Origin of the sequence: Streptomyces sp. NBC_00353 (assembly GCF_036108815.1) — a bacterium.
Lineage (GTDB): Bacteria > Actinomycetota > Actinomycetes > Streptomycetales > Streptomycetaceae > Streptomyces.
In genome coordinates, this window is the sequence record NZ_CP107985.1 from 517,729 (window position 1) to 574,804 (window position 57,076).

The 57,076-nt window shown below is 68.6% G+C and carries 50 protein-coding genes and 8 pseudogenes (2 of these 58 running past the window's edge); 19 read left to right on the forward strand and 39 right to left on the reverse strand.

All coding sequences use genetic code 11. The features are described 5' to 3' along the window. Positions 1–73, forward strand: partial view of an IS110 family transposase gene (locus OHA88_RS02385; protein ID WP_328623720.1) — the 3' end only. The gene continues 1,118 nt to the left of window position 1, outside the view; the window shows 73 of its 1,191 coding nt (coding positions 1,119–1,191); its start codon lies beyond the left edge, outside the window; its stop codon occupies positions 71–73. Between the two features lie 54 nt (positions 74–127). On the opposite strand, the gene OHA88_RS02390 is transcribed toward OHA88_RS02385, so the two are convergent. The 9 genes and pseudogenes from OHA88_RS02390 to OHA88_RS02430 all read right to left on the reverse strand — a co-directional run bounded on the left by OHA88_RS02390 (position 128) and on the right by OHA88_RS02430 (position 5,143). Next, a complete protein-coding gene (locus tag OHA88_RS02390; RefSeq protein ID WP_328623994.1) occupies positions 128–364 on the reverse strand; it encodes a hypothetical protein in 237 nt (78 codons plus the stop codon). Positions 365–596: 232 nt separating this feature from the next. Next, positions 597–890: pseudogene (locus tag OHA88_RS02395) on the reverse strand (NF041680 family putative transposase); the annotation flags it as partial. Beyond that, positions 838–1,644 carry an IS5 family transposase gene (locus tag OHA88_RS02400; RefSeq protein WP_328629563.1) on the reverse strand — a complete coding sequence of 269 codons (807 nt, stop codon included), beginning with the start codon at positions 1,642–1,644 and terminating at the stop codon, positions 838–840. The pseudogene OHA88_RS02395 and the gene OHA88_RS02400, both read right to left, overlap by 53 nt. Before the next feature lie 51 nt (positions 1,645–1,695). Next, positions 1,696–1,977 (reverse strand): annotated as a pseudogene (locus OHA88_RS02405) (transposase); the annotation flags it as partial. Positions 1,978–1,992: 15 nt separating this feature from the next. Next, a complete protein-coding gene (locus OHA88_RS02410) occupies positions 1,993–2,280 on the reverse strand; it encodes a hypothetical protein (RefSeq protein WP_328623995.1) in 288 nt (95 codons plus the stop codon). 166 nt (positions 2,281–2,446) lie between these two features. Continuing rightward, positions 2,447–2,740 carry a DUF1330 domain-containing protein gene (locus OHA88_RS02415; RefSeq protein ID WP_326625536.1) on the reverse strand — a complete coding sequence of 98 codons (294 nt, stop codon included), beginning with the start codon at positions 2,738–2,740 and terminating at the stop codon, positions 2,447–2,449. A 33-nt stretch (positions 2,741–2,773) separates the two neighbouring features. Continuing rightward, positions 2,774–4,207: an MFS transporter gene (locus OHA88_RS02420; RefSeq protein WP_328623996.1), complete on the reverse strand. Its 1,434-nt coding sequence runs from the start codon at positions 4,205–4,207 to the stop codon at positions 2,774–2,776. After that, the gene (locus tag OHA88_RS02425; RefSeq protein WP_014173936.1) at positions 4,204–4,566 is read right to left on the reverse strand and encodes a MarR family winged helix-turn-helix transcriptional regulator; all 363 of its coding nucleotides are present in this window, start codon (positions 4,564–4,566) and stop codon (positions 4,204–4,206) included. Before OHA88_RS02425 ends, OHA88_RS02420 begins: the two co-directional genes overlap by 4 nt. Before the next feature lie 127 nt (positions 4,567–4,693). Next, a complete protein-coding gene (locus OHA88_RS02430) occupies positions 4,694–5,143 on the reverse strand; it encodes a transposase (protein WP_443044155.1) in 450 nt (149 codons plus the stop codon). Between the two features lie 519 nt (positions 5,144–5,662). Here OHA88_RS02430 and OHA88_RS02435 point away from each other — a divergent pair. Together OHA88_RS02435 and OHA88_RS02440 are read left to right on the forward strand one after the other, a co-directional pair. Further along, positions 5,663–6,430: a dienelactone hydrolase family protein gene (locus OHA88_RS02435; protein WP_328623997.1), complete on the forward strand. Its 768-nt coding sequence runs from the start codon at positions 5,663–5,665 to the stop codon at positions 6,428–6,430. 225 nt (positions 6,431–6,655) lie between these two features. Further along, positions 6,656–7,489: pseudogene (locus tag OHA88_RS02440) on the forward strand (IS5 family transposase). Here the strand turns inward: OHA88_RS02440 and OHA88_RS02445 are convergent. Next, positions 7,423–7,686 (reverse strand): hypothetical protein, encoded by a 264-nt coding sequence (locus OHA88_RS02445; protein WP_328629953.1) that lies wholly within the window; start codon positions 7,684–7,686, stop codon positions 7,423–7,425. The pseudogene OHA88_RS02440 and the gene OHA88_RS02445 overlap by 67 nt on opposite strands. A 557-nt stretch (positions 7,687–8,243) precedes the next feature. On the opposite strand from OHA88_RS02445, the gene OHA88_RS02450 reads away from it, so the two are divergent. The 3 genes from OHA88_RS02450 to OHA88_RS02460 all read left to right on the forward strand — a co-directional run bounded on the left by OHA88_RS02450 (position 8,244) and on the right by OHA88_RS02460 (position 11,117). Then, entirely contained in the window at positions 8,244–9,098 is an 855-nt protein-coding gene (locus tag OHA88_RS02450) for a septum formation family protein (protein ID WP_328623998.1), read from the forward strand. A gap of 681 nt (positions 9,099–9,779) precedes the next feature. Then, the gene (locus tag OHA88_RS02455; protein ID WP_328623999.1) at positions 9,780–10,424 is read left to right on the forward strand and encodes a hypothetical protein; all 645 of its coding nucleotides are present in this window, start codon (positions 9,780–9,782) and stop codon (positions 10,422–10,424) included. 93 nt (positions 10,425–10,517) lie between these two features. Then, positions 10,518–11,117, forward strand: coding sequence for a cation transporter (locus tag OHA88_RS02460; RefSeq protein ID WP_328624000.1), 600 nt, complete (start codon positions 10,518–10,520; stop codon positions 11,115–11,117). Between the two features lie 62 nt (positions 11,118–11,179). Here the strand turns inward: OHA88_RS02460 and OHA88_RS02465 are convergent, their stop codons facing one another. Beyond that, a complete protein-coding gene (locus OHA88_RS02465) occupies positions 11,180–11,944 on the reverse strand; it encodes a sulfite exporter TauE/SafE family protein (protein ID WP_328624001.1) in 765 nt (254 codons plus the stop codon). An 808-nt stretch (positions 11,945–12,752) separates the two neighbouring features. Here OHA88_RS02465 and OHA88_RS02470 point away from each other — a divergent pair. Then, complete coding sequence (locus OHA88_RS02470) at positions 12,753–13,325, forward strand: hypothetical protein (protein WP_328624002.1); 573 nt, start codon at positions 12,753–12,755, stop codon at positions 13,323–13,325. A 353-nt stretch (positions 13,326–13,678) separates the two neighbouring features. Here the strand turns inward: OHA88_RS02470 and OHA88_RS02475 are convergent, their stop codons facing one another. From OHA88_RS02475 to OHA88_RS02485, 3 genes are all read right to left on the reverse strand, one after another. After that, entirely contained in the window at positions 13,679–14,770 is a 1,092-nt protein-coding gene (locus OHA88_RS02475) for a hypothetical protein (RefSeq protein WP_328624003.1), read from the reverse strand. Positions 14,771–15,195: 425 nt separating this feature from the next. Beyond that, positions 15,196–15,384, reverse strand: a complete 189-nt coding sequence (locus tag OHA88_RS02480; protein WP_328624004.1) for a hypothetical protein — start codon at positions 15,382–15,384, stop codon at positions 15,196–15,198. A gap of 180 nt (positions 15,385–15,564) precedes the next feature. Next, a complete protein-coding gene (locus OHA88_RS02485; protein WP_328624005.1) occupies positions 15,565–17,553 on the reverse strand; it encodes a HEAT repeat domain-containing protein in 1,989 nt (662 codons plus the stop codon). Positions 17,554–17,817: 264 nt separating this feature from the next. On the opposite strand from OHA88_RS02485, the gene OHA88_RS02490 reads away from it, so the two are divergent. Then, positions 17,818–19,113 (forward strand): IS701 family transposase, encoded by a 1,296-nt coding sequence (locus tag OHA88_RS02490; protein ID WP_443044345.1) that lies wholly within the window; start codon positions 17,818–17,820, stop codon positions 19,111–19,113. 198 nt (positions 19,114–19,311) lie between these two features. On the opposite strand, the pseudogene OHA88_RS02495 reads toward OHA88_RS02490, so the two are convergent. Next, positions 19,312–19,683: pseudogene (locus tag OHA88_RS02495) on the reverse strand (IS701 family transposase); the annotation flags it as partial. On the opposite strand from OHA88_RS02495, the pseudogene OHA88_RS44435 reads away from it, so the two are divergent. Next, positions 19,681–19,815, forward strand: a pseudogene (locus tag OHA88_RS44435) (IS701 family transposase); the annotation flags it as partial. The pseudogenes OHA88_RS02495 and OHA88_RS44435 overlap by 3 nt on opposite strands. Before the next feature lie 1,060 nt (positions 19,816–20,875). Here OHA88_RS44435 and OHA88_RS02505 read toward each other — a convergent pair. The 11 genes from OHA88_RS02505 to OHA88_RS02555 all read right to left on the reverse strand — a co-directional run bounded on the left by OHA88_RS02505 (position 20,876) and on the right by OHA88_RS02555 (position 34,116). After that, complete coding sequence (locus tag OHA88_RS02505; RefSeq protein ID WP_328624007.1) at positions 20,876–22,435, reverse strand: hypothetical protein; 1,560 nt, start codon at positions 22,433–22,435, stop codon at positions 20,876–20,878. Then, complete coding sequence (locus tag OHA88_RS02510) at positions 22,435–22,842, reverse strand: hypothetical protein (protein WP_328624008.1); 408 nt, start codon at positions 22,840–22,842, stop codon at positions 22,435–22,437. Before OHA88_RS02510 ends, OHA88_RS02505 begins: the two co-directional genes overlap by 1 nt. Positions 22,843–23,217: 375 nt before the next feature. Continuing rightward, the gene (locus tag OHA88_RS02515) at positions 23,218–24,756 is read right to left on the reverse strand and encodes a hypothetical protein (protein ID WP_328624009.1); all 1,539 of its coding nucleotides are present in this window, start codon (positions 24,754–24,756) and stop codon (positions 23,218–23,220) included. 156 nt (positions 24,757–24,912) lie between these two features. Next, positions 24,913–25,425 carry a hypothetical protein gene (locus OHA88_RS02520; RefSeq protein ID WP_328624010.1) on the reverse strand — a complete coding sequence of 171 codons (513 nt, stop codon included), beginning with the start codon at positions 25,423–25,425 and terminating at the stop codon, positions 24,913–24,915. Then, a complete protein-coding gene (locus OHA88_RS02525) occupies positions 25,418–27,145 on the reverse strand; it encodes a type IV secretory system conjugative DNA transfer family protein (RefSeq protein ID WP_328624011.1) in 1,728 nt (575 codons plus the stop codon). Before OHA88_RS02525 ends, OHA88_RS02520 begins: the two co-directional genes overlap by 8 nt. Then, on the reverse strand, positions 27,145–28,698 hold the full coding sequence (locus OHA88_RS02530) for a type VI secretion protein (RefSeq protein ID WP_328624012.1): 1,554 nt from the start codon (positions 28,696–28,698) through the stop codon (positions 27,145–27,147). The genes OHA88_RS02525 and OHA88_RS02530 overlap by 1 nt, the downstream gene beginning before the upstream one ends. Then, positions 28,698–30,221 carry an SCO6880 family protein gene (locus tag OHA88_RS02535; protein ID WP_328624013.1) on the reverse strand — a complete coding sequence of 508 codons (1,524 nt, stop codon included), beginning with the start codon at positions 30,219–30,221 and terminating at the stop codon, positions 28,698–28,700. Before OHA88_RS02535 ends, OHA88_RS02530 begins: the two co-directional genes overlap by 1 nt. Before the next feature lie 3 nt (positions 30,222–30,224). Further along, positions 30,225–32,042 carry a hypothetical protein gene (locus tag OHA88_RS02540; protein ID WP_328624014.1) on the reverse strand — a complete coding sequence of 606 codons (1,818 nt, stop codon included), beginning with the start codon at positions 32,040–32,042 and terminating at the stop codon, positions 30,225–30,227. Positions 32,043–32,082: 40 nt separating this feature from the next. Beyond that, on the reverse strand, positions 32,083–32,652 hold the full coding sequence (locus OHA88_RS02545) for a hypothetical protein (RefSeq protein ID WP_328624015.1): 570 nt from the start codon (positions 32,650–32,652) through the stop codon (positions 32,083–32,085). 212 nt (positions 32,653–32,864) lie between these two features. Beyond that, positions 32,865–33,203, reverse strand: coding sequence for a hypothetical protein (locus OHA88_RS02550; RefSeq protein ID WP_328624016.1), 339 nt, complete (start codon positions 33,201–33,203; stop codon positions 32,865–32,867). Between the two features lie 19 nt (positions 33,204–33,222). Beyond that, positions 33,223–34,116, reverse strand: a complete 894-nt coding sequence (locus tag OHA88_RS02555) for a hypothetical protein (RefSeq protein ID WP_328624017.1) — start codon at positions 34,114–34,116, stop codon at positions 33,223–33,225. Between the two features lie 256 nt (positions 34,117–34,372). Here OHA88_RS02555 and OHA88_RS02560 point away from each other — a divergent pair, with 256 nt between their 5' ends. Further along, complete coding sequence (locus tag OHA88_RS02560) at positions 34,373–35,464, forward strand: C40 family peptidase (RefSeq protein WP_328624018.1); 1,092 nt, start codon at positions 34,373–34,375, stop codon at positions 35,462–35,464. 26 nt (positions 35,465–35,490) lie between these two features. Beyond that, positions 35,491–36,018 carry a hypothetical protein gene (locus OHA88_RS02565; protein ID WP_328624019.1) on the forward strand — a complete coding sequence of 176 codons (528 nt, stop codon included), beginning with the start codon at positions 35,491–35,493 and terminating at the stop codon, positions 36,016–36,018. A gap of 203 nt (positions 36,019–36,221) precedes the next feature. On the opposite strand, the gene mobF is transcribed toward OHA88_RS02565, so the two are convergent. Further along, positions 36,222–40,373, reverse strand: a complete 4,152-nt coding sequence (gene mobF / locus OHA88_RS02570) for a MobF family relaxase (RefSeq protein ID WP_328624020.1) — start codon at positions 40,371–40,373, stop codon at positions 36,222–36,224. A gap of 295 nt (positions 40,374–40,668) precedes the next feature. Then, positions 40,669–40,893 (reverse strand): annotated as a pseudogene (locus OHA88_RS44440) (IS701 family transposase); the annotation flags it as partial. A gap of 205 nt (positions 40,894–41,098) precedes the next feature. Here OHA88_RS44440 and OHA88_RS02575 point away from each other — a divergent pair. Next, positions 41,099–42,007, forward strand: a complete 909-nt coding sequence (locus tag OHA88_RS02575; protein WP_328624021.1) for an aminoglycoside phosphotransferase family protein — start codon at positions 41,099–41,101, stop codon at positions 42,005–42,007. Here the strand turns inward: OHA88_RS02575 and OHA88_RS02580 are convergent. Beyond that, a complete protein-coding gene (locus tag OHA88_RS02580) occupies positions 41,997–42,725 on the reverse strand; it encodes a hypothetical protein (RefSeq protein ID WP_328624022.1) in 729 nt (242 codons plus the stop codon). The two genes, OHA88_RS02575 and OHA88_RS02580, sit on opposite strands and share 11 nt — an antisense overlap. Positions 42,726–43,180: 455 nt before the next feature. Here OHA88_RS02580 and OHA88_RS02585 point away from each other — a divergent pair, with 455 nt between their 5' ends. Next, a complete protein-coding gene (locus OHA88_RS02585) occupies positions 43,181–43,384 on the forward strand; it encodes a hypothetical protein (protein ID WP_328624023.1) in 204 nt (67 codons plus the stop codon). Positions 43,385–43,525: 141 nt separating this feature from the next. Here the strand turns inward: OHA88_RS02585 and OHA88_RS02590 are convergent, their stop codons facing one another. After that, a complete protein-coding gene (locus tag OHA88_RS02590) occupies positions 43,526–43,840 on the reverse strand; it encodes a hypothetical protein (RefSeq protein ID WP_328624024.1) in 315 nt (104 codons plus the stop codon). Between the two features lie 356 nt (positions 43,841–44,196). Then, positions 44,197–45,312 (reverse strand): hypothetical protein, encoded by a 1,116-nt coding sequence (locus OHA88_RS02595; protein WP_328624025.1) that lies wholly within the window; start codon positions 45,310–45,312, stop codon positions 44,197–44,199. A gap of 737 nt (positions 45,313–46,049) precedes the next feature. On the opposite strand from OHA88_RS02595, the gene OHA88_RS02600 reads away from it, so the two are divergent. After that, positions 46,050–46,379 (forward strand): hypothetical protein, encoded by a 330-nt coding sequence (locus OHA88_RS02600; RefSeq protein ID WP_328624026.1) that lies wholly within the window; start codon positions 46,050–46,052, stop codon positions 46,377–46,379. A 491-nt stretch (positions 46,380–46,870) separates the two neighbouring features. Here the strand turns inward: OHA88_RS02600 and OHA88_RS02605 are convergent, their stop codons facing one another. Continuing rightward, the gene (locus OHA88_RS02605; protein ID WP_328629564.1) at positions 46,871–47,374 is read right to left on the reverse strand and encodes a DUF6197 family protein; all 504 of its coding nucleotides are present in this window, start codon (positions 47,372–47,374) and stop codon (positions 46,871–46,873) included. On the opposite strand from OHA88_RS02605, the pseudogene OHA88_RS02610 reads away from it, so the two are divergent. Next, positions 47,264–47,722 (forward strand): annotated as a pseudogene (locus tag OHA88_RS02610) (alpha/beta hydrolase fold domain-containing protein); the annotation flags it as partial. The gene OHA88_RS02605 and the pseudogene OHA88_RS02610 overlap by 111 nt on opposite strands. Here the strand turns inward: OHA88_RS02610 and OHA88_RS44445 are convergent. Continuing rightward, positions 47,619–48,110: a relaxase domain-containing protein gene (locus OHA88_RS44445; protein ID WP_443044156.1), complete on the reverse strand. Its 492-nt coding sequence runs from the start codon at positions 48,108–48,110 to the stop codon at positions 47,619–47,621. The pseudogene OHA88_RS02610 and the gene OHA88_RS44445 sit on opposite strands and share 104 nt — an antisense overlap. A 206-nt stretch (positions 48,111–48,316) precedes the next feature. Between OHA88_RS44445 and OHA88_RS02615 the strand changes: the two genes are divergently transcribed. Next, a complete protein-coding gene (locus OHA88_RS02615) occupies positions 48,317–49,210 on the forward strand; it encodes a hypothetical protein (RefSeq protein ID WP_328624027.1) in 894 nt (297 codons plus the stop codon). Between the two features lie 313 nt (positions 49,211–49,523). Here OHA88_RS02615 and OHA88_RS02620 read toward each other — a convergent pair whose 3' ends face one another. Both OHA88_RS02620 and OHA88_RS02625 read right to left on the reverse strand, forming a co-directional pair. Continuing rightward, positions 49,524–50,513, reverse strand: coding sequence for a phosphotransferase family protein (locus tag OHA88_RS02620; RefSeq protein WP_328624028.1), 990 nt, complete (start codon positions 50,511–50,513; stop codon positions 49,524–49,526). A gap of 144 nt (positions 50,514–50,657) precedes the next feature. After that, on the reverse strand, positions 50,658–51,596 hold the full coding sequence (locus OHA88_RS02625; protein ID WP_328624029.1) for a CPBP family intramembrane glutamic endopeptidase: 939 nt from the start codon (positions 51,594–51,596) through the stop codon (positions 50,658–50,660). Positions 51,597–52,083: 487 nt separating this feature from the next. On the opposite strand from OHA88_RS02625, the gene OHA88_RS02630 reads away from it, so the two are divergent. Both OHA88_RS02630 and OHA88_RS02635 read left to right on the forward strand, forming a co-directional pair. Next, positions 52,084–53,286 carry a sensor histidine kinase gene (locus OHA88_RS02630; RefSeq protein ID WP_328624030.1) on the forward strand — a complete coding sequence of 401 codons (1,203 nt, stop codon included), beginning with the start codon at positions 52,084–52,086 and terminating at the stop codon, positions 53,284–53,286. Continuing rightward, positions 53,283–53,981 carry a response regulator transcription factor gene (locus OHA88_RS02635; RefSeq protein WP_328624031.1) on the forward strand — a complete coding sequence of 233 codons (699 nt, stop codon included), beginning with the start codon at positions 53,283–53,285 and terminating at the stop codon, positions 53,979–53,981. The genes OHA88_RS02630 and OHA88_RS02635 overlap by 4 nt, the downstream gene beginning before the upstream one ends. A 325-nt stretch (positions 53,982–54,306) precedes the next feature. Here the strand turns inward: OHA88_RS02635 and OHA88_RS02640 are convergent, their stop codons facing one another. The 4 genes and pseudogenes from OHA88_RS02640 to OHA88_RS02655 all read right to left on the reverse strand — a co-directional run bounded on the left by OHA88_RS02640 (position 54,307) and on the right by OHA88_RS02655 (position 56,811). Continuing rightward, on the reverse strand, positions 54,307–54,954 hold the full coding sequence (locus OHA88_RS02640; RefSeq protein WP_328629565.1) for a hypothetical protein: 648 nt from the start codon (positions 54,952–54,954) through the stop codon (positions 54,307–54,309). A 454-nt stretch (positions 54,955–55,408) separates the two neighbouring features. After that, a pseudogene (locus OHA88_RS02645) lies at positions 55,409–55,547 on the reverse strand (IS5/IS1182 family transposase); the annotation flags it as partial. A 99-nt stretch (positions 55,548–55,646) separates the two neighbouring features. Further along, positions 55,647–56,039, reverse strand: coding sequence for a hypothetical protein (locus tag OHA88_RS02650; RefSeq protein WP_328624032.1), 393 nt, complete (start codon positions 56,037–56,039; stop codon positions 55,647–55,649). Positions 56,040–56,055: 16 nt separating this feature from the next. Continuing rightward, complete coding sequence (locus OHA88_RS02655; RefSeq protein WP_328624033.1) at positions 56,056–56,811, reverse strand: transposase family protein; 756 nt, start codon at positions 56,809–56,811, stop codon at positions 56,056–56,058. 131 nt (positions 56,812–56,942) lie between these two features. On the opposite strand from OHA88_RS02655, the gene OHA88_RS02660 reads away from it, so the two are divergent. Continuing rightward, on the forward strand, positions 56,943–57,076 hold the beginning of the coding sequence (locus tag OHA88_RS02660; RefSeq protein WP_443044157.1) for an IS630 family transposase. The gene runs 325 nt beyond the window's last position; the window shows 134 of its 459 coding nt (coding positions 1–134); it begins with the start codon at positions 56,943–56,945; its stop codon lies beyond the right edge, outside the window.

Genomic DNA, 57,076 nt, shown 5'->3' on the forward strand with positions numbered 1-57,076 from the left:
CAATGTCCTGTGGGCCATGATCCGCGACGGAGCATGTTACGAGGCCCTACCAACCGTCACGGCAGCGGCTTGACATCGTCATTGGGAAGTTCTTTAACCCTTTCGGCGTTCAGGGACTGAACTGGATTCAGAGTTTCAGTGGCCCGAAGGTGCCGTCTCGGAACATGAAGACGGTCGGCTCGGTGTCGAACTCCTCCCGGAAGTACCCGCTGTAGCCAGGTTCTTCGACGTGGGGTGCGAGCAGGTCCAGGACGGTGTAGAGGTCACCCATCATGTCGTCGAGCCAGAGGTTGCGGCTGAACAGTCCCCATGCGTGGAGCTCACCACCGGGCATGAAGCCTCGGGACTGGCGTCGTAGGGACACGAAATCGCCTCCTGGCAAGCGACTGTCCGGATCCGGGGAGAGTAGTGGATACGAGTGCTCCTCCGCGTCGAGCTCTGCTGGACGCTCGGGGGCCAGGCCGAGGTGCCATCGCAGGGCTGCCAGGACCGTGTCGGGCGTGTCGTCCCGGAGGATGCACGTGAAGACGACTTCGTAGTGGAGGCTCACGGGAGTGCATTCTGCCCGGCGCCACTGACAGACCCAGATCATGGCCTCACAGCCGGGCTTGATCACGTTCGATCAGGGTGCCCGGGCGTCTGACGGTCTTGCCCACGTCGTAGCGGGTGGCGGGCTGCTTGTTGTTCGAGCCGAGCGGGCGACCGGGGCCTGGCCGCGATGGTTTGGGCGCACGGGCCGGGCAGTGCAGGGTCGGGCGGAGGTTCCTGAACCCCCGGCGGACCCGGGCGGGTGTGAGCCGGCCGGGCTCGGCCGGCTTCTCCCAGGGGCGGCGGAGGTCAGCGGCCAGCGGCCGGACGAGGCGGAGGTGGGTGTGGGCCGCGATGACTAGGGCGCATATCGAGTCGTGATGAATTGGTGGTTGGGGTGAGGTCTTTGATCCAGATCATCGAGGCGCGCAGGTGGAGGCCGGCGAGGTAGCTGTTTGGGGTCTTGTCGTATCGGGTGGCGATGCCTCGCCAGGCCTTGAGCTTGTTGATCAGGCGCTCGACGGTGTTCCTCTCCTTGTAGAGGTCAGCGTCATGGCTGACGGGCCGGCCTCCCCTGGAGCCCTTCTTGTGCCAGTTGGCGGCCTGGTCCCTCTTCTCCGGGATGACCGCCTTGATACGGCGTTTGCGCAGGTGGGCGCGGTTTCCGCGGGACGAGTACGGCTTGTCCCCGGCAACTGCGTCCGGCCGGGTGCGGGGATGGCCCACAGGCCCGCGCACCCGCACCTTCTTCAGAATGGGGATGAACTGCGGGCTGTCCGCTGCCTGGCCCGCAGTCAGGACGAATGCCAGCGGGGGGCACTTCCGGTCGGCGGCGAGGTGGACCTTGCTGGTGAGCCGCCTCTGGAGCGTCCCAGGAGAGCGGCCTTCAGCCGGAGTTTCCGCCGTCGCCGGATGCGGCGTCGTTCTTCCCGTGCGGGATCGTCTTCGCAGTCCTGCCCGCTTTGTTCTTCGCGGCCGCCCCTTTTGACCTGGCCTTCTCCTCCTCGGCGGCGGCTTTCTCCAGGGCGGTGATGACGTCCTCGTCAAGGTGCATCCCCGCCGCGTCGTGGCGGCCCGGGCGGTGGTGGAGTCGATGCTGACCAGGGACAGGTCCACCTGACCCCGCTTTGCGGCTTCCGCGATCAGGCCCTCCAGCAGGGCCTCGAAGACCCCGGCGTCCCGCCACTGCCGGAAGCGGTTGTGGACGGTCGACCAGGCACCGAACTGCGCCGGCATCTCCCGCCACTGTCCGCCGGTCCTGAACCGCCAGATCACACCCTCGAACTGCTGCCGCAGCCGGTCGGGGTACGGGCCGTACTCGCCGACAGGCAGGTACGGCCCGATGAACTCCCATTCCTCATCAGTCAGTTGCACTCGCGTCATGCAAGAAGATCTATCCTTCCCGGCCGCGCCGCGGGAGCGAAATCTGGGGCTGCCACCGTCCGCCATCGAGTCGAACTGGGCTCAGCCGAGACCACGATGGGCGGCCCACAACCTCCCAGCACGGCTGGCAGCGTCTGCGACCAGGGACGCCAGTTCGGGTTTGTCGGGGACTGGGAACGAGACGTATGCGCCCCGACCACCACCGACGGGTCGGCCATAGGCCTTTGCGGCGAGGCTGCCGTCCGGGAGAAGCCGGACGTTGAGTGTGGTGAGCGTGAACGCTTCACCGCGTCGCGTGTCCGTCCAGCGGAGCGCCTGCGGGATCGTGACATTGATCGCCAGAGCACTCACTTCCAGGTCGCTGCTCATGGACGGATGATCTCACGCGAGTCCCCACAGGCGGCCACCACCGGCTTATGCAGCAGGCAGTTTGATCACGACTCAATACGCGCCCTAGCTGGTGACGCCCTTCACGCGAGCGGGCCGGTATACCCCAGAATCCTGCTGCTTCAGTGAAGATCCGACTGGACCTCGGTCAGTCGATGCCTTCGACGATGCGGAAGTCGCGCTCGACGCCGTCGGAGAGGGCGACCAGCGCCTCCTGGTAGGCCGCACTCTCGTGCGCCGCGACGGCCTGCTCGAAGCTGTCGAACTCGATCAGGACGGTGCGCTCGGCGATTCCGGCGTCATGCGCCACGACCCGACCGCCACGGGCGAGGATCCGACCGCCCCCGGCCTCGACGGCCGGACCGGCCAGCTTGTTGTAAGCAGCCAGCTTCTCAGGGTCTGAAATGGTGCGGTAGGCGCTGACCCAGTAGCCCTTGGGCATGGAACCTCCAGTGTTGGGATGAGTGCATCTGACTTACGGGTTGATCTCGGACGAGCGTCGGCGGGCGAGAGCGAGGCTTGTCAGCGTCGTGATCGCCATGGCGCCGATGCCGACCAGCGCCGCGGTGGTGTAGGCACTGTCGTCGGGGAAGAGGTGGCCGGGGCCGGTGCCCGCGGCGAGGATCAGGCCGCCGATGGCGCTGCCCAGGGAGTACCCGACGCTGCGGACGACGTAGTTGAAGCTCATGGCGCTCGACGTCTCGCTCTTGGGGGTGACGGCCAGGATGACGCCGGGCATCGCGGCCGAGAAGCCGCCGACGCCGAAGCCGAGCACGCCCATCGCCGCGAACAGTTCGGCCAGGTCCGACCGGGCCGCCGCGAACAGGGCGAACCCGCCGCCGACCACGACGGCGCTGCCGGCCAGGAGCAGGGGGGCGGCGATCCGCGTCCGGACCCGCGGCGTGAGCTTGCCGGCGACGAACCCCAGCACCGAGAACGGGATGAGGACCAGCCCGGCGACGAAGGTCGTCAGCCCGAAGCCGTAGCCGGCGCCGTGCGGCGTCTGCGCGTACCGGGTGATGAGCGTGAGCAGGAGGTACATGCCGATCCCGCCGACGAACATGGCGAGGTTCGCCCCGGCGACCGCCGGGTGCCGCACCGCCCGCACATCGACCAGGGGCGTCGTGCTGCGCAGCTCGATGACGGCCCAGACGCAGAGCAGCACCACCGCGACGACGGCGAGGCCCGCCGCCCCGGCGAGGTGCCGGCTCCACAGATTCCGTTCGCCGGCGAGGAACAGCACCAGGAGCAGCGCAGCGGCCAGGACGACCGCTCCGCCCACGTCCACGTGGGCGGAGCGGCCTTCGGGGGCTTCGGGCATGGAGCGCCACGCGGTCAGGAGGGCGGCGGCGGTGACGACCAGGCCGAGGCCGTAGGCGGCCCGTACCCCGCCGAGCTCGGCGAGCAGTGCGGCCAGCGGGTAGCCGACGCCGGCCCCGATGATCGAGACCACCGAGATCAGGGCGATCACGGCCGCGCTGCGCTCCTCGGGGAGGTGGTCCCGGGCCACGCCCATCATCAGCGCCGTCAGCCCGAGCCCGACGCCCTGGGCCGCCCTGCCGGCCAGCAGCCACGCGAACGGCAGCGGCAGCACGGTGAGCGCGCTGCCGGCGACGACGACCGCCAGCGTGGCGAGGATCGTGGCCCGCCGGTGCGGGCCGGCTCCGAGCCGGCCCAGGACCGGCGTGGCGACGGCGCCGCTGAGCAGCGCGACGGTCAGCGTCCACTGCGCGCTGCCGAGCGAGACGTGGAACGAGGTCGCCACGCTGGTGATGAGCGGCGTCCCGAGGCTGGCGACCGCCGCCACGACCAGAGCGATGAACATCAGGGCGGGGACCAGCAGCCGCGCCTCGGAACGCGCCACCGGGAACGCCTTCACCGCGACCCCGCCGACCGGCTGCCCGGTCACTGCTTCGGCCCTTCGCGGTCCTGGCTTTCGAGCTCTGCCAGATGCTTCAGCGCCGGAAGGGCCGCCACCAGCGCCTCGACCTCGTCGCCGGTGAGCTCGCCGATCAACCGCTCGAACGCGTGGACGCCCGCCTGGCGTCGCGTCCGGACATAGGAGGCGCCGGCCTCGGTCAGGCACACCAGCGTTACCCGCTTGTCGGACGCGTCGCCCCGCCGCTCGACCAGGCCGGACTCCTCCATCACCCGGACCAGGGCGGTCATCGCGGGCTGGGTGACGCCCTCGACCGCGGCCAGATCGGTGATGCGCCGCGGGCCGGTCCGGTCCAGGGTGGCCAGGGTGGCGGCGGACGTCAGGCTCATGTCCCGGGGCAGGCGTCTCGCGGCCCTGGTGGCCAGGCCGTAGAGGGCTGCCCCGATGGCGGCGGACGCGCCAGGAGCGGTGTCTTGACGGCTCATGCTCGAAGCATAGCATTTTTATATTCATAGCTTATGGAAATGGTCGACTGGCGCGGGCGGCGCGCCCCTTGAGCAGGCCGGCCCGCCGGATCCGGGTCAGCGCCAGGCCCAGCAGCCGGTCGGCGCGGTCGCCCTCGGCGAGCCGGTCGCGGAAGTCGGACAGCACGCTGCGGTGGAAGCCGGGGTCTTCCAGCTCCAGGCCGAGGGCGTACTTGAAGTCGATGCGGCGGCGAACCGCCTCGGCGGCCTGGCGGTCCGACAGGTTCAGCGCGTACTGCAGCACGCAGACGGAGGCCAGCTGCGCGGGCAAGAGCCCGGGGCGGCCGTCGCGCGGGTACCAGGCGGTGAAGTCCTCGTCGCCGAACAGGCCGTCGAGGCGGTCGCGGATCCACATCGCAGCGGTGCCGTGGGGGTTGCCGGCCCGGGCGACCCGCACGGTCAGCGCCGGGATCTCGGCTCCGGGACGGGGCTGGAGGGACATGTCAGGCTCCTGGGGGACATGGGCAGGACGCTCCCACAAGCCTGACGCAACGTCACGGTCATTGACTGTCCGTCCTCAAGATTCCCGACAGAGTCCGATCCGGAAGACCTGGCGCACATCTCGCCGTACCTGACCGAACACATCAACCGGTTCGGCGAGTACAGCACCCACGAACTCGGCATCCAGCCCGAGGCGTACGACCCGAAACTCGACGTCGACTTCGCCCCGCTGCGCGAGCAGGACCTGACCGCCGCCGGTCTCGGCCAGGCTGCCTGAGCCGTGAGGGAACTAGCTGGTGACGCCCTTCACGGGAGCGGGCCGGTATACCCCAGAATCCTTCTGCGAGGGTCAGCCTCCAACACCGTGGCCCGGGCAGGTGATCCGATAGCGCTGCCGTGGGGGCGGGGTTTGTGACGGTTCTTGTGGGCCCTCGCCGCATTTCAGAGGGATACCCGCGCTGTTCTGCCAGCGGCAGAACACCGGCCGGACCGGGCTCGACGATCACTACAGTCCAGTCTCATGACGACGATTACGACGCGTGCGGTCGAGTATCCGGCCGACGGTTTGACAATGATCGGGCACCTCGCGCTCCCGGCCGGTGTCGACCGCCGGCCCGCGGTGCTGCTCGGACCAGAGGGCATGGGGCTCAGCGACGTCGAGCGCCGCCGGGCCGATGCTCTCGCCGAGCTGGGATATATAGCGCTGGCCTTCGACCTTCATGGCGGGCGCTATTTGAGCGACCCCGAGGAGATGCTGGCCCGTTGCCTGCCGCTGCTCGCTGATCCCGAGCGGATGCGAGGCATCGGCCATGCGGCGCTCGATGTGTTGCGCACCGAACCGCGGACCGACCCCGACCGGATCGCCGCCGTCGGCTATGGCACGGGGGGTGCCGTCGGGCTGGAACTCGGGCGCGGCGGCGTCAGCCTGCGCGCGATCGGGACAGTCAACGCACTGACCACGGGCCGACCGGGCGAGGCGGCGCGCATTCGCTGCCCGGTGTGGGCCGGGGTCGGGTCGGAAGACCCGATCATGCCGCCCGCGCAACGGAACGCGTTCACCGCTGAGATGCAGGCCGCGGGCGTCGACTGGCGCCTCGCGGTCTACGGCGGCGCCTTGCACGCCTTCCACCACCCGCCGGTCGGCCACCCCGTGGTCCCCGGCGTCGGCTACCACCCACGGCACGCGCAGCGAGCCTGGCGCGACGTCGTCGACCTGCTCGCCGAGTGCCTGCCCGTGACGGAGGATCTGGGGCATGACCCAGGTAAGCATGCTGGCCCCGGGCACTGACAGTCCACTCCCCTCAAGTCCGCACAGCAGAAACGCATTCGGGCGGTTACTCGATCGCGGAGACATATTCACAACTACCGCAGTAAATACCGGATTTACTGCGGCAGGGCCCCTACCGTGATCACCGCGACCTGCGGCGGACCAATCCGGCCGCCGGGGCGAGGTGTACGCATTTAGAACTCCTAACGAAATGATCTTCGAGGTGGTTGGATCACTCCGGGACTGATGATCCGGGGGTGTGGCGTGGCTCGGCCGAAGCCGTGCGAAGTCGATGACGATCTGTGGGCGGTGGTCGAGCCGCTGCTGCCCAAGGTGGAGCGGCGGACCCGGCATCCCGGGCGCAAACGACATCCGGACCGGCTGGTCTTTCAGGGCATTCTGTTCGTGCTGCATACCGGGATCGCTTGGGAACATCTGCCGCAGGAACTCGGCTTCGGCTCGGGCATGACGTGCTGGCGCCGTCTGGCCGAGTGGACCGAGGCCGGCGTGTGGCCAAGGCTGCACGAGGTGCTCCTGGCAAAGCTGCGTAGAGCGAACGCCCTGGACTTCTCCAGGGCAGCGGTCGATGGATCCCACATCCGGGCGTTAAAAGGGGCTCCAAGACGGGACGAAGCCCTGTTGACCGGGGCAGAAGCGGCAGCAAACACCATCTGGTCACCGACGCCACCGGCATCCCGCTCGCCGCCACCCTGACCGGCGGCAACCGCAACGACGTCACCCAACTGATCCCGCTGCTTGAAGCAGTGCCACCTGTGCGGGGCAAACGCGGCCGGCCCAGGCGCCGCCCCGACGTGGTGCTGGGCGACCGCGGCTACGACCACGACAAGTAACCGCCGCCTCGTCCGGAATCTTGGAGTGAAGCCCGTGATCGCCCGCCGCGGTACCGAGCACGGCTCCGGACTCGGCACCCAACGCTGGGTCGTGGAGCGTGCATTCGCCCACCTGCACTGGTTCCGCCGCCTGCGTATCCGCTGGGAGATCCGCGACGACATTCATGAAGCTTTCCTCACCCTCGGATGCGCACTCATCTGCTGGCGCCGCTTGAACTCATTCCGATAGGAGTTCTTAGTGCTGAGGTATTCGATGACGCCCTTGCCGAGGATGAGTATCTGGGTGTCGGCTTCGCTCTGCTCGCTGCTGATGGGCGTGTGCAGGCCGGCGAAGGCTGTCTGGTCGGCGGCGTCCCAGGCCCGGTGGACCGGCTGGCCGACGACGGCAGAGAGCGCCGTGCTGAACCGCTCGCGGGCGTATGCCAACCGGCGCAGCGGATCGGCGGTCCCGTCGGTTCACTGGCCTAGGATGTCGCGGCGCCGGCGCTCCTGGTCAATGCCGCCGCGGGGTGGGATGTTGAAGCTGAGCCAGTGAGCGCGCTCAGCACTCGGCAGGTCGCGGCCGAGGCCACCGAGGTACGTCCTCGTCGTTGCGGCCGATCGAGATGCCCCACAGGCCCAGACACGACAGCCGGCCGTTGCTCACCTGGTAGTGGGAGGGCTCGGAGGCGTAGCGGCCCAGCACCTCGCGCCGGAAATAGACGCGAGTCAGGTAGTCGGGGGTACCGAGGCCGTTGAAATGGCTGCCGGGCCGGTCCGGGTCGCAGTCCCGGAGGCCGCTTTCTCGACGAACCCCGGCCGACGATGGAGTGACAGCGATGCCTCGTTGGTGCGAGGATCCTGGCTTCGCACTCGTATCTACCCAGGTCAACCGGAGACCCATGTCCGCCATACCGCCGTCCACGCCGCCAGAGTCCGGCATCGCCGCGCTGGCATTGCTGCGCAGACTCAACAGGAGAGGTCGCGGACTTGCTATCGCTGGTATGGCTTCCAGCGCGGCGCTGGTGCTCGGCGGAGTCGCCCTGGCGTTGGGCCCGATCGGCGGGTCGATCTTCGGCGGCGTCGACGCGGATCCGGACAAGCGGGTGTCCGGGGCGGGTGACCGGTCGGCCGCCAGCCTCGCGGTGGGCGAATGCTTCACCAGCTCGCAGCGGGGAGAGGTCTACTCCGCGATACGCGTGGCGTGCTCCCGACCACACGACGGCGAGGTGTTCGCCACGGTCCCCCTCACCGGACCTGGCGGCACCGACGATGCCCTCGCGAAACACTCTTACCACCAGTGCAGGAATCGGCTGACCGACTACATCATGGACGATTGGTCGATGCCCGACACACTGGGCGTCAACTACTTCTATCCGACCCGGGAGACCCGGCAGTCGGGCAGCACGACCGCCGTCTGCTTCACCGCCGACACGCACGGCCGGACCGCCAGCAGCGTACGCAAGGACGAGACCAACCTGCCGGCGGACCAGATTGCCTTCCTGAGGCTGGAGCTGGCGTCCGGGCGTGTCTGGAAGACCCATCCGGACCTGGGTAGCCTGGCCGCCAACCGCGCCTGGTCGGTGAAGTTGGCGGCCGCGCTGGACCACGAGGCGGACAGCCTCGAGCCCGCCACCTGGCCGGTCGGCGCCAGGCCAAAGGTCGCCGCTTATGTCGGGGAGCTGCGGAAGAGCGCCGAGCTGTGGCGCAAGGCTGTGGCAGCACACGACTCGGACAGCTACTTCGCCCGCTCCGACGACGCCTGGGGCCACCCTGACTACAAGTACCAGCGGGATGTCCGCAATGCCCTGGGGCTGGCTTCGAACCTTCCCGCCACCTGCTTCGGGCCGCCGTTCTAGAGCGAGAGATCCTGACCGAGCGGGATGGGAGCCGGGGGTGAGTGGTGGGTTGAGGGGGAGGTAGGCAGTCAGTCGTTGAGCGTGTCTGCAAGAAGCAGGACGCCCCCCGTGAAGAATCCGCTCCCCAAAGCATCAGGAAGTACGGGAGAACCACGGTCACGATTCGCTGAGCGGATTAACGGCCGCGTGGGGCAGGTCCGATCAGCTTCGGGAGCGGGCCGTCCCGACGCACCCGCAATTTGCGATGCATGGCCACGCCGAACCCGAGCGCCGCCGCCCCGAGTAAGAGGAACGGAAGATCGAAGGAAAGGGGCGGCGCCCCCACGAATTCACAGTGTCCGTTCTGCCACACCGTGCCGTCTGCACACCCAGACATGTCCCTGCCCCTCCCGCCGACCGTCTGGGATCGTAGCGCCGCAGGAGTCGTCAGGACATCATCTCGGCACACAGACGTCGCTGATGAATTGCCCTACTTACTTGAGGCGGCACACTCCAGAGGAAGCCGCTCCAGACACCGGGCGACCGTGCCCCAACCGTGCCCGATCAAGCGGCGAACCACGGACAGCCACAGCGGGGGTGAGGTTGGGCAAGTGCTTCACATCGAAGTTTGAGTGAGTACCCCTGCCTACGTGAGTATGCGTACTCACGCGCAGGGGGTCGGCTTGATCAGAGGCTGTGCGCATGACACGAATCCCCGCCTCAACCAGCACGTTTGCCCGCTCCCCGCGCCGCCTGCGCCTCACTCTCGCCATAACAGCCTTCTCTGTGCTCACGCTTGGTGCGTGCGGCACCGAACGCACCGTAAAGACGACCGTCGGCGCAGAGCAGACCAAGCGCGCGGAAGCCGTCGGAGGCCAGGCAGGTCCTCCCCTCACTCAGATCCTGGACAGGATCGAGCAGTCGTGTCCCCCGAGCGCCCCGCCAGAGGGGCCGCCGACGGGTCCGGCGGAGGCACTGCCGCCGGGTGCCGAGGTGCCGAGCGATGCGATCGAGCCGATCGCCCCTACAGCAGGGCCGGAGGTGGAGTTGAACGCTCGCGACTGGTGCGCGAGCAACCTCCATGAGGAGCGCATCGCCCAGGCACTCTGGCATCTGGTGGACCCCACCCCCACCAAGGTCAGGACGATCCTGAACGACCTCGGCTATACCGACGAGCGCATCCACGACCTCAAGCAGTCCGGTGCGACCACGCGGTTCTTCCTCGACCTGCGCGAGAAGGGCGGGCGGCTCTGCTTGAAGGGCTCGGCAGCCGGCGAGAAGACCATCGTCGATAAATGCGTAGCCCCCGCGACCGGACCGTTCACGCCTGGAGATCGGAAGCAATGACCACCAGCTTCGGAACCGGTCGACAATCGCTGTTCCTTGAGATGCACGAAGCCACACCATCAGTCTCCGTGTGGGGCCTGAGAGGATCGCGCGGTGAACACGGTGCATGAAACGTCCCGCAAAGCCCTGCTCCGTCGGGGCTTCGCCCTGGAATACGCCACCCTAGGCTGGAACGTGGTCGGCATCGCCGTCCTCGCGGCAGCCGCGATCTCTGCTCGTTCGGTGGCCCTGGCCGGGTTCGGCCTGGACTCCCTCATCGAGATCGGCGCGTCCACCGTGGTGATCTGGGAGCTCTCGGGCGCCGGTGAGGACCGCCAGCGCCGCGCGATGCGCCTGATCGGTGTGGGCTTCGCCCTCCTCGCGCTCTACCTGCTGGTGCAGTCAACCTGGGCACTGGCCACCGGCTTCCATCCGCACCATTCGCCCCCGGGCATCGGCTGGACCGCCATCACCGCCGCCGTCATGTTCGCCCTGGCCGCGGGCAAGGCCCGCACCGGCGCTGCTCTGGACAACCCGGTCCTCAAGACCGAGGGCCGCGTCACCCTCATCGACGGCCTGCTCGCCGCGGCCGTCTTGCTCGGCCTGGTCCTCAACACCGCCTTCGGCTGGTGGTGGGCCGACCCGGCCGCCAGCTACGTACTGGTCTACTACGCCACCCGCGAGGTCCGGGAGATCTTCTCAGGCGACCACTGACACTTCCCGACCCGGACGCCGTCGAGGACGACGGCGAAGACGAGTAGATTTGGGCGGGAGCATCAGTCGTGGCGGGCGAGCTTGACGGCGGAGACGAGCAGGATCACGGCCAGCGCGGGGATGAGCACCAGGTCCGGGAACACGCCGAGCAGCAGCCCGCCCAGCACCGCCCCGGCGATCGAACCCGCGACCATGACCAGGGCGAAACGGCGGTTGGCGCCCAGCACCGCGAAGCTGCCGTCCCGGCTGTAGCGGGCGAAGGCGACCAGCATGGTGGGCAGCGACACCAGCAGCGAGAGGCTTCCCGCCGTCTTGATGTCCTGCCCGAACAGCAGCACGATCGTGGGGATCAGCAGCTCGCCTCCGGCCACGCCCATGATCGCCGCGACCACCCCGATGCCGAACCCAGCCACCACCCCGATCGGCACCTGTGCCCCCAGCGGCAGGTCGAGCGTTCCCAGCGTGGTGGTGTGCGTGACGAGCAGGGCCGCGGCCATGAGCACTATCAGGGCGCCCAGCACCTTGTACAGGGTGGAGGAGCGCATCCGCACCGCCCACGACGCCCCGGCCCAGGCACCCAGCAGGCTCCCGGCGAGCAGGTTGACCGCGACGGGCCAGTGCGCGGCCAGATCGGAGGCAGACACCGCCGCCAGGCGGGCGGGCAGCGCGGCAAGGACCACGACCAGGCTCATCGCCTTGTTCAGGATGACGGCGGAGAGTGCGGCGAATCCGAACAGGCTGATCAGCAGCGGCAGGCGGAACTCCGCACCGCCCAGCCCGATCATCCCGCCCAGCACGCCGATGGCCGCCCCGGCACCGAACACCACGGGTATCGAGTGCGTCGAGCGCAGGGGGCGAGGGCCTGGTCGGTGGTCATGGCGGGAATCCTCGCTGGTCGCGGACCCTGCCCGCTACGGGCTGTCCCCACCTTCAGGGAAAGGCACCGGACCCGCACCTGCGGTTCGTCCGGACCTCCGAGCCGGGTCAGTCCCCGCACGGGCGTACATGATCACCGCCATACCGCCTCTTGCTCGTGGATGCGATCAACGAATGTCCCGTCCGGTTTCAGGATCGGCTGATGCAGCAGGTCAGTTCGTGGTGTCTCCGCGCTGAGGCGACGGTGGTGTCCAGCAGCCACGAGTTCGTACACGTGCCTGTGGTGATCGGTGGTGCACGGCTGAGGACGGTCGATCCGGACCCGCGGCAGCGTGCGGCGCTCTTGCGGTCCTACGGGGTACGTCCCGAGGACGAAAGGAGCGTCGAAGACGAGTGCGAGGCGTTCAGCACCGTCTTCGAGCTGTCCCTGGCAGCGCAGCTGACACAGCGTCTGCCGACGAACGCGGGCCGAGCCGCCCTCCTGGACGCCTACATAGGTGAGCGACTGCAGCAGGCGTCGCAGCCGACGGCTCTGCGGCGGGTTCTGCACCACTGGGCCATGCTGATGGACGAGCGGTTGACGGGGTGGTTGCCGCTGGCGGAAGCACAGCGCAGCGCCGCCCAGCTACTGATTGCGCTCGGTGCGACCGTGGGCGTAGTGGACGAGGCGTTGAGGTCGCCTGTGGTGCGGGTCCGGCATCAGCGGGTCGAGTTCCCGCATGAGTGGTACGCCCAGCTGCTCGCCGCCGAGGCCCTGGTGTGGTTCTGTACGGGGGCACGGAGCTGGCCGGTGAGCTGCGGCGGCCGCATCGCCGCGAGCTGGCTGTCTGGGCCGTTCCGCTGCACAGCGACCCGGACGTGGTTCGTGGCCTGCTGCGGGGACTGTCCGACAAGGAGGTGCTCGTCGAGGCGCTGCGCTTGCGATTGGGGCCGGTGGCCGACGAGGTGGCCTTGGCAGAGGCCCGGCGTTGCTTGGAGGCGGCTGTCGAGGCGATGGCCGCCAGCACGATCACGTCCACCTCGGATTTGAGGTACGCCAGTGAGCCGAGCCGCTGCTGGAGCGGATACGAGCAGGCGATGTTCGCTGCCATCGGCAAGACCGCCCGCGATGGGCGCCTGCGGGAGCCACTGGCCCGGCTCATGCGTGAGACCGATCAGGCCTTCCGACGCGGCACAGGGTGGGCCGCGACGAGCCTTCGCGTGGCGGGGCTGATCGCCGCAACTTTGAACGGATCGATCACATCCGCGGGCGGTATGCAGCTGCCTGCAGCGCTGATCACGCATGAGGCCCGGCTAGCTTGGCCGAGGGAAGGACACAAAGGAAGCCGGTGAGCGCTGTGGTCAGGCCCGGCGCGAGGTTGGGGGCGCCGTCGGGATGGCTGCGATCTGGAAACCATCCTCGCCGTACGCCGTTACGCCTTCACCGGTGACCGCCGCGCGCTGGAAGGCACCTGGATCCGACGCCTGCGCCGGTCATCGAACAAGTTCTGCTGGTCCTGTAGCGGCCGGTGTCCGGCGGCGGGCGGCAGATCCACTGCCCGGAGGTGGCTCCTGCGTATCCCGGCCGGCAGACCCCGGTGACCGTCCGTGGTGGCCGGGAACTGCCCGTCGGTCAGGTGCCGGCCAGGTGATCGATCACGGCGGCGTGCTGAGGCAGGCCGTAGGTGTATGCGTGTACGGGACGGTCAGCGGGCGGGCGCGGCGTGGGTGTCGGTGCGCTGCAGGTCGATCAGCAGCCGCTCGAGGTCGGTCATCAGCGCCCCGTAGACATGCCAGGCATCCGGGTGGGCCAAGGTGCCTTGCCCGACCAGGTCGGTCATGGTGTCATGCCAGGACTGGGCGCGGTCCAGCGCCCCCGGCAGTCGCTCACGGGCCTCGTCCTGGTCGGCCGGCTTCGACCCGTGCGGCGCGACGAGCGCCTCCACCGCATCACCGGCCAGCTCCAGCAGCTCGGCGTAGCGCTCCAGGAAGATCGGGCCAAGGCGGCGGAAGCCCCCGGCGTCCGCGTGGTCGGCGAGTGTCCGGGCGATGCCGCGGATCTGGAATGAGATGCCGTGCAGAGCGTGCCACAGATCGCTGTGGGAGACCGAGCCGCAGCGGCCGAGGGCACAGCGGGTGTTCCAGCGCACGGACTCCTGGCCCTCCTCGACGTGCTGTTGTGCCTCGCCGACCAGCCGCTCCAGGTCGCGGGCCTGCTCCAGCCAGGCGTCGGCCCGGTCCACGTGCCGGCGCTCCCACAGGCCGCCGCCCATCTGGCGCAGCAGTGTGCCCATCGATCCGGCGAGATCACGGATGGCGGTGTCGGACTCGGCAAGGTGGAGCGGCGGCAGGACCAGAGCGTTCACCGTCATGCCGGCTGCTGCGCCCACTACGGTGCCGAGCGCCGCCAGGATCGCATGGCCGGCCGGGACCGCGGTGGCCGCGGCGAGGGTAAGCACCGCGGTGGAGGCGATTTGCAGGCGGTCGTCGGAGACCCGGCGGCCGGCGGTGACCAGGGTGATCGCCAGGATGACGGCCACCGTTCCCACGGCCGGGCCGAGCAGCCAGACCACCAAGAGCGCCAGCGCGGTCCCGGCGGTGCGGGTGGCGGCGCTGTGCAGGGCCTGGTTCGCCGAGCGGTAGACGGTGGAGGTGTTCACCATGAGCAGCGCACCGGCCACGGCCAGGTACTGGCCCTGCGCGGGCAGCCAGTGGACGGTGGCGCCCCACGCGAGCGACGCGGCGATCAGACTCTTGAGGACGCGCACGACGGCGTGGCCCTCGCCCGGGCGGGACATGCGGGCCCAGGGGGCTGCCCCGCCGCGCAAATGGAATGCAAAAGTAAAACGCACAAAAGGTAGAGTGCCACAGGCGCACCCGTCCTGTGGGTGGCCTCCACCACACGCCCGCGCCAGCCATGACGCGGCGGCGACCCCGCCGTGCCTAACCGGCTCACGGTCTCGGGAGCACGGACGCCGTGAGGTCCTTGCGGCTTGTCTCCTATCTCACACACGCCACCTGCAAACTTTCCTTGCGAACTCGGCATACTCGCGCGGGCGAGGACGACAGCCCCCCGGCACCGTTCAGTCGCCACTGGCTCCGTCCGTCCGCGACGGACTCGGCAATGAAGCCGTCGGCGAGCGGTTGCCCCAGGCCCCCTCCGGCGCATCGGTCCGGGCGCCCGTCCACGAGGCCCGGACCGATGTGCTGCGTCCCGGGCCTCTCACTCGTCGGGATGGTGGTCAGACGGTGATCTCTGTCTGGCCGGGATGGAGACCTCGGTGGCCGCAGCGGGCGCGGCGGTCAGGTCGGGGACGGTGTCCGGGTAGCCCTGGGCGAGGAGGTCCAGGGCGGCTTTCTTGTAGGTGCTGGCGGTGGACGGGGACGCTCCGCCGATCGCCTCCTGGAGCACGTACTCCTGACCAGCGCGAGCACGTCGCCCTCCACCCATGCCAGGCCCACTGACCAGCGACTTTCAGGATGGAATCAGCTCAATGCGTTGCTGTTCGAACTCGGCCTCGCTGGTAATTGCCAGCCCGCTCTGGCCAGCGCCAGGATGATCCGGTGCTGCTGCGACTGACCTGCAGACGTTTCAGCATGTCTCGCCCGAGCGGGGTCCCGCACACGCGAGGGTCTGTTCGACCAGGCCGCGCAGTTCCTCGTCGTGGAGAATCATCGGGTATCCCCCGTCCGTGGACAGGCGACGGTCCGACTGGCGAATCGTCAGCAGTGCGGCCCGGATCGCCGGGCTGATCTCGCCCATGCGGATCAGGGCTTGGAGCGCCTCGCGGAAGAATCCGAAGCCGTCACCGTCTTCGGCGATCGGCAGCACGAACTCTTCCAGGATCTGCATGCTCGGTTCGGCCCGGCCCGTGATCGACCAGAGTTTGATCGCCGCGGTGAGCCGCGGCCAGTGCGTGCCGTTCCCCATGGCGAACCGGACCCGGTCCGCGTAGGGCGCGGCGTCAAGGCCGAAGTCAGTCGTCGGGGCGCCGATCGACCCGTACCCGGGCTCGTCGGCTGCCAGGACCGCGTCGCCGAAGAACCGGAGCGCCGCCGCACGGTCACCACCGATGCGTACGGCAGCCGAGGCGACCGCGTGGTGGTTACCCGGGTGGTCCAGCACCTCGCAGGCACGCAGGGCCGGCACGGCGGAGGCGGCGGCCGGGCCCATCGCCATCAGCACGCCGACCACGTGCATGGAGGTCCAGGTGTCGGCCAGCAGCGGCAGGAGATCCGGCAGGGCCGGCAGCGCCTCCTCGCCCCAGGTTTCCAGCACCTCAAGGAACGCGCGGGTCGCACCACCTCGGGCCCCGCCCTGCCGGATCGCCTCCCGCATCGCGGGCAGCAGGACATCCACGTGCGGCCGCAGCGGGATCAGCACGTCCTTGGCGTCCGGCCGTCTCGGATCACTGGCGGCGTAGCTGCGGCCCTGCTCCTCCTCTTGAGCGCGGAGCTGCGCGATCAGGCCCGGCAGGGCTCGGGGGTCACCGATCCGGGCCAGTGCCCAACGGGCGATTTCGCCGACCGTTCCGACGAGATACTCGTCGGCCCCTTCGTCGTCGAGCAGTTCGGCGAGCCGGTCGGCGTACGGGGCCGCCACCGGGCCCAGCACCGCAAGGACGTTCGCAGCCCGCAGCCGCACGGCGCCGTCCGGATCGGCCAGCAGCCCGCCCGCCAGCGGCAGCAAGGCGGCTTCCACGGAACGCCGCTCGGTGAGGAGCCGCCACGCCACGTCCAGTGCCTCCCGACACAGCGCGGCGTCCCCGGTGCAGTGCGCGTCCTCGGCCAGCCGGACAGCGAAGGAGAGTTCAGCATCGGGGTCGTACGCGAGCTCCCTGGCCGTCGACCGGACCAAATCCTCGCGGGTCCAGGGACCGTCTATACCCGGGGTGTACCACACCTCCTCGAACCGTGGCCGCAACGTGAGGTCGGAGAACACCTCGATCAGCCGGCCGATCTGCCGGACCGGCAGCCCCCGGTCGAGCCCTGCCGAGGCGTGCACGGCTGCGACCCACAACACCGGATCGTCCCCGCCCAGCACATCCGCCAGCACCGCCAGCGCGTCGTCGGCAGCGCCGCCGGTCATGCCGACCCCGGCCTCCCCGGCCACGGCCTCACCGAGGGCGAGCAGCAGCGGGATTCGCACCGTCGGGTCCGTCTCCACCCGCCAGCGCTCCAGCAGCCGTTCGATCCCGGCTGCCAGAGGTATCGCCGCCCGCCGCACCGCTGCCTCCGGATCCGCAAGCAGGGCCCATGCTCCCGTCCAGTCCTCATCTGCCAGGGTCGGTGCCTGCATGGCCACCAGCAGCTCGACGAGTTCGACCCGCGCGCCCATGGTCGGGTCGGCGGCGAGCGCTACGACGAACGGCAGGGCGGCCACTGCTGCGGACGGCGTCACATGCCCCTCCCTCGTGACCAGGGAGTAGAGCGGGTAGCAGTCCTCCTCCGTCGCTTCCGCCCCCGTCAAGACGAGCCGCCGGAGCGTCAGCGGTACGACCTCGACCTGATCGTGCGGAGACGCCGTCTCAAGCTCGTCCCACTCCACGGAGTCCAGCGCATCCAACAACATTCCCGTCACCGACTTCCGTTCACCACCACGTCGTCCTGCTCGCCACGGCCGTCATCGTCCAGGAAACCCGTCGTCCTGTCGCTCGAATTCGCTGCCGCCTCATGAGACACGGGGGCGGACGAGGAACGCCGCGGCGAAGGCGCCGCATGGTCGCCGCAGGCCACCTAGTACTCCAGCAGCGTTTCGCTATTCCTGCTGGTCAGGTGCCTGGTTTTGAGGGTAGTGGGTTGGCGTTCCAGCGGGTGCGCGATCGGTGGATCCGTCATCCGAAGGATGGGTTTATGCGAGTGGGCCGCCGACGTTGGGCAGGGTCCGGGCGTGATCGAGGACCCTGGAACTGGACTGTGGGCGACGGAACTTGAAGACCTCTTCCTGCGGGTTGGCGGCAGATTCTCTCGCATCGAGCCGCGGCGGCGGATGCGGGACTACGTGCGCGGCCTGCTGGGCCCGGTCGGCCGCAAGAACGGCTGGCAACTTGCGGAATTCGCGGGACACGCGACACCGGACGGACTGCAGCGACTGCTCGCCGCAACCCGGTGGGATCCCGAGCTTCTCCGCGACGACCTGCAGACATACGTCGCGGAAAAGCTCGGCCGGCCCGACGGCGTACTGATCATCGACGACACCGGATTCCTGAAGAAGGGCAGCACCTCCGCCGGGGTACAACGCCAATACTCCGGCACCGCCGGCCGCACCGAGAACTGCCAAATCGGCGTCTTCGCCGCCTACGCCTCGACCAAAGGCCGCGCACTGGTGGACCGGGAGCTGTATCTGCCCAAGTCGTGGACGAACGACCCGGACCGCTGCCGCGCCGCCAAAATCCCCACAGACCGCGCGTTCGCGACCAAGGGCGAGCTCGCCCGACACCTGGTCCTGCGCGCACTGGCCTCCGACCTGCCCATCGCCTGGGTCACCGCCGACTCCGCCTACGGCCAGGAGTGGGGATTCCGCCGGATGCTGGAGGAAGCGGGCGTCGGCTATGTGCTCGCCGTACCGAAATCGCAGCAGGTCAAGTCACTGGCAGGGAGCTGGCGCATCGACCAGATCGTCGGTGAAGCGCCCGATAATGCGTGGCAGCGACTGTCGGCCGGCGACGGCGCCAAAGGCCCGCGCCTCTACGACTGGGCTTCGGCTCAGCTGCCAGTCATCGACTTCTTCGACGGCAATCCGCCTGCTCATCGCCGGTGGGTGCTGGCCCGACGCAGCATCAAAAGGCCCGATGAGACCGCCTACTACCTCGCCTACGCACCGACCGGCACCAGTGTTGCCGAACTGGTCCGCATCGCCGGGTCACGCTGGGCAATCGAGGAGTGCTTCCAGGCCGCGAAGAACGAGTGCGGCCTGGATGAGTACGAGGTCCGCCGCTATCCGGGCTGGTACCGGCACATCACCCTCGCCATGCTCGCGCACGCCTTCCTCGCAGCGATGGCCGCCGCGGAAATCGAAAGGGGGGCCGAAGAAACGATCGCCACACCCTCGCGCCCCTCACCGTGGCAGAAATCCGGAGACTCATGGCAACTTGCCGTTCCCAGCCAACTCTCCAACGAAAGAACCGTGTTCATGCCCTGAGCTGGTCAAGATGGCGACGCCGCCACCAAGCCGTCGCCCGCCATTGCCACTACCAACGCCGGAACCGGGCGCAACACGGATCCACCGATCCCGCTCCCGATGGAACGCCAACCCACTACCCTCAAAACCAGGCACCTGACCAGCAGGAATAGCGAAACGCTGCTGGAGTACTAGTACTCCAGCTGTAGATGGTGATCTTCAGGCTTCAGCGGCTTGCCGCCGGTAGTGGTTGGCCTGGGATCGGGCCTGGCGGCGGCGTCGCCAGTCGGACCAACCGAGCTGATGTGCGGCATCGTGGACGGGCCGAATGACGAGGGTGATGAACAGGCGCTGGATCTCGTTGCAGGTGAGCGGTATGAGGCCGTTCGGTGCCGGTTGGCGGGCGTGTTCATCGGCTCGGACGACGGCGAGGAAGGCATGGGCGAACATCGCGAGGGTGACCCAGCGGGACCAGGACGCGTAGCGGCGGACCTGGTGCTCGCCCAGAGCGGCCAGGCCTTTTCCTGACGGGAAGAACTCCTCCACCCGCCACCTTGATCCAGCGACTCGCACCAGCTTGGCCAGCGGCAGGCCGCGAAGAACGAATGCGGCCTGGACCAGTGCGAAGTCCGCCGCTACGTCGGCTGGTACCGCCACATCACCCTGGCCATGCTCGCGCATGCCTTCCTGGCGGCGATGACAGCCCAGGCACTCGAAAAGGGGGCCGCAGAAACGGTTTGAGCAGCCTCGTTCCCCTCACCCTGGCAGAAATCCGACGGCTCCTGGACCTTGCCCATCCCCTCACAGCCCGGCACCAGCCCACACACACGCCGGCTCCACTGGTCCCACTGGCGACGACGCCACCAGGCCATCGCCCGCCACTGTCACTACCAACGCCGCACCAACCCCGAACGGGCAAGTCACGAACCACCGCTACCCTGACGGGATGTCAGCTCGATAGACTTCAAAAGGGCCCCGTGACCAGGGAAAATGGGGAAGCACGACTGGAGTACTAGGCCGCAGGAGCGGCCGCGGCTTCTACACCTACATTCCAAGGGGATCAGGGCAGCCCCGCCGAGGGCATCCGGGCCGAGATCAGTCCGCCGGCCGGGCAGGCGGCACCTGTCGAAGAACCGACTCCCCGAGCTCAAATCTTCCTCGAACAAATCCCCGACCCCACTGGCAGGGTGAACGCCATACCGACCCTCCTGCTGTCAGCACACGGCAGCAGGCCCGCCTGCGGCGGGACAACGCACCCGCGACCCCTTTAGTCCTCCGGCCCCCCTGAAAGTGATTCACAGCCAGTAACCGATGCGAGGGCACCCGCTTAGGCAAGCTGCCGGATCGCACCACCCACGTGGATGGCACGAAGATCCCTGTCCGGTCGGGTGGACATGTCCGCACCCGCATAAGGCGCCATGACGATGCAGTAGTCCTTGCTCCGGGTACATCGGTGAGTCTCAACGGAACTGGCCTTGCTGTTGGCCTCCGCGAACGTCGGGGCCGACACGAGTAGTACGACACCGACTGTCATACACATGATTCTTCGCATGCCCGGGTCAACGGCTCTCGCGTCGCAGAAGTGCGGACGGCACATGGGACATCACCCACACGAGGCGGTTGTGGGGCCGCGTCTCATTGGGCTGCTGAATGTGAAGGACGGCACTATTTGATTTCGTAAGCCTGTGCATCCGTGCCCACCATGCCTGTTCTGACCGGCAGAACGCCGCGCTGCGACGAGCGATCCCGCCGATCTGCAGGGGACGAATCTGCCAGGCAGGAGCTACAGACGGAATCCTCCCCGCCGTGCAGATGGCTGCGTGCGCAGCACTGGGCTCCCCGCTCGTACGGCGGGAGGCGGCGCTTGCGCCTCACCCCATTGCTGCTGTGCCGCGACGTTGCGGTGCGCGGCGGCATCAAGGAGAGCTCGCGGGACGGTGGCTCCGACCTGGCGTGCCGTCTCCAGCAGTGCTACCGCAGCAGTCTGCTCGGCGGGCATCACGGTCCGGTACGTGCCGGTCAGCGATTCCAATTGTCGGTGGTGAACGGGGTAGAAGCGCCGCTGTCCTGGATGGTCGGGACCTGGTCGATGCTCGACGGAATCCGTGACCAGCCCGCTCCGCGCCCGCTCCACCGCCAGCGGCGCAGCTGCGGCCAGCTGCCACCCGGTGGCAGGCAGCCGGTACAGCAATGCCGCCAGAGCGCCCACGCCCCGCACGTCGTCCAGGATGTCGCGAACCGGCCGCGCTTCGGGGCGTGCTGCTCCGTCCGGTCGCCACTGCGCACCGAACAGCAGCTGCCCCACCCGCACAGCCGACGTATGGGCAATCACGGTGGCCGGGTGGGGAACGACCTGCGGCAGGCGGACCACCTGGCCACGGCGGACGATGTCATAGCTAGGCGGCGGCAGTTTGGGATGGGCCCGTGGGTCGGCCAGGTCCACAATCCGATGCCACGCGGCCGCAGACTGCTGCCACGCCTGTGCGGAACTCCGCAGGGCTCCAGCTGCCTCCCGCTGAACTGCAGCGATCGCCGGGTCTGGGAGCTGCTCGGCGACGCGCAACAGCAACCGGCCCGACAGCAGGCGTCCCATCGCTGTCCAGCGGGAGAGCTGTTGCAGGTCCGATCCGCTCAGCCGGTGTCCAGATCGGTCGTGCAGGGTGTCGAACGCGGCCCGGGACAGCCGGTCGCAGTCCTCAGCCAGGCGCTCAGGGACATCCCGGGTGTCGTCGCTGCCGTGCGCCTGGACCGGCTCGACGGGCAGTGCGAGTGAGAAAGCCGCGATCCCCCAGTCGGCGTTCCGGGTCACCTCCCGGCCGAATACCGCAGCCTTGGCCAGCGATGACCGGACATCGGCGAAGGCTGCTTCAACACCGGGGTCCTCGATGTCCCGTCCCAAGGCGAGAGCGATCCGGTCTGCTTCCCACGCGAGTTCGGCGGACCGTCGGGCGAGGTAGTCGCGAGCGGGACGGGTGCTGAACGCATAGGCGTAAGCGGTCAACGGGACCCGGTTGGGCCCGTGGTGGCTCTCGATGACGTCACGCACCGCGTTGACGGCTGCGGTCGCGCCCGCGATGCCGTCCCCCGCCGAGCTGGACGAGTGCACCGCCGGGGGTGGCAGCAGTCGCTGGGCTGTCTGCAATGCATCACGGGCCTGGTCGAGGTGGAACCTGAGGTCGCTCGCCGGCGAGGCGTCGTCGATGATGCTGAGCCCCCCAGCCAGATCCGCCAGGAACTGGTCTAAGAGGCGGGTTACGGCTGCCCGGTCAGTCGCGACGGGCTGCTCGGCCGCGGCTCGAAGATGCGCGCCGGCCGTATCGAAGAGCTCTTCCAGAGTGGCCACTACTGCTCCCTAACCGTCGTGAGAGCCTCCCGCGCGGCGGATGCGTGTCGGGCCGCCTCGCTCAGGCGGCTCTGCGCGCCCGTGCTGCTGTCCCCCGCCGAGGCCAGGCGAACAAGCGCCCCATGGGTCCGATCGAGCAGGCCGATGTAGGGAGCAAGGCCGGCCGTTCCGGGCTCGATCTCTGCCAGGTTGAGGGGACCGCCCGTCTCCGGCACGGGCAGCAGATCTCGGGCGGTGAAGCATTCCTGCGCAACGATGAGCGCCTGTAGTTCGTCGCTCGCCTCGTCCCAAGCGATGGCGTCCGCCAGACGGCCCGCGAGGTCCAGCGCATCCCATGCGCCGGACAGAACCGTGTATGCGTCCGACTCCGACAGCGCTTCACTCACTCTGTTCAGCTGTGCGGTCATGGCCCCGATCCCCTCCGTGAAATGTGTGTATATGGCAATCGTGACACCGTCCCCACCAAAGCTCCCAGCCTCCTGTGGACAGAGAGGTCTCTGTGGACAACGCCGTATCCGGTTGAAAGGACGCCCGGATCTCACTGTCCGTGGTACGCGGTATGAGACTGGTGAGCTCGCATGTTGAGGTGCCTCGTGCAGAGGCTGCGCCAGGCGTCGGGCGCCCTCCGCCTGCAGGAGCCGAGCCTCCCGCTCCAGAATGTCGGGGTCCGTAGTCAGCGGTAGCAGCGGTGCTTCGAGCTTCACCACCTCCACCACCGTGCCTGCGGGCTCGTCCGGCGTGCTCAACGCATTCTCCTTCGGTGCTCGATGGCGGCAACGGGCTCAGGTTGAGACACGGGGCGCACCCGTCCGGGTGGCCGACCCCGCGGTCGCCACGGCGGGGCGCGGCGCACTCTTCTGGACGGCTTCGGCCGAGGTGGCGGGGCCGGTGAGACCCGGCGGCAGGGTCGTCACCGCGAGCCGTCCGCCGTGGTGCGCGGCGAGACCAGCCAGCGTCTCCAGGGCGGTGAGGACGGCCGGGCTGAACCGGCCCGGCTGGACCCGGGCCCGCTCCACGATCCCCTGCGCGTGTTCGGCCACCGCACTGTAGGGCCCGGCCGCCGACCCGGGACCGGCAGGCAGCTCCGAGGGCGGCAGCTGCTGCCAAACCTCGCGGAACTCCGCTACCCGCCGGTGCGGGGAAGCGCTGAGCTCCTTGCCCATGTCGGTGTCCACCCATGCCTGGAAGGCCCGGGCAATCTCTCGCGAGGCCTCCACAGCCTCGTCCCGGGTGGCGTACGGCAGCGGAGCGTTGGACCGCAGTGTGCTGCGCAACTGGCGGATCTCGGCAAGATTCTGGTTCTGGGCGGCGGCCACGGTGTCGGCGTCGGGCCGCTCGCTGAGCGGACTGCTGTAGGCCAGGGCCGCATCGGAGACCTTGAGCAGCACCTCGGCGGTCGGCAGGTCCGGGTGCTTGGCGCCGCTGCGCAGCCACTCGGCCCCGGCCTGCGCCCAGCGGGCGATGGTCTCGCAGGAACGGGCGGAGACCGTGCGCCAAAACCCCTGGACACGCACGTCGTCGGCCAGCCGCTCAAAGTAGGGGCCGGCCTTCTCCTTGATGACGTCCCACAGATGGGCGGCAGCGCCGCGGACGGTCTGCAGCTGCTGCCACTCCGCCGAGTCCTTAAGCGACAGAGCATGGCGGTCGGCCTCCTGCAGGGCGGTGTTGACCGCGGCGGCCGCCTGCCGGGCATCGGCCGTACTGACAGGGGCGGGCGCGACGGGCGCGGACTGCGGACCCACACTATCCGTAGCGGCCTGTGGGCCGCGCACGGTTCGCCTCCACTGCTGCTCCAGGATGCGCAGGTCGTTGTCGACGGCGGCGCGCAGGTCCTGGGCGCTGCCCAGGTCGGGCGGGACGATGTCGGCCCATGCCTCCCCCACCCGCTCGAGCGCCTCAGGCAGATCCACTGGCTCGATGAGGTCGGCGGCCCACAGGTCCGCGGGATCGCTGGCAACCCCAGTGCGGCCCGCTTCCGGGAAGGCAGCGGCCGGTGCAGCCTGAGACACCGGCGCTCGCGCCGTGTCCTGAGCGCCCCTGGGGGCCTTCAGCTTCCATGTCGGGGCACCGTAGCCGTCGTACAGGACCCCGTCGCGTGCAGTCCATCCCGCCCCGTCCGGGAGGTCGTTGCCGGTCCACAGCGGAAGCTCACGCTGCGCTTCGGGCATCGCCGCCTCGGCATTCGCCCGCGCCCGCTCCTCCAACGGGGCTGGCTGCGCCACTTGCAGAACAGGGACGGGCGGCTGGCTGGCCCGGTATGCCTCGACGGCCGCTCGGATGGATTCGGCGGCCACCGAGGCCGGTTCTGTGGGTGTGGCCATGGAGGCTTCCTCCGTACGGTCGGGTGTCACGGGCAAGAGCCCGCGAGGGCAGTTCGGCGCGCTCCGGGACGTCGTCGCGCTGCTGAGTGGCTTCTTCGGCATGTAGCGGGATACGTACGCAGGCCCCCTTCGCGTGTGTATGGTCCTGCGGCGCCGCTACAGCGGTGCCTGCAGTTCGGCGGTACGTCGGGCGAGTTCCGCCGCGGCCGGATGCGCGGCCGCGGCCGTAGTCGTGTCGGCGGTGAGCAGGTACGCCTCGAAGGCCTCGTCGGCGCCGGGCGGTGGCGCCACCAGCGGTGGCGGGTCCTGGTGGCGGCCGCTGGCGCAGGCGGCCAGCTGCAGGCGGGGCGTGAAGCTATACAGGGTGTTGATCCAGTCGCCTTCGGCAAGCTCCCGCCCCGCGGCCCGTTCACCTGCATAGGTGCGCAGCCAGCCGACGTACAGGGCGGTCAAGTGCTCGACGACGGGCGGGTGCCGGTACCAGCACGGCGGGATGTTGTTGTGGAGTTCGAAGGTGAGGCGCAGCCAGTCGACCCAGATCGCGAGTTCTCGCATCCGGGCACGCCGCTCGGGCGGGTCCATGGCAGCCCACACCCACCGCTGAGGCTCCGGCTTGGCGGCGGCCGGTGCTGGCCACAGGGAGGCGGGGTTGTCGAGCGCGTCAGACACGGGTGCCGGCCTTCCCGGGTGCGGCGGGTTTGGTGAAGCTGACCGTCCCTGTCGGAGGAGCGGGGACGGCCAGCAGCTTCTTGAGGTCTTTGTCGCGGAAGGTGAGCCGCATCTTGACCTTGATCGGGGGCTGGTTGGAGTACTGGGCGATGGCGGTGAAGTCCGGCAGTTGCTGAAGGGAGTGGACCGGGGCGAGGTCGGTCTCGGTGGCTGAGGTGTTGGTGGAGTACTCGCCTCGGGAGCGGCCGTGGGAGGTCCGCATGACTTCGGTACGTCCGTACAGGCCGGAGAAGTAGCGCAGGGTCTCCAGGTCGCCGCAGCCGGGCAGCAGCATCCGCAGACCGCTTGCGGAGAGCACGGTGTTGGCCTTCTGGGTGCCGAGCCGGTCGCGGAGTTGGGACAGGTCGTGCCAGACGGTCAGGACGTCGATTCCCATGCCGCGGCCGGTGGTAAGGATGTTCGGCAGTCTCGGGTAGCGAAGCATGTTGCCGGCCTCGTCGACCATGACTCCCAGGGACGGGTTCAGCGGCTTTCCGGTCGTGTTGTAGCGGACTTCGGCCCCGTGGATGATCGACGCGATGATCGAGGTCAGCAGCGGGGCGAACCGTTCGGCATCGGCCTCGGAGGCGATCAGGCAGACGGTGCCGTTCGCCTGCAGGAGCTCCTCGACGGTGAAGTCGGTGCCGGAGCATGTCTCGCGGACTTCTTCGTCGGCGTAGACCCGGGCCAGCACGTTGAGACTGAACTGAATGCTTCCGATGCCGTCCTCGTGGAGGCGCAGCCAAGGGGATGCGTAGTCGTCGGCGACTTCGGTGTAGCCGTGTTGCAGCAGGACGGCGCGGACGTGGTCGACGGCGTCCTTGCCCAGCCCGAGCCAGCGGCGCATCGCGCTGACGCCGCCTCCGGAGAGGTTCGCCGCCAGCAGGACGCCCTTGAGGACGCTCTTGGCCTGGTCGATCCAGGGGGCGGCGCGCTTGTCGTCGCCGGAGGAGGAGGCTTCTGCCATCCATGCGGCCATCCGGTCGGCTGCTTTGGCATCGGTGCAATAGTCCACCGGAGACCACTTCTGGGTGGTACGGCCGGGGATTCCGGCGGGGGCGATCACCCACACGGGGCCGAAGTGGCGGCGGCGGGCGTCGATGATGTCCAGGTCGGCGGCCTTGGTGGTCGTCACGACCAAGGGCCCCTGCCACTCGGCGGCGTTCGGCAGCACCAGCCCTGTCGTCTTCGACGACCCGGGCACCCCGAACACGGTCGCGGAGATGTTGGGCTGGGCGGCCACGATCTTCTTGGTCCGCATCCCGCGCCCGGCGGTGATCCGGTTGGCGCGCCTGACCGGGTCCTGGGGTGCGGCGAGCTTGCGTTCCACCTTCACCCCGCCCCACTGCGCTCCGCCGGTGCGGCCGCTGCGATCAAGGAGACCGATGGCTTTGACCACCAGGACGAGGACGACGACGATCAGGAGCACGGCGAGCAGGTAGAACAGCCAGGCCGGCGGGGCCGGTTCGTAAGCTGCGCCTGGTCCGCGTACGAGCGCGGTGAGAACGGTCGCGGGGACGCTGCTGGTGCGCGTCGCCCACCCGCGTCCGGACAGCGCAGAGGCGAGCGGTGCGGCCAGCAGCACCGCGCCGCCGACCGAGACCAGTGCGCCGGCACCGTAGGCGGCGAGCAGGGTGTTGTCGTCCATGGCGGCGGACGGGCCGTTCTTCCCCGTCGCCATCACACGACCATCCGCTCATCGGTCTCGAACAACTTCTGCTCGATGTGGGAGAGCACCAGCTGGACGGCATGGGAGCCGCCGCCGCGGCCTACCTTCCACAGGGCGCGGCCGCGTTGGCCTGCACCCCAGGAGCCGATCAGGTCGCATTCGGCGTCGGTGAGTCCGATCGCCTCGCGGGTGATCTGCAGTGGGCGGGTGTCCTGGGCGAGCTGGATGCGGGTCTCGCAGGAGGAGATGAGGTCCTTGGCGATCGCCACGGCCTCCGAGCCGGCCGCGCCGACGCTCTCGAAGTCGGACAGGCGGTGGGTGGCCAGGATCTGGATGGTGCCGGTCGCCCGGGAGAGTCTGAGATCCGCGTCGATCTTGCGGACCATGGCGGCGCCGCCACTGCGCATCTGGCGCCACAGCTCGTCGCGTACGACGACCCACGGGCGCTGGCCGGGCCGGTCGATCGCCGCCTGTGCCCAGGAGGAGACGCAGGACAGCACCATGGCGACCGTCTCGTCGCCGTACTGTTCCAGGGCGGAGATGTCGACGGACTGGATGGGGGCCTCCCAGTCCAGGCCGATGGATGTCTCCTGGTCGAAGAGCCCGCCCAGATGACCGTTGACCATGGCGCCGAGCGCCGAGCGGATGGTGGCCATCTGCTCGCGGGCCCTTTGCACTTCGCCGTCGCGGACGCGGAGTTCCTTGGCCATCGCGTCGGTGGGGTCGCGCAGCTTGTCGTAGACCAGCGGCAAGGTGGGCACCGCGAGGCGGGTCTGTCCGTACAGCTCGCCCGTTACCTCTCGCACCGCGACGTCCAGGGCCTCTTCCTCTTGCGACTCCAGCGTCCGCTTGAGCTGGAGCTCCAGCAGGGCCTTGAAGAGCGTCAGGCGGCGGCGGTGGATCTCCTGCAGGCGGCTGCGGAGTTCGGCCGAGTCAGTGATCCGGTCGAGGCCCGCGCCGAGCGGTCCGGCGTCAAGAGGGTTGAGGCGGCCGGGCAGGCCGGGGCCGAGCCGGACCGGCTCAACTCCCAGGTGGCGGCACAGGCCCGCGTACTCGCCCTTCACGTCGCCCGCGATCAGGGTGCGGTGCCCGAACGCCATCAGCCGGAAGCACAACGCCTTGATGTGCGCGCTCTTACCGGACCCGGGAATGCCGGTGATCATGACGTTGGGGTTGGTGCACAGTCCTTCGCGTACCCAGACCGCCGGGTGGGCGGAGAACGCCTGCGTGGTCAGGGTGTTGTGGCCGATGTACGCGCCGACCGGTGGCAGTGCCCCGGCGTGCAGGAAGGGGTAGGCGCCGGCCGCGTTGCCGGTATCGGCGCGCACCACTTCGGTCCGGGGCAGGGACGCGGACCGCCCCGCATACGGGTGCGCCCATCCCCTGCGGGGGGCGATCCGCATCACGGTGTCGGCGTCTTCGAGACGGCGGGCTGCGCGCTGTTCGGCTGCCGTCGGCCCTGCCGGAGCGGGGACGAGCGTCGTGTTGATGCCGGTGGCTTCGCCGATCCCGGCGGCTTCCAGCAGGGTGTCGTCGCCTGTGCGGCGGCGGGTGAGGAGGCCCATCAGAATCCCGTCCGTCGGTCCGGCAGTCCCTGGCCAAGCGGAAGTGCGCCCGCGGCGAACCCGACGTCCTGGGCTCCCCACATGCGCCGCAGTTCCAGGCCAGCCGCCGCGGCATCGGCCTGCATCTCCGCGCAGGCCGTCTCCAGTTCCTCCAGGTCGGTGACGGTCACCGACAGCACCGCGGTCATCCGCACCACGCCCTGGCCCGACGCGCGGGCCATGTCCTGGGTGCGGGCGAGGTTGACCTCGCGGCGCTCGTCCTCGCTCTCGTCCCGGCCGGTTTTGGCCCGCAGGTGCCGGGCGGAGGACCGCTTGCTCTTCTCTTTCGCGAGCTCTTGGCGGGCCCGGCGCGGGCCGAGTGGTTCGTAGACCAGGCTCATCGAGCGCCGAGCGTTGCGCCGGGGGCGCAGCAGCGGCTGCAGGAACGTCGCGTACACCTGTGCCTGCGGCCAGGTACGCACCTGATAGGTGACCGTCCAGGCCCCGTCGTGGCGGTAGGTGCCCCATCCGGTCTCGGCGGCCGCGGGCCCGGCGAGGGCGGGGTCGACGCCTTCTTCGGTGCCTTCCCATCCCAGGATCTGGGCAGCGGAGTTAGCGTTGGCGAGTGCGACCTGGGCGTCGGGGTCGTACGCGGTGCGCACGGTCTGGGCCAGACCCCGCGGGGAGAGCCATTCGACGACCTGCAGGCTCGCGGTGCTCAGTGCTCCGCCCAGCGCGTGGAGCTCGCGCACCAGGACCGCGGCCGCGCCGACCTGGCCGCCGCCGGCGCCCTTGATGGCGAGACGGGCCCGGGACGCCGACAGGGTGACGGACAAGTACGTCTCCCGGGAGGTCGCCGCGGGGCCCGCGCCTTCCATGACATCGGCCAGGGCGCTCACCGCTGCTGCCGGGGCGTCAGCGGTGATGTGCTGCGCGGTCCAGGACCGCAAGGCAGCCCCGTCGTCGGGCAGACATCGCTGGTGTACGGACAGGCGGGTGATGGGCGAGTCCTCGGTGCAGAACGTGCGCATCAGCGCAGCCCAGGAGGAAACCCGGGCCGCTTGCTTGTCACTGTCCACCAGCGCAAGGCCGGGGAACGAGACGCGGGCAACCGCGGTGTACGTACCGGCCACCGGGTCGTGTGCGACACCGAGGAGCCCTCCCAGACCGTCCGGTGCCTCCAAGATGCGGAGCCGGGCAAGGGTGCCTGGCAGATCCATCGGCTGGTGCCCGGTGCGGGCGGATCGGGGAGCGAAAGGCCCGCTGAAGAAGATGTTCTGTTTTCTTGCCACGGCGATCTGATGCCTCACTGCCAGAAGGATCCATTCATCGGCGCTCAGCCCGCTCACCCGCCCGAAGGCAAGCAGAAGCAACAGCAGAGCCAGCGGCACGCACACGGCGGCCACGGCCCAGCTGGACAGGTTGACGGGGGTGAGCAGCAGCGCGCAGGACACGGCGACCAGGGCGAAACCGGGCCCGGACAGCCGCCCCATGAAGCCGGACTTCTCCGACTGCCATCCGCTGTAGGTGATGGGTTGTGTCATCGGCTATCCCTGAGTCGGAGGGCTGGGCGGCTGCACCGGTTGCAGCGTTCTCTGCGCACCGTCGTCCGCTTCCTGCGGCTGTCCGGCGGAGGCGGAATGGCGCCGCTGTGCGATGACGACGTGACGGCCGCCGGCCGCCCCGTGGTCGAGACCCGCGTGGCCGGCGGTGCTCGCCATGCCGGACTCGAGGGTGTCCTTGCCCGCGGCGAGGACCTGCAGGGGCAGGCCGACCGTGCCCATGACCCGGGATCCGAAGGTCCGTCCGCTCCCGCCCCGGGTGCTGCTGCCCGCGCTCTGCACGGCGTTGGAGCCGCTGGCGGAGGCCTGGGCGTTGTCCTGCTCCAGGGCGCGGGTATAGGCGCTGCCGCCGCCGACCGCCCCGGCCCCGCCCATCTCGGGCCGGTAGCCGCCGCTCATCGATGCGGCGGACGAGCCGATCGAGCTCATGAGTCCGGACGCGATCGCGCTCCCCCCACCGACGGTGGAGAACGTCATGAACTTCGCCAGGACGGGCCATGCGAAGCAGGCGAGGACGAAGATGACAAGGCCGACGAACATGTTCTGCACGCCGTCGCCCTCGGACATGGCACCGAACCCGATCGCGAAGCAGAGCACGATCATCGGCTTCATCAACACCAGCGCAATCAGCGCGTTCCTGGCCTTTGGCCACCACTCCTGCGTCGAGTCGGACATCTGCCCGGCCAGCACCACTGGCATGGTCGCCACCAGGATCATGATTCCGGCCTGCCGCAGCAGCACCTCGATCCACAGTGCGGCGATCGCCAGGATGCACACGATGCCGACCACGATGATCACGCCGACCGCCGCGGCCGTCACACCTTCACCGGTGATGAGCGCCGTGCCCACGGTCGCCGCGCCGCCGCCACCAGTAATCAGCCCGCCGAACAGGGCGCCCAGCTGCTGCTGCATCGCCTTGGTTGCATCGCCCGCACCCGAGCCGCCACCGTGGAAGCTGTAGTTGATGATCCAGGTGGACACGGCATCCGACCAGGTCAGAGCCGTCTGCGTGGCGATCACGTAGACCGACGAGATGATCCCCCACTTCGCCAGACCCATCACGGCGGTCGCCGCGGGCTCGCCTCGCTGGCTGATCGCCACCTTCCCGAACTGCAGCAGCAACAGGAACGTCGCGATCAGCAGGGAGAGGACCGTCATGATCCCCTTCGGCTTGCCGATGCCGGTCTTGGACAGATCGATGGTGGACGAATCGTTGAAGACCTTCGCGAACTCCTCCAGCAGCCACACCACGGACTTACCGATGTAGCGAGCAGCCTCCTGCAGAGCGTTCGAGGCCATCTCCGAGATCTTCCCGGCCGCCCACGTGAAAGGGGTCTTCGCCTTGGGCGGGTACTTGTCGCCGCCCTCACGCTGGCACTCCCGGAATATGCCGCCCTTGTTGACACAGTCGGTGATGAACTTGTTTAGCTTTTCGTAGTTGGGATCGTCGGCCTTGTTCGGATAGTTCTTTCGCCACTTCTCCAGCCGACGCTTCTCGAACGCGTGCCGCCCCTCCTCGGAGCAGTTTCGGGCCCCAGTGCCGTCAGCTCCCTCGCAGATGTCGACGGTGCCGGGCATTTCACCGGCCTCCGGCAGTCGGCAGATGCTGGTGTCGTCGATCTCGTCGTACAGGCAGTAGTGGCCCTTGTTGTCGATCCCGACTGTCGAACCGCCGGACCAGTCGTTTGGCGCCTTCTTGCCGCTGTCAGGGCCGTAGTCGAGATGCCATTTCGGCTTGTCCTCAGCCACTGCTGCGGGGGCGGCGCTCAGACCGGATCCGAAGCACACCAGTAGGACAACCACGAGACAGACGAAACGACGGACGAGGCCTCGCTGTGTCCGGTCAGTCCGCATGCCTCACCTGCACCCACCCGTCGTCCCATGCGTACGGTGATTCAGGGAAGTAGGCGACGGGGAAGCTCCGCTTCTTCCAGTACTGCGGCTCGTTGGTAGATTTCCACTGGCCGCTTTGCCACTTGAGGATGAAGTCGACGTCCTCGTCCTTGAGCGGGTCGTCGTCCGTTGGCTTCTCAGGCGTGGTCGCGTAGCGGTCGTAGTTCATCCAGATTTGCACCACCTCCCCGTCAGGGGTCAGTGATTTTCCGCGGACCGCGTTGACGGTGGTGGTGAAGGTGATCCCGGCGGGCGTTCCGCCGGACGACGGCAGGTTGGCGCCTTCACGTATCTTGCGGACTTCGGAGATCTGCTCGTCGACGTAGCCAGCAGCATCCGGTGACACGACGGCCTCAAGTTGCTGGCGTGCTTTCTGATCATCGAGGAAGGCGAACTCCTCCCAGAAGTAGACAGCTGCCGAGATGGCGCCGCTCGGGCTGTGAGGGAAGCCGGTGGAAACCCCGTTCTGCTGCCCCGTCGGGACTCTCAGCGTGATCTTCTTCGCCTTCTCCGGGGTCATCCTGCCGCCGCCGTTGGATCCGGTCGCGGACGGCTCTGGTTTCGCCGTAACTGAGTGTCCTGCCGCGCGCTTCCCTGAATCGTCGTTTCCGAGAAGGGAGTAGGCCGCGACGCCTCCGGCGGCCAGTCCTGCGGCGGCGAGTACAGCGAGCCCGGCAAGTGTGAGTTTGGCCCTGCGGGCCGTACGGTCGTGGGTTTCCATCCGCCGTCGCCTCACTTCGCCATGTTGTAGACCGCGAGGACGAGGCTGCTGGTCACACCGATGCCTCCGGCTCCGCACAGGCTCCACAGCACGCTCTGCTTGCCGCGGGCAGCCAGCTGTGCGCGTTCACTGTTGTGGCCCACGGCGACCAGGAGCCAGCCGGTCAGTCCACCGATCACCGCTGCTGCGAGACCGAACCCGGCCGTCCAGGACAGGATCGTCTTGACCTGGGTGTTCACCGCGTCGGGAAGCTCCGGGGTGTATTTCGGAACGACCGGGTCCTTGCCATCGGCGAGTACATGCAGGCCCGGGTCGCTGGCCAAAGTGTGCAGGGTGGTCATCAACGTCATAGCCGACACCTCGTCAAAGTCATCTGGAAGCGGGGGAAACAACGGCGAGCGGCGCGGGCCGCGGCGCTTCGGGAAGCGGTATGCCCCAGGTAGCGCCAGCCGCCGTCAGAACTGCCTGGGCGAGCGAGCGCGCGGCCTGCTGGGTGCGTGAGCGCAGCCGGGATGCCGTCCGCAGCCCGTGGGCGCGGATGTGCGGGTCGTGCGGGAGGTGCACCACGGCAGCGGTGCGGGAAGTCAGCATCGTCGCGCCTGCCCGAACGACGGCGGGCAACCGCCCGTCGGTCTGTGCGACGAGTACGGCAACCGTGCGCTGCAGCGGCATGCCGTCGGCATGCAGCGCCGTCATGGCCTGCTGCAGGGCCTGGACGCCGCTGGCGGTGGCGGCCGCGCACAGCACCGGTACTGCGTAGGGGAGTTCGCACCAGGCCCGGGTCTGTCCGATCCGCGCGGCGCAACGAGCGTCAAGGATGTCGTGGGCGACGGGGTGCGTGGTGTCGGCGATGACGGTCTGCCAGCCGCCGAGGGCGGCCAGCTGGAGCCAGGCGGCAGGGTCCGGCGGAAGTGCGAGCGGCGGGCTGTGCCAGTCCCGTCCGTCTGTGAGCACCTGCCAGCCCGCGTCCCGTCCGGCCGGTCGCCGAGCGGCCGCATTCTGGACCTGGGATCGGGTCAGTGGCCGGTCGGGCGGTAGTGCGGCCAGGCCTCCGGCTTCCTGCCCGGTCGTCCACGAGGGCCAGGGTGAGGAGAGGCGCGGTGCGGTATCGAGCACAACCGTGCGGGTCCCGGCCGCCGTCATCGCTCCGGCGAGCAGATCGGCCACGGTGGAGCGCCCGCTCCCCCCGGTCGCTGCCATCACCGGCAGCACCAGACGGGATCCGGCAGGCAGCGCCATCAGCGCGGCTTTCTTTTTGCCCACCCTTACCTCCCATGCGGCACGCAAGTTATTTGCGGCAGCTAACTCGCCGTACCCGCTTGTCGTCCACAAGCGCCCCAGAACCATATCGTCCCGATGCGGGTGACAACAAAAGTTATTGTCAACCTGCCTCCTGTAAAGCCGTGATGGCATACTGTCACGCAGTATCACGCAACCTGAGTGGCGTTGGCTCTCGCCAGAACAGACCAGCCATCAGGATTCTTTTACGCAAATGCAGGAGTACAGGCTTAGGGGGACTGTGCGCGTAAAGCGCTGGCTGGCCGTTGCCGTGGGCGGGGCCGTCATGACACCGGTCGCGTTCGGCATGGGAATCGTGCTGCTCATTGCGACGTTCGACGACGATAGAGGCGGAGGCAGTGTGGAGCCGACGGCAGGCAGCCTCAGAATCGGCAGGGGTGGCGTCCCCGCCGAGTACGCGCCGATGATCCTCAAGGTCTCGGCAGACTGTGACCAGGGGCTGCCACCATCGATCCTGGCAGCCCAGCTGAAACAGGAATCGAACTTCAATCCTCGGGCTGAATCTCCCGGCGTTGGCGCGCAGGGCATCGCCCAGTTCATGCCGGACACCTGGCCGACCTGGGCCGTGGACGGAAACGGCAACGGGACCAGGAGCGTCTGGGAACCCGCGGACGCCATCGCTGGGCAGGGGAAGTTCATGTGCAGCCTGTTGAAGAAGGGCAAGGCACACCCTCAGTACAACGGCTCACCCATCGAACTCGCGCTCGCCGGTTACAACGCCGGCTGGGGCCGCGTCGACCAGTACCAGGGCGTCCCGGACGAGCAGTTCGCCAAAGGCCAAACATACAATTACGTCCAGATCATCATGGCTTCCGCCCGGCAGTTCACCGCTCCCGCGTCCAGCGAGGAGGTGGATCTGCCTGCCGAACACTCTCTGCCCGCCGGAACGCCCCGCAAGGTCCGCACCGCGGTGGCCTGGGCGATGCAGCAGAGGGGCGGCTGGTACCGCCTCGGCGGCGACTGCACTAACGCCCACGGCCAGAGGTCCGCCCACTGGTGCGACTGTTCGTCCCTGACGCAGCAGGCCTACGGGGCCGCCGGGGTCACCATCCCCCGGGTCACCTACGACCAGGTCAATATCGGCGACCGGGTCAGTATCGACGACCCCAAGCCCGGGGACCTGGTATTCAATCCGGGCAGCGACGGATCGGACGCGCGCCCGGGGCACGTCGGCATGTACATCGGGGACGGCAAGATCATCGAAGCGCCCCGCACCGGCGTACGGACCCGGATCGTCTCGTACAGCAGCTGGCGCAACTCCACGAGCGCCATGACTCGAATCACCGAAGTCCGCCGGGTGGTGAAGTGGTGACCGGCACAACCGAAAGGCGTCCCGCCATGCACGAGCACGAAGAGCTGTTCCACCCCTGGGGCATCGTGACTCCGGCATTCTGGGGCGCCCCGGCACTCGCCCCCGCCGCGCAAACTGGCCCTCAGGCCCGGATCCCGGAAGTGCTGCGCGAGCGCCTGGCCGCCGTCGCCGCTGCGGCCACCGGCGGCCAGTTGCAGGACGCCGCGAGGATGGCCTACCAGCTCGACACCGAGATCGCCGCCGAGTGCGGCGCCGAGCATCTGGACACCGTCCACATCCGGGAAGTCCGGGGACACATCGCCCACCTGATGGATGATCATGCCACCGCGGTCGGGTGGTACCTGCACACCGCGCGCCTGCGCGCCACGATCCAAGGCCCTGGTCACCCCGACACCGAAGAAGCCACCCGACGCGTCTACAGCCTCTGGCGCACGGTCCCCGCCCATGACGCGCGCAGGCTCGGCAACGAACTCCTCGCCGCCGTCACCGACATCCACGGCCCAGAGGCGGCCGTCGCCCAGCGGACCCTCAAGAGGTTGCAGTCCCTCGGCTAACCCATCACCCATTCCGCGCTACAGGGAAGTGCTCGGCCCAGGACAGCAGCCGGGCACGCGGTAGCCCCGGGGGACGAGTGCTCTCCCGGGGCCGTTGCTGCTGTCAGAGACCGATGCCGTCGGTGGCGGAGTATGCCCAGCGTTCGCCTTTGTCGGCCTTCTCCGCACTCAGCCTGAGGTGCCTTCCCACGGAGCTGGAAGTTTCATAGCCCTCGGGACGGTCCAGAGCGGCTCGGTGCCGGCGGCTGGTAGCCGGGCTCGTGCCGTACGGATGCATCGGCCTGCTGCTGCTTGTCCAGGTCCCTGCCTCTGGTCTCCGCGGTGTGCAGCTCGCCGTACTTCTCTGCGACGGTCCGGCGCAGCGCCTGCTCCTCGACCATGAGCGCCGCATTTTCCCGGTAGATCGCTGCTGAATTCCGGTACTTGGTGACCTGGCCGTGCAGGCGCGCAAGCTGCTTGAGGTCGTTCGTGTCGACGCGCTGCGTGAACGCGGGCACGTGGGCCCGCATGGCAGCGAGCTTTCGGGCGACGTCGTCGATGTCGCGGGGTGCGGGCTGGGTGGCGCCCATCTCGCGGAAGACGTCGGCGAACTCGCTGCCGCGGATGGTCTCCCACGCCTCGGTCCGGGCGGTGTTCGCCGCAGACGTGGCCCGGCTCCCCTCGCTCCATCCTGCGGCGCGCTGGGCGCGGTAGCGCTCGGTCAGTTCCTGGTGTTCCTTCTTCGAGGTGCTGGCCAGCCGGAGCGCGACGCGACCCTTGCTGTTGTTAGCCTCCAGCCGTTCCAGCGCGGCGTTCGCTTCCCTGACCGCAGCCTGGGCGAGCACCGCCTGGCCGAGCTCCTCGCGGGCGGTACGGAGATGGCCGTTCGCATGGTCCAGCAGCACGATGGCCTCCGCACCGCGGCACTGGCCCTTGGTCTGTCCGTGGGCCTTTTCCTGGGCCAGCCGCTCGGCCAGGACCCGGGCCTCCTCTCCGTCCTGCAGGGCGCCCTGGTCGCAGATCTTGGCGCGCTGCAAAGCGTCGCCAGGCTTCCAGCACAGATCGGCGTCAGACATCCTGCCGTAGGGGCGGTCCGTCCAGGAAGGGATTGCCCGCATCGCGCGCTGACGCTGAAACTCGGCCAGCTGCTGCTGCCGATCCTCGCTCAGCTCCAGCACTGTCTCGTCATCCAGGGCGCGCTCGGGCACCGGCTGCTCGCGGCGTACCGGCGCCCGGTGGGCCTGTTCCCGTTCCGCCTGTTCACCGTAGGGCAGCACCGCTCCTGCTGCGGCCGCCCGTTCGGCAGGCGGCCCGTGGGCGACGGGCCGCTCCTGGGTGGCCTGCACGGGCAGCATGGCCGGGGTGGGCGGCTCGCGCAGCAGGTCGGAGATCATGCCGTCCGGCCGCGACTGCCCCAAGTACTGGGCGAAGGCCCGGACGGCGCGCTGCAGGATCTCCTTCTCGCTGCGGGCAGCACCCAGGCGTGCCTGCGTCGTCTCGTCCTCCAGCGCCGCCAGCGGCAACCACAGATGATTCTCGGACCGGGCCCGGGTGATGCCCGGGTAAGTCGCGAAAGCGTTCGCTCCGTGCCCATACATCAGGGAGGTGTCCACGGTCATACCCTGGCTCGCGGCGATCGTCATCGCGTAGCCGAGCGACACGGCCCCGGAGGCAATCTGATCGGGGCTGAGCCAGGCCGACTCCTCTCGCGGCTTCCCGCCGCGACCCTTGAGCCGCCAGCTGATCTGGACCCGGCGCTCGTCATCGATCGCGGTGACTACGGCGCGGTAGCCGTTGAGAAGGTCCGGGCCCTGCCCGCGACGGGCACGGTAGTCGTTGGCGCGGACCCGTACGGCGTCGCCGACCGCGAGGGTGAGTTGATGACCGCCGGGCAGCGCGAAGGTGCGCTCGGCACCGAGCTCACCGGCAGCGCGACGGATCTGCTGGGCCCCGGCGTTGAGAACGTCGACGTCCGTGTTGCGGGCGGCGAGGACGACCATGCCCGCGATGAGGTCGTGCATGTCGGACCAGCGGCCGCGCAGCTCGTCCCACGCGGTGAGGATCTGCGAGCGGGCCCCGTCTGCGCTCTCGGCGGCGTGGACCCGACCGCCGGCGGCGAGCAGGTTCAGGGCCTGCTCGTGATCGCCGGTCCGCCACACCTCCAACGCCTGACGCTCGGCAGCGTCCTCCTGACGGTAGTTCTCGGTGAGGGTGAGCCCGTGGACCAGACGATGCGCCTCGCGGAACCAGCCGCCCACCCCGATCGCCTGGAGCTGTAGGTGGTCGCCGATGCCGACGATTTTGGTACCGGTGCGGGCAGCCTCGGTCATCAGCAGGGCCGCGGACCGGTCGTCGACCATCGTCGCCTCATCGAGGACGAGGACGTCGATGCCGACGAGGCCCTTGCCTCTGGTGATCCGCTCCAGCCAGGCCGCGACCGTGCGCGACGGGATCGCGGAGGCACTGGCCAAGTTCTGGGCGGCGACCGCGCTCAGGCATGCACCCGCATACATGGTGCCAGCAGCGTCCCAGCCGATCCGGCACGCCTCCATCAACGTCGACTTGCCCGCCCCGGCGATGCCGACCACCGTGTCGATGCCGTGCCCGGCGGTCAGCAGCCGGACGACCGCCTCGCGCTGCTGACCGGACAGCTCGTATCCAACGGCGCGCTGGTAGGTGGTGATCGCCCGCTCGGCCTCGTCCGGACTCAGGACTGCGGTGCCCTCGTCGACCCGGGCCAGGACCTGGCGGGTGACGGCGTCCTCTGCATCGAGGATGTCCTGGGTGGTGTAGCGGGCGGTGGACGACATCACGGTGGAGCCGAAGGCCGGCACCGGCACCGCGTAGCCCTCCACGGCCAGGACCTGGTCGGCAAGCTCGTCCAGCCGCCCCGGCCCGTCGTCGATGCCGTACTCCAACGCATTCGCCAACGCGGCAAGCAGCTGGGCGCGGCTGAACGACTTCTCCGACCGTGTGAGGCCGGTATCGGGGTCGAACACGATCGCGGCGAGGTCGGAGGGCGGCGGGGTTCGCGGGCCGTTGCCAGGACCGTCGATGCCCGGGCCGTCGCCTGGTCCGGGCGGTCCGGGAGCCGCGGCCAAGATCATCGCGTCGACGTCGACACCGAGGCCCTCGGCCCGCTGACGCCAGCTGTCCCGCATCGTCGTGGCGTCGGCCGCGTGCTTGGCTCGCTTGGTCTGCAGCGAGACCGCGGCCTTCTCCTCCCGGCTGGCGTCGGCGCCGGCCGTCGCGTCGACCAGGGCAGCCCGGCGCGAGAACTCATCGCGCACGTGCTCGGGGATCCCGACGATCTCCCAGGCGCCGGTCCGCTCATTCTGCTCACGCCGTACCCCGAACCGCTCGTACGTCAGCGCACGCACCCGTGCCTTGAAGAACGCATCGAGGGCGGAGGCGTGCCGGTGCAGGTCCTGCCCCGAGTTCGCGATCGACCGCCACTGCCCGTCCTGGCACAACGCCATATTGGAGATCGTGACATGCAGGTGCAGGTGCGGGTCACCGGGCTGTCCGTCGCCCATCGGCCGGGCCGCCTGGTGCTCGACCGACCAGGCCATCAACCCGCCGGTTGCGGTCCTTACCGGCTGCCCGTCCTCGCTGCCGACCGCGTACCCGACCCACGATTCGAGCTGGGCAAACATGTCCCGCTTGGCCTGGTGGACCAGGCCGCGCAGCTCCCGTTCGTCCAGGCTGCCCATTAAGCCCTGCAGCACGCTGTCAGACTTGGGGAGATCCAGGACCAGGTCCCAGCCGCGGACCCGGTCATCGACCCGGACATCCTTGTGCGCCCACGCCTCTGCCAGTTCGGTCTCGCCGTAGACGTCGGCCAGGTCGATGCCGGCGGCCCGGGCCAGCTTGTGGAGGGTGCCGACCTGCATCCGGTGCATCTCACCGAGCCGGTGCACCATCCGCTGCTGGATGGCGAGGACCTTCTGCTGCTTGGGCTTGCCCTCCAGCAGGTCGGCGGGCTCCACATCCCGCTTCGCGGCCGCTACCTCGATCGCCTCGGTCAACCGGGCGGTGGTCAGCTTCGCTTTCTCGTGCGCGCGGGCCGACGTGCGCGAGCGGATCAGCCGGGCCCCAGTCGCCGGGTGGCACCCGTTCATCAACCGGCGGGCGGCGTCCTTGCCCTCCTCGTCCAGCACCGCCCCATCGACCAGACCGACCGTCGACAGGCCCGTGCCAATCCACACGAGCACGGCGTCACCCTCGGTCCGCAGCCGATGGTCGACCGCCTCGCCCCCGGCCCCCTCCAGCACGACCGTCTCAGCGGCTGGCGCCTCCACCACCGAGCACCCGGCCTGCTCCCGCAACCGGTACTCGACCTGCTCATCCGCCGTGATCCTCGTCAGCCACGCCACCGGCCGCCCCCATTCTCTGTCACCCCGTCAGCCGGGCTTGTGCACTTGCGCGTTCCGGCTTCCAGGAGTTCCCCAACAATGGAACTCCCTTTGTCCATTCCTTCACTTTGATCACCCACCGGAACCCATCGACTGTACGTTCAGAGCCACCACGTAGTGGACAGCAACACTGCTTGCATCGGGACGTTCAAGATGGCGCCATGAACGCTCCCGCTCGGCCCACTTCCGCCATGCTGCTGCACGGAGTACCAAGAGTGCTGGCCGAGGCGTTCCCCGCACCCGCGCAGCCACACGGCCAGCACTCCGGTAGCTGCGACCCCTCGGCCGCCTGCCGGGTCTCGCGTCCGGCAAGCCGAATCCGCGAGACCACAAACCGCGAATACACCCGCTTGAAGCCACTGCGGCCGGTGCCGGGCCGGGAGCCCTCACGCCATTGCACCGGCTTTGCTGCCTTCCGGCCGGCCGTGGTGACCAGCTGCTTGACCAATTGCGGCTTGTCCGGGTACTTCGCCACCGGCGGGCTTCAGCCTTCGAAGGGGCGCGGACAGCTGTCCCGTCTCACGCCAGCTGCTCCGATGCCGGCGAGGCTGGACGACCTTGAGCCGCAATTTCACTGGTGGCCCGCTCGGCCTCCCGGTCGGGCGCGCCTACGTCTCAGTGAACCTGCCTCGTTCGGGACGAAAAATCATTGGCTTCCCGTTCCATCTGGCGAGGAGACTTCCGACGTGACGCTTCACGAGAATGAGATCCCAGTCGACGAGACGCTAGTCCGAGCACTACTGAAGGCACAGCGCCCAGAGTGGGCTGGCCTACCGTTGTCGCCCGCAGGCGCAGGCACGGACAACACCATGTATCGGCTGGGCCATGACCTGCTCGTGCGACTTCCACGAACCGCCGACAACGGACAGTCCGTGCGCAAGGAACAGGAATGGCTTCCTCGCCTGGCCCGCCACCTTGCCTGCCCGATTCCCGAGCCCGTCCATGCCGGGACACCCACCGATGCCTTCCCCATGGTCTGGTCGGTCTACCGCTGGATAGACGGTGACGAAGCCAGCCCGGACACCGTCCGGGACTGGGCCGCCTTCGGAGCGGACCTGGCGGCGATCGTGAGGGAACTCCACCGCATCGACCTCATGGGAGCGACCCGCACGGACGGCCTCAGCTGGTATCGCGGAGGCAGCCTGGAGCCGTGCGACCAGTGGATCACTAGGTGTCTCAACGACTGCCGCGCCACGGTGGGTTCTGAGCTCGACGTTGACACTCTGGAACAGTTGTGGCGAGCCGCGCTCGCACTGCCCGAGCCCTCTGGGCCTCATGTGTGGCTCCACGGCGACCTCAAGCCGACCAATCTCTTGGTCCGGGAAGGCAGGCTCCACGCAGTTATCGACTTCGGAGGACTCTCGGTCGGCTTTCCCGACGCCGAGCACTCCACAGTCTGGGACTTGCCGCCACAAGCCCGACAGGCTTACTGGGACACCTTGCACCTCGATGATGTGACCTGGACCCGCGCCCGCGCCTGGGCGGTCGCAGTGGGCGTCAGTGGGATCTCCTACTACTGGGACACCTTCCCCGCCTTCGTCGCCGAATGCCGAGCACGTCTTCAGGCAATCCTTGCCGACGCCGCTACGCGTTGAGTGGCCTCCCCGGCCCAGGAGGAAGGGCAATACGGCGCAGGTTCAATGACACGCGGCAGAACGCCGCGCGGAATGGAGCACCTTCGCCGACACGCTCTCGACTCAGCTTGTCTCCCACCGAAGACCGGAAGCGGATGTCCGGTTTGGTCAGGGAGGCAAAGATGATGTTCTTCGGCCGCTGGTTGCCGTGCAGCCGCCTCGAGACCACCGTGAACACGGGATAGCCGCCGTCACTGCCGGTTTGCCTCAACTCGATTCCGGCAGCACGGAGATGACCATTGATCGTGCTGACGGTCGTCTCCTGGAGGTGCTCATCAAGGAGGACGTCCCCTGACACCAGGCACTCCAGAAAGCGGGCGAACCCGGCGTCACCGGCCTCGAACGCGCCGAGGTTCTCGAAAAGGTCTTCTGCTGACCAGTCTCCGGGGTTGCGGAAGACGTGCCGCTTGATGCTGGCTTTCAACGTCGCCAGCCGCATCCCGTTCAACAGCAGGTCTTCGAGTTCATCGAAGGGGATGCCCTCGCCCTCGGTCATCCAGTAGCGATCAAGCAGCCGGAGGAAACGTTCATGGTGCTGAGCCAGCTCTGAGAGGTTCAGGGCGCGCGCCAGCTCACGGCGGGCTTTCTTGGGTATCTCCGGCGGTGCGTCCTCTTCCCACAGCAGGTCCTCGAGCTTGAAGCGGATCGTTGGCCCCACATCGACGGGGCTCTGTTCCAAGATGCATCGCGTGACCTGTGGCAGCCCAACGTCAGGCACCTGACGGAAACTCTCTTCACCCCGTACGCGCTTGCTCCCTGCGTCCTCAGGGACCGGTGGCATGCCTAGTTACTCGAAGGCCGAGTTCAGCCTGGCGTGCGTCAGGCTCTCAAGAAGCGCGACGACGTCGCCAACCAGTGCGCGCAGCGCTGAACGATCCCTGCTATCGACCATTGGCAGATGGTTGCAGAAACCTAAGGAATCCGGCAGTGGCACCAAGACCTAGCACTCCGCGCAGTCTGGTCAGAACGGTCGATGTACGGGATGATCACTCCGGACCTACACAGAACGACGCAAAGGGGTTTCGGGTGAGTCGATCGTCGCACAGCACGACGCGTGCAACTGTGGTCCGCGCTGGCCGACGCACGACGCTTGTGGCCCTGCCTGCCTGGTGCAACGGTCAAATCCTCATCCCGGTGGAAACCTGGATCATCATGATGGCCACCGGCCAGACGCTCGGCAGTCTGCCGGGCACAGAGCTGGAGGTGCGTGCCAGACTCACGGCACGAACCGAGGCTGGTCTGGCGCTGCAAGACTGGGAATCGATCAACCTCCTGGCCCCCTCGGGGTTCGCGGCCACGCCAGACCGGCACAGGTACGCCCTCGACGGTGTGAGTTGAAGCCATCGGGGCCCGCGACACAAAAAAGGGCCCTGTCCGCTCCCGCGATACGGGGGCGGACAGGGCCCTGGTGGCCGGTGCGCGGATCAGTGACGGTGCAGTGCCTGCGTCAGGAGTCCGGTGACGTCCTGACGGCTCGGGTCATGTCGGGTCCTCCGTTTCCGGGGCGGGGTGCGGCCGGTGGACGGGGATGTCGAAGAGCGTGAGGTTGGTGCGCTCGAGCTCCAGATGCTCGATGAAGGCGTCGCCCCTGGCGCGTACGCAGGCGGGGCACACGTGACGGTCGGTGACGATCCACTCCTCGGCGGTCATGCGCCGGGCCCAGGTCGGGTCGAGCTGGCTGGTGGGAAGGGTGAGTTCGTATTCGTCGTCTTCATTGTCGGCGCATTGGGCGTAGTAGGTGGCGCCGCAGCTGTCGCAACCGATGACGTACACGGTGCGGGGCAGGAGGCTCATCGGATTCTCCATGCTCGGGTGCCGGGCCGCCGACGTGCCCTCGTGGCACTCCAGGCAGCTCCCAATGGATTTGAGTGGTACCGGCGGAGCGCACTTGTTCCGGAGATGCGGTATTCCGGTACAAAGCCGCCGCAGAAGCCCGCCTGGGCAGGAAGTAGCGACTTCCCGCCGGAAGGCGGGGTCCAGGACCAGGCCGGTGCCGCGGAATTTACCCTGAGGGCGTCGAACTACGTGCGGGACGAGAAGCGACCCGCCGCAGGGTGCGGCGGGCCGTGACGGGCCGCGCTCAGGCCACCCGATTGTCGAGGCGGGCAGGGTGTAGCTAGCCGGGTCGGCCAGCGTGCCCCTGGCTTTCGCTACTCTTCGCCGGATAGCGGCCGGTCGGTGAACGCTCGCAACTGACGGCCTGAAGACGTCTCGACGAGCCGGAGGATCCCAGGGTCCTTGACTGCGAGGGCATTCCTTGCCGTCTCGCACCACTCATCACGCTCGAGGAGTGCCAGATAGTCGTCCCGAAAGGACTGCCAACGCAGAACAGGCCCGATCGAACCTGAGTCACCTTGCTCACCCAGGCTGCTCGCCAGCCACGCAGCGAGGCAGTAGCGACTGGCAGTGGGCTCCAAACGATCGAGGTGGCGCAGATGCGCAGCCAGTACCCCCTCGGCATGGGGATAGCGCGCGAGGGTCACGCCCATGCCTTGGCTATAGGTCATCACCAGAAGCAGCCTGCCGGTGTGGTCAGTGATGTCGGCATCCACGCAAGGTCCGGTGATGGCTTCATGGAGGCCAGCGCTCTGAGCGACGCTGCCGACAAAGTACGCGTTGAGGAAATCGCCATCGCATGCCTTGCGGAGGAGCCAAGGCCGAGCAACGGGATCGTCGAGCCGGCAGAGGGCTTCCACGACGTAGACCCGTCCCCAGCCGGTGACTCGATCAGCGAGCCAGAGGAGAGCCTCGGTGCCTCCAGGCCGCCTCTCCAAGGCATGTGCTGCAAGCGGACCGAACCGGTCTGACAGCAATCCAATCGTTTGAATCAGGGGAATGTCATCGGCCTCTCCCACGGCAGCGACCAGGGCGAGCCCCACGGTTACTGAACAGCGGTCGGTTCCATTTCGGACCAGCCACCGACCCGTCTCGCGGACGCGTTCCCTGTCCGCCCGCTCAGCAGCGGCAGTGATGTGTTCGTTGGGGTGAATCGGGATGTAAACGTCGTGGAATGCGTCGGCCAATTCGCTTGGAAGAGCGATGGTACGCGCGAAATGCGTGTCCAGGATGAGCGCCGCATCCTTGCCTGCCAAGCGGCGATCCTCCGGCGCCTTCGGCCGAGGGCGACGACGGTGCAACGCATCGTCGGGATACGGTTCCCCGTCTCTCGGCAGTGGCTCTTCCGGGGTCAGCCGGTGCAACTGCAGGGCGTACTCGAAGAGTGGTATCCGTGATCCGGGCAGTCCTGGCCCGATCGTCTCGCTCATCGGCGGACGGAGGACTCGATTCTCTTAATCATGGCCCTGAGCATGCCACGACGGGTCTCGGCGCAACAAGCCCTCCACCCGTGCCTCGTTGCATCAAACACAACAGCCAGGCGTCACACGTCGAAAGTGGTGAAGCCGCGAGACCGACTCCACCGCCCTGAACAGGCGATCTATGCCTGAACAGGGCCCGGAACAGGCAGAACGTGTACCGCCGCCGGCACTGGGGGCAGGTCTGCCGAGCTGCCATCGCACAGTCCAGCGCCCACTCCTGAGCGAGTGTCGGCACCCGCTTGGGCTGGGCCAGGCCGAGGTCGTAGAGCCAGGCGCGGCCGGGGGGGTGCAGGACCACTGGGGCGTGTAGGCGCAGCGTTTGCAGCGCAGGACCGCCACTGGCCCGTGCCCTCCGGGACTGACGTCCCGGTCGCGCAACTGGCGGCGCGTGACCAGATGTTCGGGGCAGGTGCCGCGGTCGGACTCCGAAACCAGCGGGTTCGCGTGATCCGAAGGCCGTACTGGTGGGAACCGGCTGGTGGGGTGTCCGTTTCCAGGTGGGGTGGCACGCGGGTTCGGCGTGGGCCGATAGGGCACGATGAGATCTCCGATCGTCATGGGAGGGCTCTGGGGTGGGGTACGAACTGCAGGCAGTGATAGCCGGGGATGGCTTGCTTCAAGCCGCCTCACAGGACCTGGCTGCCGCTCGGGTGGCCCCCCTTGGGCAAGGCCTGGCCTTGATGCCGATGACCGACGAGCTCTTCGACTCCGTCACGGACGGCAGCACTCATCGCCCGCTGGGATTCTGGAAGCTGCCAGGAGCTTTTGACTATGTCCTCGCGGAGTGGTCGACGGCAGGGCCGGTTGCCTATGTAGAGGCCGACTACTTCGGTGGTGCCGGCGAGCAAAGGGCCGCAGTCTGGGCGGAAGGCGCGCTCGAGTTGGGTCCGCTCCAGACGGACAGCCCGATCTCACGTGCGCTCAGGCGGCTCGGTGCAGTGGCAGGTGCGGCCACGGACGAGTTCTCAGGCGTTGGGCTGGACCGGCATCGGCACATGGAGGACTGGATCGGCTAGGCAGCAACTTCCGGATTCCTGCATGGATGCGCAACATGCTGGATCCCCCCACGGAATCCGCCTCTAACTGCAAGAACTCGACGCAGTCGTGTAACCACGCCGATCCGCTGTCTCACCTGGTCGCTTGCATGGATGCCTTCGGCGAAGGACCCATCGAACCCGCTGGAACTCCAATTGGTAACCCACCGGCCCCTCGCGATACCCGCGTGTCCGCGCTGCATTTGCGGCGAGACTGGCGCATCACGCGCTCCAGACGCCGGAAAGTCGGCGGGGCGAAATCGGGTGACGGGGGCGGTCGGGCCGCGGGGGTCCGGTCCTTCGGCGCGACCGAGAGATGAGCACGGCGGTGTCCTCCAACGGGTACGTGGCGGGCAGTGGTGCGCCCCGCGGGCGAATGCCCCGGCAGGGCGGTGGTCGTGCAGGCCGGGTGGCCTGTCCCGTGCCCGATCCGGGGCGGTTCGGGCACGGGGCAGGAGCCCGGACGGGCGGGGCTAGAGGCCGCGGGCGTCGGCGAGGCCGGCGGCCTGGTCGACCATGCGGATCGGGGTGCGTCCTCTGTCGAAGGCGTCGTTGAAGCCGGGTACGGAATCGACGTCGCCGAACTTGCGACGGATCGCGTCCATGACCACGGAGACGGCACTGCCTTCCAGGCCCGCGTCACCGCGGGCTTCGGCCCGGATGGCTCCGAACATGCAGCGGGCGCCTTCCGCGTCGACCAAGGAGCCGCGGCACCACCCGCCGGTGACCAGGCGGTGGTGGGCGCGCTGCAACAGGGCTGCGACCGGCGTCGGGTACAGGTCCGGCAGCGGAACGGGCCCCGTGTCGAGGGGGCCGGTGATGACGTCGGCCGGGTCGACGGGCTCGGTGGGGATGTGGGCGGTTGCTTCCGCGAGCTGGCCGTCGGCGCCGGGGCGGCGGGCGTCTTCCCCGTCTACGACCGCGCACCGGAGGCGAAGTACCCCACCCAGGTCGAGCAGAACTACGCCGTGGGCCAGTGGGTTGTGGAGCACGGCGCGGAGCACGGCCTGGACACCTCGCGCATCGCCTCACCGGCGAGTCGGTTGGCGGCTGCATGTCCGCCGTCTTCGCACTGATGAACAAGGAGCGCGGCGGCATCGACCTCAAGGCCCAGGTCCTGCTGTACCCGGTGGCCAACGCCGACTTCGACACCCCGTCCTACTTCCAGTTCGCCGAGGGCTACTACCTCACCCGCGACGGCATGAAGGGGTTCTGGGACGCCTACACCACCGACCCCACCCAGCGCACCGAGGTGTACGCCTCTCCGCTCCAGGCATCCCTGGAGCAGCTCCGGGGGCTACCCACCACCCTGGTCATCACCGTGCCGACGGTGGTGCGGATCGCTGCGGCGGCGAGGCAGGCCAGGCGCAGGAGGTTGTCGACGACCGCCTCGCCGACCAGGGCAACGGCGCCGTCCCGCCAGCGTTCCCGCAACGCAGGCAGAGGCCGGCTGGTCTTCTTCTTGGCGGGCCGGGTCTCGTGGGAGGCGCGTTCCATCATTCGGCGCCGGATTTTGGTGGTCAGGGGCTGGCGGGTGCGTTTCCGGTACTGATCGACGAGTTCTACCAAGCGCTGCATGGTCGCTTTGTTGCGGGTGGCGGCCCAGTCGATGAGCTTCTCGGGTATCCCCGCGAGTTCCATCACGGGCCGCTGTCCGGCGGTCGGGTAGCGGGGCACGGTCACCAGATCGAGCGCGCGGCAGATCTCTTCCATCAGGCTTTGGTTGTACTGACATCACACTGCCGAAACCCACCACCGACAAAACCCCGCAGATCATCAGTACAGAAGCCTTCCAACGGGGCGTACGGAACCTACGCCGCCACCGGGAACCCGGCCGGGGGCCGGAACGTCACAGAGGCGGTACGGCCCACCCCTCACCGCACAGCCTCCACTCGTCACCGCCGCTCCCCGGGGGACCCATGCGCATAAACACCACACGCACGGCCGGTCTGCTCGCCGTACTCGCCCTGTTCACCGTCGGCACCGTCACCGGCTGCGGCAACGAGACGGCGAGCGGAGGCCGCGGCACGCAGGTCCGCGGCACCGATCCGACGCCGGATCCGCAGGACCGCGCCCGCCGGGTCGCCGATGCCTGGGACGGCTCCAGGGCCGCCGAGTCGTGGGCCGAGGGCTACTACCCGATGGGGGAGACGGTCCAGCTACCCGCAGGCGCGTTCCGCAACGACGCCGACAAACGCGCGTACGGGGCGCAGAACTTCGTCCTGCGCGGCGAACTGCCCACCACCTCGCGGAAGGACGGGCGGGTGAAGTGGGAGAGTGGGGGCTCGCTCACGCTGCCCCTCATGGGGTCGCGGGAGGCCTTCGAGGCCATAGCCGGCGGAGGCGGCGACGGACCGCACCTCACCGTGACCGGGGCAGAGCTGGGCTCCATGCCCCTGGTCACCAGCCGCGGGCCGGCGACCGTGCCGGCCTGGCTGTTCACGTTGGAGGGCTACGACATGCCTCTCAAGCGGGTTGCCCTCAGCCCCTCGGAGCTCCCCCAGCCGCCGATCGGGCCGGCAGGGGAGGTGCCCACCGACAAGTTGGCGCCGCTCGGCGGATTGGCCGAGGTGGCCGGCGACGGCCGGTCCGTCACGGTGGTGGCCACACACGGAGCCTGCGACGAGGGCCCTGCCGTGGACGTGCTGGAGACGGACGGCAGTGTGGTGCTTTCGGGATCCGTCGTCGGCACGAAGGACGGCCCCTGCACCGCGGTTCTGCTCAGCAAGGAGATGACGGTGCAGCTGGACCGGCCGGTCGGCGACCGTGTCCTTCTGGACGCCTTCACAGGCCGGCCGGTGCCGCAGGAGTGACGGCCTCCGGTCCGGAGCCAAACCGGTGACAGCGCGAGGCAGCCCGCCCCGCCTTCCCACAGAAGCCCCCGCCTCGGGGCTTCTGCATGTCGCCGCGTCGGGCTGTCGCTGTGTGGCTTCGTTCATCTCAAGGAACAGTGATTGTCGACCGGTTCTGGAGTCAGTTGCCGATCAGCCGGCTCGCGAATGTCGAAGAGAAATGACGGCACTGCCGAGTGAGTGAAGGGAACGCGGGACGGCCAGCTGCCCGTCAGGGCGGCTGGCCGTCGAGGCAGGTAGCGGCAGGAGCGATACGTATGTGGCGGACGCGGTGCTACTGGACCAGCAGAGCCAGCGCTTCCTTCGCGTTGTGCTCGGCGATTTCCTGCATCAGCGTGCGGTGCGGGAAGTCGCCGTCGAGCAGGCGAAGGGGACCAGCCACCAGTGAGAGACGCATCGCGAGCATGTAGACGTCGAGCCGTGGTGGATCGAGTCCGGGGCGTGACATGGCTGGGTACTGGTCGCCGAAACGAAGCTGCAGGAACACGTGCTCCCACTCGACATCGAAAAACATCAGGCCCTCGATGTCGATGAAGACGGGGTGTCCGGAGGCATCGACCAGGACGTGGTCGGGCCCGAGTTCGCCGTGGATCAGTCCGTGCTGCGTGCGCGGAGCCACTCGTGTGGCCAGCTCCTGCAGGCGATCGTGCAAGGGGGCCGCGGCTGATTCGATCCTGGGGTCGCGTTCGGCCGCCTCTGCGAGGTCCTCGATGGCACGCTCGAGCACCAGTTGCTCGCATGAACCGCCACTCGCCTTGTCGCCCCGTTCGAGCACGTCCACCCTGCCGTAGTGCTGACTGTGCTGCTGGTGCATCGCGTCGAGCATTGCTGCCAGCTCGCTCAAGGCATTTGATGCGCGTGCGGGATCCGTCTTCAGGAGTGCTTCCAGAGTGCCGCCGGCAACGTCCTCGACAACTGCCACATCCGCCGGGTAGCGGCGTCGGCTGTCATCAGCCAGAAGCACCCTTGGAACCCGGACGCCAAGGCCGTCCAGTCTCCGCTGAGCGGCAAGGAAGGGGACCAGCCCGGAGGCGGGAGCGAACGGGTGGGCGGCGTCGATGGGTCCCGCAGCCGGCCAGAAGTTCTCGGCCTCGGCCCAGCTGTAGACGATCACACTCGCTGCACGTGATCCGCTCGTGTGAACCCGGTAGACCCCCTTCTTGCTCCCCCCGCGCAACCGGTCCATTCCGGCAACGTGGGCTCCCGCCCCCAGTGCCTCATGCACGATCCCTGACAAGGCTTCACTATCCGTGAACTGGCGCATCCGCCGAACCTATCCCCGGCCGCCCTGAAGCCGTCGTGGGCCGCCACCAGCTCTGAGAAGCGGCACCGTGTCCGAACAGCGAAGCGCGTGGAGGGCGGGCAGCCAGGCTGCCCGCCCTCCACGCGCCGGTGGCGCGGCCCCGTGTCAGTTCTGCCGTACCTGTGCCATTTCGGCGCGGGTGTAGATGCGGCCCTGGCGCTTGGCGGTTATGAGGAACAGCACGGTGGGCACGGCGCACACCAGGACGGCGAAGATGCTGGCCTCGGGGCCGAAGTCGCCGCCGGTCAGGGCCTGGGGACCGCTGACGGAGGCGTGCAGCAGGCCGCCGGTGCCGGTCCCGGAGCCGGAGACGGCGGTGCCGTAGATGCCCTGCTCGGCCATGTTCCAGCCCAGGTGCAGGCCGATCGGCAGCCACAGCGAGCGGGTGGCGGCGTAGAGCGCGCCGAACATCAGCCCGGCCTCGACGGCGATGGCCAGCGCGCCCCAGAGCGTCGCGTCGGGGTTGACCAAGTGCAGGCCGCCGAAAGCGAGCCCGGAGACGGCCAGCGCCCCCCACGTCCCGGTCTTCTCCTCCAGCACCCGAAACAGCGCACCGCGGAAGGCCAGTTCCTCAGTGACCGCCACGCAGCTCATCAACCCCAGCGTGGTCAGTGCGCCACCGATCGATCCCCAGCCGTGGATGTGGTATCCGCCGGTCATCGCGACCAGCGCGATCGTGACGGTGAACAGACCCAGCCCGAGCAGGGCGCCCCGGCACAGTTCCGGCCGGGCCTGCGCCGGAGCCAGCTCCTGCGGGCTGCCGCGGCCCTCCAGGTACCGCACGAGCCTGGCATAGGCGGCCAGGGCGAGGCCGCCGGTGGCCACTCCGCTGATCAGAGCGGTCAGCGGAGTGGCGGCGGCGGCGCTGTTGATCGCGCTGGTGATCCCGCCCACGGCCAGCATCAGCACGAACAGCACCGGCAGACGCACCCACGTCGACGTCGCCCACCGCGCGGGGTGCCCGGTGTTCTTCCCGGCCGATCCGGTCCTTTCGGCTCCGCGACCGGCGAGTCGTTTCGGTGACTGGTGGTGGTTGGACGGCATGGCTTCCTCCTCAGGGGCCCGCTCCCAGCAGGCGGTCTCCGCTTTCGATGCCGGAAAACTACGGGCTGCGGCTCCTGCGAATCGTCACCACCGGGTGGGCACTTGCCGCATCCTCCGGTCCCCCGAGCGAGCTACCCGGCTGTTCTCTTGCGGGGGACACAACTCCCGCCACAGGACGCTAGATTCACCGAGCAGGAGCGTCCGGTCCGCGCTGCCGTGTGGTGCGGATGCCGGACGGGTCGTACCGAATGGCCAGGCCGCGGACCACGGCCCGGTCCTCATGCCGCTCAGTGCCGGACTTACGAGATCATGGATGATGACGGAAGACCAAGCAGCTTGTGAACCATCAGGCTCGGCATGCCCCGCGCCGACGGACCCCGCTCCCCGCCCGGGCCGGCCAAGGACCGGCCGGCCCGAGGCGCCCTCTTCCGGGGCCGGGGCCGAACCGCGGGCGCGGGACAGGGGCCCCTCCGCACGCGGGAACCCGGTGGCCGCCGCGACCAGTCGGCTCCGCTGGCTGTCGCGGTGGTGGGGAGCACGCCCCACCGCTACCAGGGACCGCGAGTTCGCGCTCGTCTTCACCGTGCTGTCGTTCGCGGAGCCGCTGTCACGGGTCGGGGCGCGGTTCGGCGACCTTCCCACTCACGGCGCCTCCGTGGCGAGCGTGCTGCTGACGTTGGGTCAGACTCTGCCGCTCGCGGTGCGCACCCGATGGCCGGCCGTCTGCCTCGCGGTAGCGGGGACCTCGTTCGCGGTCCACGAGTGCCTCGGCTACCCGGCGGCCTTCGGCAGCCTGGGGCTGTACATTGCGCTGTACTCCGTGGGTGCCCACCAGGAACGCCTCCGGCGGGCCGTACCGCTGGCGGCGACAGGCGGGTACCTGGTGTTCGATGTCGTCCTGTACGCGCTGGGCTCGCCCGACGGCCTGACCGACTTCCTGGTCTACTACCTGGTCCTGGTGGCGATGTGGGGCCTGGGCGTCCTGGTTCGCGGGCGGCGGGCGCACGAGGCCGAGCGTCGGCGCCTGTCCGCACAGGCGGCCATCGATGCGGAACGCGGGCGACTGGCCCGGGAGCTGCACGACGTGGTGACCCACCATGTGACCGCGATGGTCGTGCAGGCCGGCGCGGCACAGTACCTCACCGGGTCACCGGACCGGATCGGCGAGGCCCTTGACGCCATCAACGGCACCGGCCGCCGCGCGCTGGCCGAACTACGGTTCCTGCTCGGCGTGCTGGAGGCGACCGGCGAGTCGGCGCCCAAGGAACGGACGCCGTTGCCGGGCCGGGTGCCTGACCTGGTGGAGCAGACACGAGCGGGCGGCCAGCCGATCGAACTGGTCGAGGACGGAGAGCAGCCGGACATGGACATAGGCGCCCGACTCGCGGCGTATCGCGTCGTGCAGGAATCCCTGACGAACGCCGTGAAATACGCCGCGGGCAGGCCGACACTGGTACGGCTCACGCACGCCCCCGACTGGACGGACATCGAGGTCACCACCGCCCAAGCGGCCGACGGCGCGCCCGTGTCCGCCGCCCTCCGCGATGGCGGGCCGCACATCTCGGGCGGCCGGGGCCTGACCGGGCTACGGGAACGGGTGGAGATGCTGGGCGGCGAGTTCGCCGCCGGGCCCCGCCCGGAGGGCGGGTTCCGCGTGCACGCACGCATCCCCACAGAAGGTGCCGCATGAGTGTTCCGCCCGCTGCGATCAGGGTGCTGGTCTGCGAGGATCAAGCCCTCGTGCGCGCCGGCTTCGTCACGATCCTCTCCGCCCAGCCCGACATGGAAGTCGTGGGCGAGGCCGAGGACGGCCGAGCGGCGATCCGGAGCGCGCAGGAGCTGAAGCCCGACGTCGTCGTCATGGACATCCGCATGCCCCTGCTCGACGGAATCGAGGCCACCCGCCGCCTGGCAGGACCCGACTCCCCCAACCCCGCGAAGATCCTCATCGTCACGACCTTCAACGTCGACGAATACGTGTACGAGGCCCTCCGCGCCGGCGCCAGCGGCTTCCTACTCAAGGACCCCCCACCGCCCGAACTGATCAACGCGGTACGCACCGTCGCCCGCGGCGAGTCCCTCCTCGCCCCCGCCGTCACCCGCACCCTGATCGGCCGCTTCGCCGAACGCCTGCGCCCCACCACCGTCCCCACGTCCCCCGAGCGCGACCGCCTCAAGGTGCTCACCCCCCGCGAGTACGAGGTCCTCCTTCTCATCAGCAAGGGCCTGTCGAACGCCGAAATAGCCGCCCAGTTGGTCATCAGCGCAGAGACCGTGAAGACCTACGTCTCCCGCATCCTCACCAAACTGGACCTCCGCGACCGCGTCCAGGCGGTGGTCCTGGCGTACCGGACGGGCGTGGCGGGAGGCGGCGACCGAGCCTGACGACCGTGTGACACCGGCCGGGGCCGTCGGCCCGCCCAGGCGTCGGCAACATGCGGTCCCACCGATGGCTGACGTGCGGTTGACGACCTCCTCCTACCTCGTGCTCGGGATCATAGGCAAGCTGGGCGAGTCGGGTGCCTACGACGCGAAGGGGGATGCCGTTATCGGCGTTGGCCGTCGATCAGTTCAAGGTATCGGGCGTACTGGGTGTCAGCGATCTGCCTGTTACGGACGAGGCTTCCTTCCTCCATGCGGGAGTGCAGAACCCCTACGGGAGAGCGCAGAAGCTCCCGGTGCGGCAGGAGGTTGCCGTCCGCCGTCGCGTCTATGCGGGACGGCGGCTCACTTGATTGGCATCTGAAACCTCATATAGATCGATCCGCAGAAGGCGTCGAACCTGGGCCGGAACACGCTCCGCATGCCACACGGAAGAAGTCGGGACGATGAGCGCGAATCGAGTGGCAGGAGAGTGGTCTGCCATGCGGCGAAGGAGCTGCCCGTAGGCGATGTCGGCGTCTACGCCCTTCTCCTTGGTCCGGCCCTTGGCCTCGCCGATCAGCCGCTCATCACCGCGCACGGCCTCGATGTCGGTCCACTGGTCGGTCGGGGCGACCGGTGTCCACCCCTCGGCGACGAGCCAGTGCCGGAATGCGCCGACGACCCGGTCCTCGTCACGGGCCGGTTCCAGAATCCTTCGCACGGCCGCCAGGTCGGCGTCACGGCTGCGGCGCAGCCGCCCCCGGCTGTCTCCGTCCAGATCCGCCGGCCGAATCACCACCAGCCGCAACCCGTTCTGCGGAATCAACGTGTCACGTCGCGCGTCGTACAGAGCGCGCTGCTCTCCCCGATGCACACCGCTGACGGTCAGTATGTCGGGCTTGTCGAAGTGCGCCATCGGCTGGTCGTGCTGAAGCTCGCGATACTCCACGACCACCCCATGGCCCAGCCAATAGGCATCGACCGGCAACCTCACCCGACGCCCGTTGGCGCCGGGGTCACCCAGCAGCCAATCGAACCTGTGCTGACGTTCGCCCGTCGCCCCGAGGACCTCGTCACACAGATCGAGAACGTACGCCTCATCGCTGTCGTCTCTGGCCATGCTCCAGGATGACACCACCGCAGGCGCAAAGCGGATCCCCGTGCGTGATAACGTCCACCGCCCTTCTTGGACGGACTGGGAGCAAAATGGCAATGTCGTCACTAAGCACGCGAAACGCACTCATATTCAGCTTGGGACTCTCGCTTCCGATCTCGGCAGCCATCCTGATTGTCAGCTTCAAAGATGAGCCCGCATCCACGCCATCAACCAACGCGGCCTCCACACCGACCCCACCGCGAACGCCTCCGACCGAGACGATGACAGCCGATACCCCCACGGCGAGCACTACAACCACAGCCACAGCCACAGCAGTGAGCCTTTTCCAACCTGAGGTTGAGGCGTGGTGAAGGACGAGAACGGTCTTCACGATGTCGGTGGTTGGTGCTGCAGCGGAGCTTCCGCAGACGGCGCCAGCTTTTGAAGGTGGCCATGGCCTGCTCGCCGATGTATCGGATCTTGGCGTGGCTGCTGTGGCGGATGCGTACTGGCCGGGGGCCGCGCCCGCGCGGAGACGACGGGGCCGTTCCCGGTGACACGCACCGGGGATGGGCCCGTCGCCCGTTCGTTCAGGAAGCCCGGATCGCCCGGTCGATCTCCGCGCCGGTACGCGCCACGACGACGGGCCACTCATCCCTGAGGGAGGCGGGCAGAAGCTCGCGGTCCTCGTCCTGCTGGATCATGGTCGGCCCGCCCGGGACGACGAGCACGGCACCCAGCCGTCGCAGCAGGACGGCCAGGAGGTCCATGATCCCGTCCCCTCCGAAGCGGTTGAAGGTGATGCCGGTCGGGTTGTTGAAGTACACACCCGCCTCCTCCCCCTCCGCCGTACTCACCAGCAGGAAGTCCGTCTCGGGGTCCCGCAGCACCGCATAGGGGCCAAGGACCTCGTGCGCGGCACTCATGTCCAGCGTCGCCGGCTCACCGTTCTCGAACCGGCACACGAAGATGTCAAAACTCATGGAGTCTGTTCTAACCTCAGGTTGAGGCGTGGTGAAGGACGACGACGGCCTTCACAATGTCGGTGATCCGGTTGGTGCCGCAGCGGAGCTTTCGCAGGAGGCGCCAGCCCTTCAGGGTGGCCATGGCCTGCTCGCCGAGACAGCGGATCTTGGCGTGGGTACTGTTGTGTCGCCGCTTCCAGCGCTTGAGCAGACGGCCCCTGAACGGCACCCGGACGGGGCGCCCGGCGCCCTGGTAAGCCTTGTCCGCCCAGCACTTCACGTCGGCCTCGGTGAGCGCGTCGATGATGCCGTGGCGCCGCGCGGCGGTCAGGTCATGGGTCGATCCGGGCAATGCCGGCGAGGACCACAGCAGTCGACCGAACGGGTCGGTGAGGACCTGGACGTTCATGCCGTGGCGTTTGTGTTTTCCGGAGTAGTACGGGGTGTCGGCGGCGATCCGGTCGATCGGCAGCAGGGTGCCGTCCAGGATCACGAAGGCTTTCGCCTGTACGGTCTTCATCGCCTCGGTCAGGGTCGGCGCGGCGGCGGCCAGGACGTCGATCACCTCACGTATGTATCGGTACACGGTCGCGACGCCGATGCCGAACCCTGCGGCGAGCCGCGCGTAGGTGTCCCCGCACCGCAGGTGGGCGAGGACGAGCAGGGCCTGACGGCCGACAGGCAGCCGTCGCCACCGGGTCCCGATCTCTCGCTGCCGGGCACGGAGCCGCGTGGTCAGGTAGCGCAGGGTGCCGCTGGACAGATCAATCGACGAGGGGTAGACAAGCACGCGAAGCTCCTGACGGACACGGGTGATCTTGGTCGAGAACCCGTCCACCAGGAGCTTCGTCGTTCTGTACAGCTGGCAACCTCCAACACCTCACCGCCGCAGCCAGGTTGGAAAAGGCTCACTGTGCTGCCATGACGTCGACCTCTTCTCGAAGACCGTGGTGGGTCCTCAGGGGGCAGGAACGAACTTCCGTCAGTCCTCCAGCTCCGCGAGCCAGCGCAGGGCACGCAGACCGGTTTTCTGTGAACGCCATGTCAGCGATCAG

What these genes read in the sequence shown, in the direction of transcription:
- OHA88_RS02600 (WP_328624026.1), top strand. Translation starts at nt 46,050, where the DNA reads ATGACCGACGAGCTCTTCGACTCCGTCACGGACGGCAGCACTCATCGC.
- OHA88_RS02525 (WP_328624011.1), bottom strand. Translation starts at nt 27,145, where the DNA reads ATGGCGACGGGGAAGAACGGCCCGTCCGCCGCCATGGACGACAACACC.
- OHA88_RS02565 (WP_328624019.1), top strand. Translation starts at nt 35,491, where the DNA reads ATGCACGAGCACGAAGAGCTGTTCCACCCCTGGGGCATCGTGACTCCG.
- OHA88_RS02530 (WP_328624012.1), bottom strand. Translation starts at nt 28,698, where the DNA reads ATGGGCCTCCTCACCCGCCGCCGCACAGGCGACGACACCCTGCTGGAA.
- OHA88_RS02615 (WP_328624027.1), top strand. Translation starts at nt 48,317, where the DNA reads ATGCGCATAAACACCACACGCACGGCCGGTCTGCTCGCCGTACTCGCC.
- OHA88_RS02535 (WP_328624013.1), bottom strand. Translation starts at nt 30,221, where the DNA reads ATGACACAACCCATCACCTACAGCGGATGGCAGTCGGAGAAGTCCGGC.
- OHA88_RS02410 (WP_328623995.1), bottom strand. Translation starts at nt 2,280, where the DNA reads ATGAGCAGCGACCTGGAAGTGAGTGCTCTGGCGATCAATGTCACGATC.
- OHA88_RS02475 (WP_328624003.1), bottom strand. Translation starts at nt 14,770, where the DNA reads ATGTCCCGCCCGGGCGAGGGCCACGCCGTCGTGCGCGTCCTCAAGAGT.
- OHA88_RS02595 (WP_328624025.1), bottom strand. Translation starts at nt 45,312, where the DNA reads ATGAGCGAGACGATCGGGCCAGGACTGCCCGGATCACGGATACCACTC.
- OHA88_RS02435 (WP_328623997.1), top strand. Translation starts at nt 5,663, where the DNA reads ATGACGACGATTACGACGCGTGCGGTCGAGTATCCGGCCGACGGTTTG.
- OHA88_RS44445 (WP_443044156.1), bottom strand. Translation starts at nt 48,110, where the DNA reads ATGGAAGAGATCTGCCGCGCGCTCGATCTGGTGACCGTGCCCCGCTAC.
- OHA88_RS02425 (WP_014173936.1), bottom strand. Translation starts at nt 4,566, where the DNA reads ATGAGCCTGACGTCCGCCGCCACCCTGGCCACCCTGGACCGGACCGGC.
- OHA88_RS02450 (WP_328623998.1), top strand. Translation starts at nt 8,244, where the DNA reads ATGGCTTCCAGCGCGGCGCTGGTGCTCGGCGGAGTCGCCCTGGCGTTG.
- OHA88_RS02510 (WP_328624008.1), bottom strand. Translation starts at nt 22,842, where the DNA reads ATGACCGCACAGCTGAACAGAGTGAGTGAAGCGCTGTCGGAGTCGGAC.
- OHA88_RS02415 (WP_326625536.1), bottom strand. Translation starts at nt 2,740, where the DNA reads ATGCCCAAGGGCTACTGGGTCAGCGCCTACCGCACCATTTCAGACCCT.
- OHA88_RS02650 (WP_328624032.1), bottom strand. Translation starts at nt 56,039, where the DNA reads ATGAGTTTTGACATCTTCGTGTGCCGGTTCGAGAACGGTGAGCCGGCG.
- OHA88_RS02620 (WP_328624028.1), bottom strand. Translation starts at nt 50,513, where the DNA reads ATGCGCCAGTTCACGGATAGTGAAGCCTTGTCAGGGATCGTGCATGAG.
- OHA88_RS02625 (WP_328624029.1), bottom strand. Translation starts at nt 51,596, where the DNA reads ATGCCGTCCAACCACCACCAGTCACCGAAACGACTCGCCGGTCGCGGA.
- OHA88_RS02430 (WP_443044155.1), bottom strand. Translation starts at nt 5,143, where the DNA reads ATGTCCCTCCAGCCCCGTCCCGGAGCCGAGATCCCGGCGCTGACCGTG.
- OHA88_RS02455 (WP_328623999.1), top strand. Translation starts at nt 9,780, where the DNA reads ATGACACGAATCCCCGCCTCAACCAGCACGTTTGCCCGCTCCCCGCGC.
- OHA88_RS02635 (WP_328624031.1), top strand. Translation starts at nt 53,283, where the DNA reads ATGAGTGTTCCGCCCGCTGCGATCAGGGTGCTGGTCTGCGAGGATCAA.
- OHA88_RS02590 (WP_328624024.1), bottom strand. Translation starts at nt 43,840, where the DNA reads ATGAGCCTCCTGCCCCGCACCGTGTACGTCATCGGTTGCGACAGCTGC.
- OHA88_RS02515 (WP_328624009.1), bottom strand. Translation starts at nt 24,756, where the DNA reads ATGGCCACACCCACAGAACCGGCCTCGGTGGCCGCCGAATCCATCCGA.
- OHA88_RS02545 (WP_328624015.1), bottom strand. Translation starts at nt 32,652, where the DNA reads ATGACCCCGGAGAAGGCGAAGAAGATCACGCTGAGAGTCCCGACGGGG.
- OHA88_RS02490 (WP_443044345.1), top strand. Translation starts at nt 17,818, where the DNA reads ATGGGTTTATGCGAGTGGGCCGCCGACGTTGGGCAGGGTCCGGGCGTG.
- OHA88_RS02550 (WP_328624016.1), bottom strand. Translation starts at nt 33,203, where the DNA reads ATGACGTTGATGACCACCCTGCACACTTTGGCCAGCGACCCGGGCCTG.